69 protein-coding genes, 1 tRNA gene and 2 pseudogenes (2 of these 72 running past the window's edge) are annotated in these 52,647 nt (G+C 71.0%); 29 read left to right on the top strand and 43 right to left on the bottom strand.

The window, feature by feature from the left end; genetic code table 11:
* From FHU40_RS18700 to FHU40_RS28445, 6 genes are all read right to left on the bottom strand, one after another.
* Positions 1 to 2,996 carry the 5' portion of a LysM peptidoglycan-binding domain-containing protein gene (locus tag FHU40_RS18700; RefSeq protein WP_183593713.1) on the bottom strand. The gene continues 256 nt to the left of window position 1, outside the view, so 2,996 of the gene's 3,252 nt are visible here — the first part of the coding sequence; its start codon is at positions 2,994 to 2,996; its stop codon lies beyond the left edge, outside the window.
* Positions 2,993 to 3,445: a TadE/TadG family type IV pilus assembly protein gene (locus FHU40_RS18695; protein WP_183593712.1), complete on the bottom strand. Its 453-nt coding sequence runs from the start codon at positions 3,443 to 3,445 to the stop codon at positions 2,993 to 2,995. The genes FHU40_RS18700 and FHU40_RS18695 overlap by 4 nt, the downstream gene beginning before the upstream one ends.
* Positions 3,442 to 3,840, bottom strand: coding sequence for a TadE/TadG family type IV pilus assembly protein (locus FHU40_RS18690; protein WP_343057929.1), 399 nt, complete (start codon positions 3,838 to 3,840; stop codon positions 3,442 to 3,444). The genes FHU40_RS18695 and FHU40_RS18690 overlap by 4 nt, the downstream gene beginning before the upstream one ends.
* Positions 3,841 to 3,887: 47 nt before the next feature.
* Entirely contained in the window at positions 3,888 to 4,238 is a 351-nt protein-coding gene (locus tag FHU40_RS18685) for a TadE family protein (protein WP_296211322.1), read from the bottom strand.
* 62 nt (positions 4,239 to 4,300) lie between these two features.
* Complete coding sequence (locus FHU40_RS18680; RefSeq protein ID WP_057322463.1) at positions 4,301 to 4,504, bottom strand: hypothetical protein; 204 nt, start codon at positions 4,502 to 4,504, stop codon at positions 4,301 to 4,303.
* A 78-nt stretch (positions 4,505 to 4,582) separates the two neighbouring features.
* A complete protein-coding gene (locus FHU40_RS28445) occupies positions 4,583 to 4,984 on the bottom strand; it encodes a type II secretion system F family protein (protein ID WP_246390655.1) in 402 nt (133 codons plus the stop codon).
* Between the two features lie 77 nt (positions 4,985 to 5,061).
* Between FHU40_RS28445 and FHU40_RS28440 the strand changes: the two genes are divergently transcribed.
* Both FHU40_RS28440 and FHU40_RS18670 read left to right on the top strand, forming a co-directional pair.
* Positions 5,062 to 5,205: a hypothetical protein gene (locus tag FHU40_RS28440; RefSeq protein WP_246390653.1), complete on the top strand. Its 144-nt coding sequence runs from the start codon at positions 5,062 to 5,064 to the stop codon at positions 5,203 to 5,205.
* 876 nt (positions 5,206 to 6,081) lie between these two features.
* Positions 6,082 to 6,363 (top strand): hypothetical protein, encoded by a 282-nt coding sequence (locus FHU40_RS18670; protein WP_183593911.1) that lies wholly within the window; start codon positions 6,082 to 6,084, stop codon positions 6,361 to 6,363.
* 70 nt (positions 6,364 to 6,433) lie between these two features.
* On the opposite strand, the gene FHU40_RS18665 is transcribed toward FHU40_RS18670, so the two are convergent.
* The 4 genes from FHU40_RS18665 to FHU40_RS18650 all read right to left on the bottom strand — a co-directional run bounded on the left by FHU40_RS18665 (position 6,434) and on the right by FHU40_RS18650 (position 10,400).
* Positions 6,434 to 8,116, bottom strand: a complete 1,683-nt coding sequence (locus FHU40_RS18665; RefSeq protein ID WP_183593709.1) for a TadA family conjugal transfer-associated ATPase — start codon at positions 8,114 to 8,116, stop codon at positions 6,434 to 6,436.
* Positions 8,113 to 8,952: a CpaE/TadZ family protein gene (locus FHU40_RS18660; RefSeq protein ID WP_183593708.1), complete on the bottom strand. Its 840-nt coding sequence runs from the start codon at positions 8,950 to 8,952 to the stop codon at positions 8,113 to 8,115. Before FHU40_RS18660 ends, FHU40_RS18665 begins: the two co-directional genes overlap by 4 nt.
* A gap of 3 nt (positions 8,953 to 8,955) precedes the next feature.
* Positions 8,956 to 9,636, bottom strand: a complete 681-nt coding sequence (locus FHU40_RS18655; protein WP_183593908.1) for an SAF domain-containing protein — start codon at positions 9,634 to 9,636, stop codon at positions 8,956 to 8,958.
* 311 nt (positions 9,637 to 9,947) lie between these two features.
* On the bottom strand, positions 9,948 to 10,400 hold the full coding sequence (locus tag FHU40_RS18650; protein ID WP_183593707.1) for a helix-turn-helix domain-containing protein: 453 nt from the start codon (positions 10,398 to 10,400) through the stop codon (positions 9,948 to 9,950).
* Positions 10,401 to 10,958: 558 nt separating this feature from the next.
* On the opposite strand from FHU40_RS18650, the pseudogene FHU40_RS18645 reads away from it, so the two are divergent.
* The 12 genes and pseudogenes from FHU40_RS18645 (at position 10,959) to FHU40_RS18595 (ending at position 17,984) form a co-directional block, all read left to right on the top strand.
* Positions 10,959 to 11,874: pseudogene (locus FHU40_RS18645) on the top strand (IS5 family transposase).
* 255 nt (positions 11,875 to 12,129) lie between these two features.
* Complete coding sequence (locus tag FHU40_RS18640; protein WP_183593706.1) at positions 12,130 to 12,888, top strand: ATP-binding protein; 759 nt, start codon at positions 12,130 to 12,132, stop codon at positions 12,886 to 12,888.
* Positions 12,885 to 13,418 carry a hypothetical protein gene (locus tag FHU40_RS18635; RefSeq protein WP_183593705.1) on the top strand — a complete coding sequence of 178 codons (534 nt, stop codon included), beginning with the start codon at positions 12,885 to 12,887 and terminating at the stop codon, positions 13,416 to 13,418. The genes FHU40_RS18640 and FHU40_RS18635 overlap by 4 nt, the downstream gene beginning before the upstream one ends.
* A gap of 393 nt (positions 13,419 to 13,811) precedes the next feature.
* Positions 13,812 to 14,219, top strand: a complete 408-nt coding sequence (locus FHU40_RS18630) for a hypothetical protein (protein WP_183593704.1) — start codon at positions 13,812 to 13,814, stop codon at positions 14,217 to 14,219.
* Positions 14,220 to 14,330: 111 nt separating this feature from the next.
* Positions 14,331 to 14,498, top strand: a complete 168-nt coding sequence (locus tag FHU40_RS18625) for a hypothetical protein (protein ID WP_183593703.1) — start codon at positions 14,331 to 14,333, stop codon at positions 14,496 to 14,498.
* Positions 14,495 to 15,313: a hypothetical protein gene (locus FHU40_RS18620; protein WP_183593702.1), complete on the top strand. Its 819-nt coding sequence runs from the start codon at positions 14,495 to 14,497 to the stop codon at positions 15,311 to 15,313. Before FHU40_RS18625 ends, FHU40_RS18620 begins: the two co-directional genes overlap by 4 nt.
* 199 nt (positions 15,314 to 15,512) lie before the next feature.
* Positions 15,513 to 15,608, top strand: a pseudogene (locus FHU40_RS29060) (helix-turn-helix domain-containing protein); the annotation flags it as partial.
* Between the two features lie 141 nt (positions 15,609 to 15,749).
* The gene (locus tag FHU40_RS18615; protein ID WP_281374788.1) at positions 15,750 to 16,472 is read left to right on the top strand and encodes a helix-turn-helix domain-containing protein; all 723 of its coding nucleotides are present in this window, start codon (positions 15,750 to 15,752) and stop codon (positions 16,470 to 16,472) included.
* Complete coding sequence (locus FHU40_RS18610) at positions 16,469 to 16,993, top strand: thermonuclease family protein (RefSeq protein ID WP_183593700.1); 525 nt, start codon at positions 16,469 to 16,471, stop codon at positions 16,991 to 16,993. The genes FHU40_RS18615 and FHU40_RS18610 overlap by 4 nt, the downstream gene beginning before the upstream one ends.
* A 13-nt stretch (positions 16,994 to 17,006) precedes the next feature.
* On the top strand, positions 17,007 to 17,303 hold the full coding sequence (locus tag FHU40_RS18605) for a hypothetical protein (protein ID WP_183593699.1): 297 nt from the start codon (positions 17,007 to 17,009) through the stop codon (positions 17,301 to 17,303).
* Between the two features lie 279 nt (positions 17,304 to 17,582).
* Positions 17,583 to 17,813, top strand: a complete 231-nt coding sequence (locus FHU40_RS18600) for a hypothetical protein (protein WP_183593698.1) — start codon at positions 17,583 to 17,585, stop codon at positions 17,811 to 17,813.
* 9 nt (positions 17,814 to 17,822) lie between these two features.
* Positions 17,823 to 17,984 carry a hypothetical protein gene (locus FHU40_RS18595; RefSeq protein ID WP_164519692.1) on the top strand — a complete coding sequence of 54 codons (162 nt, stop codon included), beginning with the start codon at positions 17,823 to 17,825 and terminating at the stop codon, positions 17,982 to 17,984.
* A gap of 35 nt (positions 17,985 to 18,019) precedes the next feature.
* Here FHU40_RS18595 and FHU40_RS18590 read toward each other — a convergent pair whose 3' ends face one another.
* Positions 18,020 to 18,886 (bottom strand): hypothetical protein, encoded by an 867-nt coding sequence (locus tag FHU40_RS18590; RefSeq protein WP_183593697.1) that lies wholly within the window; start codon positions 18,884 to 18,886, stop codon positions 18,020 to 18,022.
* A 216-nt stretch (positions 18,887 to 19,102) separates the two neighbouring features.
* On the opposite strand from FHU40_RS18590, the gene FHU40_RS18585 reads away from it, so the two are divergent.
* From FHU40_RS18585 to FHU40_RS18555, 7 genes are all read left to right on the top strand, one after another.
* Positions 19,103 to 19,468, top strand: a complete 366-nt coding sequence (locus FHU40_RS18585) for a hypothetical protein (RefSeq protein ID WP_183593696.1) — start codon at positions 19,103 to 19,105, stop codon at positions 19,466 to 19,468.
* A gap of 58 nt (positions 19,469 to 19,526) precedes the next feature.
* Positions 19,527 to 21,008 carry a hypothetical protein gene (locus FHU40_RS18580; RefSeq protein WP_183593695.1) on the top strand — a complete coding sequence of 494 codons (1,482 nt, stop codon included), beginning with the start codon at positions 19,527 to 19,529 and terminating at the stop codon, positions 21,006 to 21,008.
* Between the two features lie 93 nt (positions 21,009 to 21,101).
* On the top strand, positions 21,102 to 21,512 hold the full coding sequence (locus FHU40_RS29625) for a helix-turn-helix transcriptional regulator (RefSeq protein WP_343057927.1): 411 nt from the start codon (positions 21,102 to 21,104) through the stop codon (positions 21,510 to 21,512).
* Between the two features lie 108 nt (positions 21,513 to 21,620).
* On the top strand, positions 21,621 to 22,784 hold the full coding sequence (locus FHU40_RS18570; RefSeq protein ID WP_183593694.1) for a site-specific integrase: 1,164 nt from the start codon (positions 21,621 to 21,623) through the stop codon (positions 22,782 to 22,784).
* Positions 22,785 to 23,084: 300 nt separating this feature from the next.
* Entirely contained in the window at positions 23,085 to 23,366 is a 282-nt protein-coding gene (locus FHU40_RS18565) for a hypothetical protein (RefSeq protein WP_183593693.1), read from the top strand.
* Positions 23,363 to 23,575: a hypothetical protein gene (locus FHU40_RS18560; protein WP_183593692.1), complete on the top strand. Its 213-nt coding sequence runs from the start codon at positions 23,363 to 23,365 to the stop codon at positions 23,573 to 23,575. Before FHU40_RS18565 ends, FHU40_RS18560 begins: the two co-directional genes overlap by 4 nt.
* A gap of 257 nt (positions 23,576 to 23,832) precedes the next feature.
* Complete coding sequence (locus tag FHU40_RS18555) at positions 23,833 to 24,591, top strand: tyrosine-type recombinase/integrase (protein WP_183593691.1); 759 nt, start codon at positions 23,833 to 23,835, stop codon at positions 24,589 to 24,591.
* Here the strand turns inward: FHU40_RS18555 and FHU40_RS18550 are convergent.
* Positions 24,588 to 24,812: a sigma factor-like helix-turn-helix DNA-binding protein gene (locus FHU40_RS18550; protein WP_183593690.1), complete on the bottom strand. Its 225-nt coding sequence runs from the start codon at positions 24,810 to 24,812 to the stop codon at positions 24,588 to 24,590. The two genes, FHU40_RS18555 and FHU40_RS18550, sit on opposite strands and share 4 nt — an antisense overlap.
* A gap of 331 nt (positions 24,813 to 25,143) precedes the next feature.
* Between FHU40_RS18550 and FHU40_RS18545 the strand changes: the two genes are divergently transcribed.
* Together FHU40_RS18545 and FHU40_RS18540 are read left to right on the top strand one after the other, a co-directional pair.
* The gene (locus FHU40_RS18545) at positions 25,144 to 25,776 is read left to right on the top strand and encodes a hypothetical protein (RefSeq protein WP_183593689.1); all 633 of its coding nucleotides are present in this window, start codon (positions 25,144 to 25,146) and stop codon (positions 25,774 to 25,776) included.
* Positions 25,773 to 26,501 carry a hypothetical protein gene (locus tag FHU40_RS18540; protein ID WP_183593688.1) on the top strand — a complete coding sequence of 243 codons (729 nt, stop codon included), beginning with the start codon at positions 25,773 to 25,775 and terminating at the stop codon, positions 26,499 to 26,501. Before FHU40_RS18545 ends, FHU40_RS18540 begins: the two co-directional genes overlap by 4 nt.
* Before the next feature lie 66 nt (positions 26,502 to 26,567).
* Here the strand turns inward: FHU40_RS18540 and FHU40_RS18535 are convergent, their stop codons facing one another.
* The 21 genes from FHU40_RS18535 to FHU40_RS18435 form a co-directional block, all read right to left on the bottom strand.
* Positions 26,568 to 26,963, bottom strand: a complete 396-nt coding sequence (locus FHU40_RS18535) for a hypothetical protein (protein ID WP_183593687.1) — start codon at positions 26,961 to 26,963, stop codon at positions 26,568 to 26,570.
* Entirely contained in the window at positions 26,960 to 27,112 is a 153-nt protein-coding gene (locus FHU40_RS18530) for a hypothetical protein (protein WP_183593686.1), read from the bottom strand. The genes FHU40_RS18535 and FHU40_RS18530 overlap by 4 nt, the downstream gene beginning before the upstream one ends.
* Entirely contained in the window at positions 27,109 to 27,468 is a 360-nt protein-coding gene (locus tag FHU40_RS18525; protein ID WP_183593685.1) for a hypothetical protein, read from the bottom strand. The genes FHU40_RS18530 and FHU40_RS18525 overlap by 4 nt, the downstream gene beginning before the upstream one ends.
* Before the next feature lie 22 nt (positions 27,469 to 27,490).
* Positions 27,491 to 29,065 (bottom strand): SGNH/GDSL hydrolase family protein, encoded by a 1,575-nt coding sequence (locus FHU40_RS18520; protein ID WP_183593684.1) that lies wholly within the window; start codon positions 29,063 to 29,065, stop codon positions 27,491 to 27,493.
* Positions 29,065 to 29,505, bottom strand: coding sequence for a hypothetical protein (locus FHU40_RS18515; protein ID WP_183593683.1), 441 nt, complete (start codon positions 29,503 to 29,505; stop codon positions 29,065 to 29,067). The genes FHU40_RS18520 and FHU40_RS18515 overlap by 1 nt, the downstream gene beginning before the upstream one ends.
* A complete protein-coding gene (locus FHU40_RS18510) occupies positions 29,505 to 30,158 on the bottom strand; it encodes a M23 family metallopeptidase (protein WP_183593682.1) in 654 nt (217 codons plus the stop codon). The genes FHU40_RS18515 and FHU40_RS18510 overlap by 1 nt, the downstream gene beginning before the upstream one ends.
* Positions 30,155 to 30,844, bottom strand: a complete 690-nt coding sequence (locus FHU40_RS18505; RefSeq protein WP_183593681.1) for a transglycosylase SLT domain-containing protein — start codon at positions 30,842 to 30,844, stop codon at positions 30,155 to 30,157. Before FHU40_RS18505 ends, FHU40_RS18510 begins: the two co-directional genes overlap by 4 nt.
* A 7-nt stretch (positions 30,845 to 30,851) precedes the next feature.
* Positions 30,852 to 31,631: a hypothetical protein gene (locus tag FHU40_RS18500; RefSeq protein WP_183593680.1), complete on the bottom strand. Its 780-nt coding sequence runs from the start codon at positions 31,629 to 31,631 to the stop codon at positions 30,852 to 30,854.
* Positions 31,631 to 31,969 (bottom strand): hypothetical protein, encoded by a 339-nt coding sequence (locus tag FHU40_RS18495; RefSeq protein ID WP_183593679.1) that lies wholly within the window; start codon positions 31,967 to 31,969, stop codon positions 31,631 to 31,633. Before FHU40_RS18495 ends, FHU40_RS18500 begins: the two co-directional genes overlap by 1 nt.
* A gap of 1 nt (position 31,970) precedes the next feature.
* Positions 31,971 to 32,111, bottom strand: a complete 141-nt coding sequence (locus tag FHU40_RS18490; protein WP_183593678.1) for a hypothetical protein — start codon at positions 32,109 to 32,111, stop codon at positions 31,971 to 31,973.
* Between the two features lie 43 nt (positions 32,112 to 32,154).
* Positions 32,155 to 32,397 carry a hypothetical protein gene (locus FHU40_RS18485; RefSeq protein ID WP_183593677.1) on the bottom strand — a complete coding sequence of 81 codons (243 nt, stop codon included), beginning with the start codon at positions 32,395 to 32,397 and terminating at the stop codon, positions 32,155 to 32,157.
* A 91-nt stretch (positions 32,398 to 32,488) separates the two neighbouring features.
* Positions 32,489 to 33,055, bottom strand: coding sequence for a hypothetical protein (locus FHU40_RS18480; protein WP_183593676.1), 567 nt, complete (start codon positions 33,053 to 33,055; stop codon positions 32,489 to 32,491).
* A 9-nt stretch (positions 33,056 to 33,064) separates the two neighbouring features.
* A complete protein-coding gene (locus tag FHU40_RS18475; protein ID WP_183593675.1) occupies positions 33,065 to 33,313 on the bottom strand; it encodes a hypothetical protein in 249 nt (82 codons plus the stop codon).
* A 6-nt stretch (positions 33,314 to 33,319) separates the two neighbouring features.
* On the bottom strand, positions 33,320 to 34,474 hold the full coding sequence (locus FHU40_RS18470) for a hypothetical protein (RefSeq protein WP_183593674.1): 1,155 nt from the start codon (positions 34,472 to 34,474) through the stop codon (positions 33,320 to 33,322).
* 69 nt (positions 34,475 to 34,543) lie between these two features.
* A complete protein-coding gene (locus FHU40_RS18465; RefSeq protein ID WP_183593673.1) occupies positions 34,544 to 34,693 on the bottom strand; it encodes a hypothetical protein in 150 nt (49 codons plus the stop codon).
* 176 nt (positions 34,694 to 34,869) lie between these two features.
* Positions 34,870 to 35,283 carry a hypothetical protein gene (locus FHU40_RS18460; RefSeq protein WP_183593672.1) on the bottom strand — a complete coding sequence of 138 codons (414 nt, stop codon included), beginning with the start codon at positions 35,281 to 35,283 and terminating at the stop codon, positions 34,870 to 34,872.
* Positions 35,284 to 35,403: 120 nt separating this feature from the next.
* Positions 35,404 to 35,781 (bottom strand): MazG-like family protein, encoded by a 378-nt coding sequence (locus tag FHU40_RS18455; RefSeq protein WP_183593671.1) that lies wholly within the window; start codon positions 35,779 to 35,781, stop codon positions 35,404 to 35,406.
* 194 nt (positions 35,782 to 35,975) lie between these two features.
* A complete protein-coding gene (locus FHU40_RS18450) occupies positions 35,976 to 36,974 on the bottom strand; it encodes a peptidoglycan recognition protein family protein (RefSeq protein ID WP_183593670.1) in 999 nt (332 codons plus the stop codon).
* A gap of 43 nt (positions 36,975 to 37,017) precedes the next feature.
* Positions 37,018 to 37,488, bottom strand: a complete 471-nt coding sequence (locus FHU40_RS18445) for a hypothetical protein (RefSeq protein ID WP_183593669.1) — start codon at positions 37,486 to 37,488, stop codon at positions 37,018 to 37,020.
* Positions 37,485 to 38,075, bottom strand: coding sequence for a helix-turn-helix domain-containing protein (locus tag FHU40_RS18440; RefSeq protein ID WP_183593668.1), 591 nt, complete (start codon positions 38,073 to 38,075; stop codon positions 37,485 to 37,487). Before FHU40_RS18440 ends, FHU40_RS18445 begins: the two co-directional genes overlap by 4 nt.
* A gap of 279 nt (positions 38,076 to 38,354) precedes the next feature.
* On the bottom strand, positions 38,355 to 38,522 hold the full coding sequence (locus FHU40_RS18435) for a helix-turn-helix domain-containing protein (RefSeq protein ID WP_183593667.1): 168 nt from the start codon (positions 38,520 to 38,522) through the stop codon (positions 38,355 to 38,357).
* 36 nt (positions 38,523 to 38,558) lie between these two features.
* Here FHU40_RS18435 and FHU40_RS29860 point away from each other — a divergent pair, with 36 nt between their 5' ends.
* Positions 38,559 to 38,927, top strand: coding sequence for a helix-turn-helix domain-containing protein (locus FHU40_RS29860; protein WP_183593904.1), 369 nt, complete (start codon positions 38,559 to 38,561; stop codon positions 38,925 to 38,927).
* On the opposite strand, the gene FHU40_RS18425 is transcribed toward FHU40_RS29860, so the two are convergent.
* The 5 genes from FHU40_RS18425 to FHU40_RS18405 all read right to left on the bottom strand — a co-directional run bounded on the left by FHU40_RS18425 (position 38,889) and on the right by FHU40_RS18405 (position 44,587).
* Positions 38,889 to 38,961 (bottom strand) — tRNA-Asn (locus tag FHU40_RS18425). The two genes, FHU40_RS29860 and FHU40_RS18425, sit on opposite strands and share 39 nt — an antisense overlap.
* Positions 38,962 to 39,013: 52 nt before the next feature.
* Positions 39,014 to 39,538, bottom strand: coding sequence for a hypothetical protein (locus FHU40_RS18420; RefSeq protein WP_221199894.1), 525 nt, complete (start codon positions 39,536 to 39,538; stop codon positions 39,014 to 39,016).
* Entirely contained in the window at positions 39,535 to 42,351 is a 2,817-nt protein-coding gene (dnaG, locus tag FHU40_RS18415; protein ID WP_183593666.1) for a DNA primase, read from the bottom strand. Before dnaG ends, FHU40_RS18420 begins: the two co-directional genes overlap by 4 nt.
* 27 nt (positions 42,352 to 42,378) lie before the next feature.
* Positions 42,379 to 43,293 (bottom strand): NAD(P)-dependent oxidoreductase, encoded by a 915-nt coding sequence (locus FHU40_RS18410; protein WP_183593665.1) that lies wholly within the window; start codon positions 43,291 to 43,293, stop codon positions 42,379 to 42,381.
* A gap of 10 nt (positions 43,294 to 43,303) precedes the next feature.
* The gene (locus FHU40_RS18405; RefSeq protein WP_183593664.1) at positions 43,304 to 44,587 is read right to left on the bottom strand and encodes a deoxyguanosinetriphosphate triphosphohydrolase; all 1,284 of its coding nucleotides are present in this window, start codon (positions 44,585 to 44,587) and stop codon (positions 43,304 to 43,306) included.
* 159 nt (positions 44,588 to 44,746) lie between these two features.
* Here FHU40_RS18405 and FHU40_RS18400 point away from each other — a divergent pair, with 159 nt between their 5' ends.
* Together FHU40_RS18400 and FHU40_RS28430 are read left to right on the top strand one after the other, a co-directional pair.
* Positions 44,747 to 44,974: a FitA-like ribbon-helix-helix domain-containing protein gene (locus FHU40_RS18400; RefSeq protein ID WP_183593663.1), complete on the top strand. Its 228-nt coding sequence runs from the start codon at positions 44,747 to 44,749 to the stop codon at positions 44,972 to 44,974.
* Positions 44,971 to 45,372, top strand: a complete 402-nt coding sequence (locus FHU40_RS28430) for a PIN domain-containing protein (protein ID WP_183593662.1) — start codon at positions 44,971 to 44,973, stop codon at positions 45,370 to 45,372. The genes FHU40_RS18400 and FHU40_RS28430 overlap by 4 nt, the downstream gene beginning before the upstream one ends.
* A 9-nt stretch (positions 45,373 to 45,381) precedes the next feature.
* Here FHU40_RS28430 and FHU40_RS18390 read toward each other — a convergent pair whose 3' ends face one another.
* From FHU40_RS18390 to FHU40_RS18370, 5 genes are all read right to left on the bottom strand, one after another.
* Positions 45,382 to 46,248 carry a VldE C-terminal domain-containing protein gene (locus tag FHU40_RS18390; RefSeq protein WP_183593661.1) on the bottom strand — a complete coding sequence of 289 codons (867 nt, stop codon included), beginning with the start codon at positions 46,246 to 46,248 and terminating at the stop codon, positions 45,382 to 45,384.
* Between the two features lie 144 nt (positions 46,249 to 46,392).
* Positions 46,393 to 47,550, bottom strand: a complete 1,158-nt coding sequence (gene dusB / locus FHU40_RS18385) for a tRNA dihydrouridine synthase DusB (protein WP_183593660.1) — start codon at positions 47,548 to 47,550, stop codon at positions 46,393 to 46,395.
* A 109-nt stretch (positions 47,551 to 47,659) separates the two neighbouring features.
* On the bottom strand, positions 47,660 to 48,358 hold the full coding sequence (locus FHU40_RS18380) for a hypothetical protein (RefSeq protein WP_183593659.1): 699 nt from the start codon (positions 48,356 to 48,358) through the stop codon (positions 47,660 to 47,662).
* A 26-nt stretch (positions 48,359 to 48,384) separates the two neighbouring features.
* On the bottom strand, positions 48,385 to 49,785 hold the full coding sequence (locus FHU40_RS18375) for a glycine--tRNA ligase (RefSeq protein WP_183593658.1): 1,401 nt from the start codon (positions 49,783 to 49,785) through the stop codon (positions 48,385 to 48,387).
* A gap of 52 nt (positions 49,786 to 49,837) precedes the next feature.
* Positions 49,838 to 50,158: an antibiotic biosynthesis monooxygenase family protein gene (locus FHU40_RS18370; protein ID WP_183593657.1), complete on the bottom strand. Its 321-nt coding sequence runs from the start codon at positions 50,156 to 50,158 to the stop codon at positions 49,838 to 49,840.
* 64 nt (positions 50,159 to 50,222) lie between these two features.
* On the opposite strand from FHU40_RS18370, the gene FHU40_RS18365 reads away from it, so the two are divergent.
* The 3 genes in view from FHU40_RS18365 to FHU40_RS18355 are tightly spaced (each overlapping or abutting the next) and all read left to right on the top strand, a layout consistent with a single transcriptional unit that may run on beyond the window.
* Positions 50,223 to 51,161, top strand: coding sequence for a metal ABC transporter substrate-binding protein (locus FHU40_RS18365; RefSeq protein ID WP_183593656.1), 939 nt, complete (start codon positions 50,223 to 50,225; stop codon positions 51,159 to 51,161).
* On the top strand, positions 51,158 to 51,970 hold the full coding sequence (locus FHU40_RS18360; RefSeq protein ID WP_221199893.1) for a metal ABC transporter ATP-binding protein: 813 nt from the start codon (positions 51,158 to 51,160) through the stop codon (positions 51,968 to 51,970). Before FHU40_RS18365 ends, FHU40_RS18360 begins: the two co-directional genes overlap by 4 nt.
* Positions 51,967 to 52,647, top strand: partial view of a metal ABC transporter permease gene (locus tag FHU40_RS18355; protein WP_252274596.1) — the 5' portion only. The gene runs 327 nt beyond the window's last position; the window shows 681 of its 1,008 coding nt (coding positions 1-681); its start codon is at positions 51,967 to 51,969; its stop codon lies beyond the right edge, outside the window. The genes FHU40_RS18360 and FHU40_RS18355 overlap by 4 nt, the downstream gene beginning before the upstream one ends.

Genomic DNA, 52,647 nt, shown 5'->3' with positions numbered 1-52,647 from the left:
ACGATGAGGGCGACGTCGGCGATCCAGCCGGCCGCCATGAGGTCGACGCGGTCAGGCTCGTTGGCCAGCCAGGACCATCCCTGCGCGCGGAGCTGGCTGAACGGCTGGGCCTCCCCGACCAGCTCGAGCGCGGTGCACAGGTCCGCGACGCCTTCTGCGCCCCCTCGGGCCTGGCCGCGCTTGCGGAGCCGGAGGAACAGGTCCAGGTCGACGAGCAGGCCGTCGTCGACCTGGTAGACGTTGACGCCGGTGACCTTCGCGGCCGGTGCCTTGTCGGCGTAGGGAAGGTGGTCCTCGCCGGTGCGGGGGTTGGTGCCGAGCCAATCGCGGACGATGTTGGTGTAGTCGCGCACCTTGCCGTCAGAGATCGAGAACGCCTCGCGGATCTGCTCGCGGGTGGCGCCGTGCTTGCGGTGCAGGGCGAGGAACGCCAGCAGCTCGGTGAAGTACGGCTTGCGCTTGGCCAGCGCCTTGCCGTGGGCGCGGGCTGAGACCGGACCGAGCAGGGTGAGCCGGGGCCGGTCACAGGTGGGTGAGAACCAGTCGGCGATGTCCTGGTCCAGGTCGGGGTCCTTCTCCTCGACCTCGGCGCGGACGTGACCCGGCACCTTGGGCGCGAGCGCCTCGAGGTCCTCCTGCACGATCGCGCTCTCGCGGATGTACTTCTCGTCCTGGCCCTCGAGGAGGGAGGACATCGGCTCGTCAACGGCGTCCTCGGGGGTGTTGCGGGGCAGGGTGAACTCGCGACGCAGAGCCCCGGAGGAGTCGGTGTAGGCCTCCCAGCCGTCGGTGGCGGTCTCGTCCACGGGCGTGTCGACGTACTTCGGGGTCTCGCTCTGGGCGTAGACCAGGGCGCAGCCGCGGGCCTCGTCGCTGGTGAGGCCGACGGCGATGAGGTTGAGGCCGGCGTGCTCGAGGACGACGCGACCGGTGTTGGTCATGTGCAGCACCGCGCCCGGGGTGTTGGGGCGTTCGCCTGCGACGACGATGGAGGTTGCCGACTGTCCGACGTGGTCGGTGACCAGCTGCAGCAGCTGCTCGAGGTCCTCGGGATCTCCGGCGGCGGCGTCGACCAGGAGCATCCGGGCGGGCCAGGTGTCGTCGTCGACGCTGCCGGTGCGGGCCGTGGACACGTCGGTGTCGTGGCGCTTGGCCCGGTCGACGGTGGTGACCGCGGCCGCGAGGATCTCCGCGGTTGCCGGCGACCCGGCTGCTCCGGTCGGGTAGAAGCTGATCCGCTCGTCCATGGCGACGGTCTCCTCGGCTACGCCGATGCAGTCCACCTGCACCCGCCGCGACCAGGGGTTCACGGCCAGCTGGGCGGCGAGGTGGCGGGCGAAGTCGCGGCCGTAGGTGGGGTCTCCGCTGATGGTGAGGGTGGACAACTCCTCGCAGTTCAGCAGCCACGTCTCGCCGGTGTCGCTCATCCCGATGGTGGCCAGCAGCGGGTAGGGCGGCTCGACGGTCTCGGTGTCGGGACCGAGCTGGTCGACGTCGGTATCCGTGGTGACGTGCCAGTGGGTCTGGTCGGGGCTGCCTACCCAGGGCGCGGGGACGGTGGCCGGCGCGCTGAGGTGCAGGGTCAGCTTGCCGTGCCCGAGCTCCACGGCCGCGAGCGGCGGCATCGTGGTGCCCTGGGCGCCGACGGCGGCCGCGAGGCGACGCAGCGCCTCGTCGGCGAACTCCACGGTGGCGGCCGCGGCGGCGCCGGTGGCGTTCAGGGTCATCTCCACCGGCGCGAGCTCCGGCGACGCGGCGGCGATCGCGCGGCCGGGCGGCCGGTTGCGAAACGCGGTGCGACGGCGTGAGCGCAGGGCCATCAACAGGGCCCCGGACAGCAGCACGCCCCCGCCGGTGAGACCGGCGAGGACCCAGGGTGCCTCGAGGATCGAGTCGTCGCTGTCGTCGACCTGGTCGACCTCGGCGGCTGCCGGCTGCTCGGCCTGGGGCGGCGCGACCTCGGGTGCCTCAGTCTCAGGTGCCGCAGTCTCGGGAACCTCCGGCACGTCGGGCTCCTGGACGACCGGCGGCTTCTCCTTGGCCGGCGGGTCGACGGGCTGCTGGTCCTCAGGACTGGCGGGGTTCTCGGGCTCGACCTCACGCGGCTGCTGCTGGTTGTCGGCACCGGGGATGTTGAGGGTCCAGCCGACGTCGATGACGTTGGGGTCGGTCAGCTGGGCTCCGCCGGGCTGGGTGACGCCGGTGGAGGCCTGGTAGATCTCGGGCCACCGGTCGGCGTCGCCGAGTTGCTCCTGTGCGATCTCGCTGAGGGTGTCGCCGGCCTGGACGCCGTACTGGTGTGCGGGGGCGTCCTTGACCTGAGGCGCGGGCAGCTTGAGCACCCAGCCGGGCTCGAGGAAGCTCGGCTGCGTGCCGAGCAGGTCGCGGTTGAGCTCGGCGATCTCCTTGTACCTGGCTCCGTCGCCGAAGTGGTCCTCGGCGATCGACCAGAGGCTCTCCCCCGGCTTCACCGCGTGGTCGACGGTCTTGGGCGCTTGGCGCTCCTGCTTCACCTCGGCCTTGACGTCCTGCTGCACGGGGGCCTGGTCGACGGCGGCGGCGTGGACGTGGCTCACGGCAGCCGGGGCCGCGGCCGCCGAGCTGATCGTGGTTGCCTGCGCGGCGATGGGGGCGGCGATGAACAGCAGGGCGGCCAGGCCGATGAGGCCGCGCGCTGCGGCCTGGGGCCGACCAAGGCCGGGCAGCTGGGGTGCCTGGACCTTGCGGAGCGCCGCGATGGCCTCCACGACGAGGCTCAGCGCCATGAAGGCCCACGCGACCCAGCCGATCACCTTGAACAGGCCGAGAACGAGTGTGCCGTCGTCGGGCGCCAGGAGCGCGTTCTTGACGCTGTCCAGGGTGGGCATCTGGTCGGGGATCGGGCTGGCGCCGATCGCGAGGAAGAGAGCGGGCAGGCCGAGGACGATGCCCAGCACGGCGAGCGAGGCGGCGAGGCCGGTGAGTCGCTGGCCGATGGTGGGGTGGGGCGTGGTCATCGTTCGATGCCTCCTTCGGCGCGGATGAGCCGCGCGGACGCCTCCCCGGTGACCTGCATGGAGTCCAGGCCGATGATCCCGAGGAACTTGCTGGTGTAGGTGTCGGTGGTGGTGACGATCAGGGTGTCGCCGTCGACGACGCGCGCGTTCCCTTCCACGCCGGCGGCGTGGAGGTAGTCCATCGCGGCCGCCTTGGCGGCGTTGATGTCGACGCGGAGATCCTCGCCACGCACCGCGGTCGAGCCCTGGACCTCCTGGGCGCCGGTGCGCGCTGCCTGAGCAGCGGCGCTGCGGGCCTGCTGCTGGGTGTGGACCTTGCCGCCGAGGTCGACGGCCATCCCGACAAGAATGATCATCGCGAACGAGGCGGTGGCGAACCACACGCTGATGGAGCCCCGCTCGTCCCGGGTGCGACCCGAAGGGAGGCGGCGCAGCTGCTGCCTCATCATCGGCGCTCCCGATATGCGTCGACGGGACTGCTGGCGGTCGCGGTGATCGTCCTGGTCCCCGGCACCCCGGGGATGGCAAGGTCGGCGACGTCAACCTTGCAGGTCACCGTTGCGGTCACTTGCGCGGTGGTGCCCAGTGGTGCGTTGAACGCCGCGGCGTTGACCGTGACGTTGGTGGTCGCGCACTGCAGGCCCTGGTCGTTCAGGCTCCTGCTGGCCGCGGACTTGCCGGAGCTGATCGCCTCGCTCTGGGTCCGCTCGATGGACGCTGCTCGAGCTGCCTCGTAGGCGGCGGCCTCCACCGACTGCTTGGCGATCTCGACGCGTCCGCCGAGGATGATCATCGCGATGAACAGGCCGAAGGCCGGGACGCCGATCGCGGCCTCGATGGCCACGGATCCGCGCTCGTCCCGGCGGGGGCGGGAATCATGAACTCGCCAGGTCATTCCGTGAGCCTTTCGACCGGGACGCTGGCGCTCTGCCTGACGGTCACCTGCCAGCCGGGGATCACGCTCAGCGACTTGCCGGTGACGATGATCGTTGCCGTTGTCGTGGTCCGTGATCCGGAGACGCTGGTGGAGGTCATCACGTCGGATCCGCCGGCGTCGTGGAGGAAGGTGTTCGCCGTGGCGACGCCGGACTGGCGGGTTCCGGTCTCGCTGCCTGCCTCGCGGGCGCCCTCTTGCGCGGCCGCGAGCGCTACCTGCTTCGCGTGGTAGTACAGGGCTCCCTGGAGGCCGAGGAACATCAGCAGGAACAGCGCGGGCATCAAGAAGACCATCTGGATGGTCACTGACCCGCGCTCGTCCCGGCTGCGGCGCTGAGAGCTGGCGAACATGACGGAGCTGGTCCTGCCTACTTGATCTTGCCGGACTCGCTGGTCACGAAGGCCTTGATGGCTGCGACGACGATGGCCACGATCGCGATGGCTGCCACCGCCCAGAGCACTTCCTGAATGGTGACCGAGCCGCGCTCGTCGCGCTGCCTGGTCGCGCGGTCCTCGAGGGATGCGAGCGCGGTCATGGCCGCCATCTGGAGGGCGATGAAGAGCTTCAACATCGGGGTTCTTCCTTCCTGGTTCCTGTTTCGGTTGCGGTCTGGGGTGACCCGGGACGCGAGGGGTCGGTGTTAGGTCGGTCAGGTGGCGAATCGGAGCATCGAGGGGGTGACGAGGATCGCCATGAAGACGATGCCGAGCAGGCTGGCCGGGATGTACATGCGCTCGGAGGCGGCGTTGGCCTTGCCGAGCTCGGCGCTGAGCATCGCCGAGCGGAGCGCCGCGGCGCGGGCCCGGAGGTTGTTGTAGATCTGGGCTCCGTCCTGGCCGGACTGCTGCATGATGTCGGCGAGGTCGTCGAGCTCGGGGACGCCGAGCTCGTCGGCCAGGCTGTGCAGGGAGTCCCACGGTGCGCGGGTCATGTAGCGGGCGCGGCGCAGCTCGCTCTCGATGCGCTTGAACACCCACTTGTCGCCGACCTCGGCGGCCGAGCGCAGCGCCTGCTGGCCGCTGGATCCGTCGCGGACACCGGTGGCGACCATGTCGATGTAGGCGCCGAGGGCCCGGTTGAACTCGATGCGGGCCTTCTTGGCCGTCGTCGGTGGCGTTGTAGTTGGGCATGAACCAGAACAGGGCAGCCAGGGCCAGCGATCCGAGCGTGGGGATGGCGAACGGCAGCGGCAGCCCGATCAGCGAGAAGAAGGTCGCCAGCAGCGGCGGCATGACGAGGCCGAGCAGGGCCCAGACGACCTTCTCGCCGTAGAACCGGGTCTCACTGATCTGCAGGATGGCCAGGTCCTTGCGGGGCGTGTGTGCCCAGGCGCCGCCGGGCAGGTTCTTCATCGCCCACAGGCCGATCCGGTCGACGGCCGAGCCGGGGTCGGTGCCGGCGTCGTCGAGGCCGGGGGTGCCGCGGCGGGGCACGACGCGGTCGGGCGAGAGCCGGTCCAGCGCGTCGACCAGGTCGGGGTCAGAGGGCGCGAGGCGCCACACGAGCAGGGCGAGGGCCAGACCGAGGAGGGTGCCGCTGGCGAGCGCGAGCTGCAGGCCGGTCATGCCAGTGCTCCTTCCTTCTCGCTGTGCGCTGTGCGCTGGGCAGCGCGGTGGGCGTTGCGGGCCTGGAGGTCGAGGAATCGCGGGAGCGGCTTGGCGACCGGCCATGCCGGCGCATCCACAGCAGCGTCGCCACGTATGCGGCCAGCAGGACCGGCGAGGACGACCTGACCCAGTGGGGTGCCTGTAGGGCTCGATGTAGTCGCCGGTCAAGGCGAGGATGCCGAGCACGCCGAGGGTGATCACGGTGACGGTGCGTGCGGTGGTGCGGGGCTTGGCCTGGTCGGCGGCGATCTGGCGGCGTGCGCGGACGTCGGCCGCGACGGTCTCGGCGAGGGCCTCGAGGGACTTCGACAGTACCGGCCTGTCCCGCGGCCGCTGGCGGCGAGGATCAGCTGGCTGGCCACGACGTCGCCGGTGGAGTCGCTTGAGGTCCTCGGCGAAGGCGCGCAGCACGTCCTCGGTGGAGGAGGTGTTGTTCCACAGCCGGGAGACCATCAGCCCGACCTCGCGCTCGATCGGCTGCCGGCGTCGACTGCAGCGACTTGATGAGCGCAGAGCGCAGCGGACTGTCCCGGCGGTCAGCTTGCCCGACAGGGACCGGGTCCACTCCTCGAGCGCCTCGAGCTTCTCGATGCTCGCGGCGGCCGGCGGCGGCGTGAGCAGCAGCGGGATGCCGACGATCGCGGACGGGACGAGCACGATCGCGATCACCCAGCCGGTCACCAGCGCGACCAGGAGGCCGGCCACGGCGCCGCCGATCATGAGCATCCGGGTACGACGGTCGAGCCGGACGAACCAGCTCCCGAGCCGTCCGAACGGGGTGGCGGTCCGGGCCGGCTTTGGCGGCGCCGGGATCATCGCGTAGACCATGCCGATCAGGCCGATGACGATGAGGGCGCCGAACACGGCGGGCAGGAACCCCGATGACATTGGGCTCATGAGGTGGCCACCCCCGGGTTGGCCTGGGACTCGGCCTTATACGCCTCGAGGTCGAACCCGTGGCGGGCGAGCTCCTGGGCGAGGAAGTTGTCGAGCTTGCCGGTCGCAACGGCCTGGCCGAGCTGGTTGGGCGCGAAGATCGGGGTGGTGGCGTACCCACGGGCCGCGTCGATGCTCGGCTGGACGACCAGGACCTCCTCGACCCACCGCTGCTTGCGGAAGGTCCCGTCGCCGTTGGGGACGACCTCGGAGCGCAGGTACATCACGATGTCGATCGCCGCGGCCAGCTTGCTGATCGCCAGCTCGCGGGTGACCTGCGGGCCCTTCTCCATGGCGCAGGAAACGAGCTTCTCGATGGTGTGCTCGGCGCTGCGGGCGTGGGTGGTGCTGATCGAGCCCGGGCCGGACTCCATGGCCTTGAGCATGTTCCAGACCTCCGGGCCGCGGACCTCACCGACGATCTGGCGGGCGAGGTTGAACCGGAAGGAGTGATGGATGGCCTCCTCGAGGCTGAACTCACCGGCCTGGCGACCGTCGATGCCGACCTCGCCGGATCCGGGGCGGTGCTCCCACGCGTGGACGATCTTGTGCCGGTCGACCAGCTCGTGCAGGTGCAGCTCGAACTCGGTCTCGAAGGTGCCGATCATCTCCCACGGCGGGATGCACGAGCACAGGGCGCGGACCCAGGTGGTCTTGCCCGAGCCCTGGACGCCGGAGACGACGATGCTCTTGCCGGCCCGCACGCAGGCGGCGAGGAAGTCGGCCAGGACCGCGGTGCAGGCCTTGCGGTCGTAGACCATCTCGTCCATCGACACCTCGCGCATGCCGTGGCGGCGGATCACGACAGAGGTGTAAGCCATCACCCAGGAGCCGGCAGCGAGCCGCGCTCCCCCGGGCAGCCGGAGATCCAGGTGCGGGCGGGCCTCGGTGAAGGGCCGGTTCTGCCGGGCGCCGAGGTCGGCGAGGAACTCGCGCAGCTCGTCCTCGGAGTCGGCGATCGGGTCGGCCTCGACGAGTGTGCCGTCGACCAGCTCCAGCCACACCGCGCAGACCGGGCCACGGGCGATGACAATGATGTTCTCGACGTCCTCGCGCTCGACCAGGGGCTGCAGGCGGCCCAGACCGAACAGGGCGGCGTGGAGGGCGGACTTGAGCGCCTTCTCCTGGTCCTTAGTCCACGGGGGCCGGCCGGTGGAGACCAGCGTCTCGGCCTCGGACTTGATGAGCTCCTCGATGACGTCGAGGCCCATCTGCTCGCGGTCCTCCTCGGTGACCCGGCCACCTTCCTTGTCCAGACGCGCGGTCAGTCGCGAGGAGATCTCCGCGCGGTACTGCGCGATCAGCTCCCAGTCCAGCTCGACCCGGCCGTCCGCGCCGGGGACGTTGTGGTGGTGCTCCTCCGGTGCGGGCGCAACGAGAGGGCGCAGGCTGAACTCGGAGCGGGCGCGCCCCGGCAGCTGCTCCTCGCTGGTCCAGGCGGAGGCGAAGATCGGCAGCGAGGTCGGGTCGTGGTCCTCCGTGGCCGGCGGGGGCGGGGGCGGCTGGGTGTTGCGACCGCGGGCGAAGGGCGAGGTGCGGTCGCTGGTCGCGGCGTGCCGTGCCTCGAGCCACTCGTCGGCGCGCAGCGGGTCGCGGCCGTTGGTCCCGGGCTGGTGTCCGTTGGTGCCGTTGGTGCTCATGCGCGACCTCCGTTCGTGGGAGCGAGGGCGGCCTGGTTGGCGCCGAGGATGGACTGGATGGCCGCGGCGCTGGCCCGGTAGCCGCGCAGCAGCCCGGAGGACTCGAACTTGCGGGGCTTGCGGGCGCCGTGGGAGTAGACCTCTGCCACCTCGGGCTCCCATTCCACGGAGGCGACGACGGGGATCTGCAGGGCCTTGGCGATGTGCCGGGCGCTGTACGGCCGGACTCGGGCGCCGGCGGGCATCGCGGGCCAGCGTCGCTCCTCGTCGACGAGGAGGACCCCGAGCCGAGACAGGCCACCGACCCCAGCGAACTGGGCGCGCAGGGTCTTGGCCCAGCTGGTCGCGCCGGCCAGTGCCGGCAGCGAGCTGCGGGTGACGAGCAGCGTCAGGTCGGAGGCGGCGATCAGCGGCTGGGGCCAGCCGGCGAGGCCGAGCCGTCCGGCGTCGACGATGACGTCCTGGCCATTGCGCTCCAGAGCGCGCAACTGCTCGGTGAGCGGGTCCCACAGCGGCAGCAGGCTCGGGGCCTGCTCGTGGGCGCGAATGCCAGGCAGGAACCAGGGCGCGCGCTCGGCCGGGGCCTCGGGGTCCAGCAACAGCGTCTCGCGAGGAAGGGCGGCAGCCAGTGTCCCCTCGCGCATCGCGAGGGCAAGGTTGATCAGCCCGCCGGTGGGTTCCTGGGTGCCGTGGAAGTAGCCGGCGAACACCGCGGAGGAACCGGTCGGGTCGGCGTCGACCAGGAGCACGGGACGGTGCCAGTTGAGGGTGAGCCCCAGCGCCGTGGTGGAGACGCCGGGCGAACCGCTCGCGGAGGCGAGGACGATCAGCGCCATCGGTCAGCGCTCCCGAGCGTCCAGGACCAGTGCGACCCGCCCGGTCGCGGCACGGGCGGCCAGGTCAGCGGCATCGCCCTCGGGGACAGAGACGTCAACAACGGTCTCGCCGGTCTCCTGCACGCGGCTAACACCAACGACGACTGCCTCGACCGTGACCGGGTCCTCGTTAGTGATCTCGCCCTGGTCGCCGGGCGTGGTGACGATCCGGACCGAGTCACCGGAGTAGAGCGGCTCCGAGGGCATCTGGGCGGGAGTGAGGCTGATGCCCACCAGGGACTCCCCATCCCCCGGCACCAGGCTGTCGGTGACGGCCTGCTCGGTGAGCAGGGTGCCGGCCCACAGGTCGACGGCGGCGCGGCTGCCCTCGAGTTCGCCCTTCTGACTCCCGGCGACCGGGGTCAGCGCTGGGTCGATGCTCACCCGCACCACCGAGAGGTCCCCGGCCTCGATGGTCGCGCCGCGCTTGATGTCACGGCTGACGATCAGGACCTCTTGGGTGTCGTTGACCGAGGTGAACGCGAACGCGGTTCCCAGGGCGCCGGCGGCGACAAGGGCAGCACAAAGTGCGAAGACCCACGGCCTGCGGCGCCGCTTGAGCCGTGGACTGTTGTTGAGATTGGGCGCAGGTCGACTGGCGGAGGGCGCCTCGCCCGACGCACTTTGAGCGGTGTTAAGCGACATGGATCCCGAGTCCTCTCGTGTCTCGATCACCTACGTGTCAAGACGGGCCCTCGGCGATCACCACAAGCCCAACTCGATACTTGCGCACTAGTGCATTTCTATCGAACGGCTCGGTTTCCACAGGTGACCGATTCCGAGATGACATCGCCCAGTCCTGACCGGAAGGGTTGCGCAGCTCATTCCCCCGATGGAATTAGCGTCAACGCCTCCGAATGATCCGGAGTCCATGGGACCACAGATCGTCCGCTTCTTCCGGAATCAGTTTCTCGCCTGTGGATAGCGTCCAAAACCCGGCTGCAGTTGCGCACTCGTCAGGCCGAAGTGTCTCCGCGCCGCTGGCGCTGTCGCTGGGACTCACGGAGAGCCGCGACCACCGCATCGACGGCCACCCCGCAAGCGCGGGCGAGCGCTTCAAGCGACTCACGTGCAGGGAGTCTGGCCCAGCGCCCTTGCTCCCAGGCGTAGTAGGTCGGCACAGCTACCTTCACGGCCATCGCGAGCTTCGGCGCGGTGAGCCCTGCCTGCAGGCGCAGCGCCCTGAGATCGGGGACCTCACCGTCGATCTGGATCAGCCGAAGCGTCGGGATGTCGAGGGCGTTGGCGAGTCTCACCAGGAAGTCGGGGCGCGGAGATGACGTGCCCAACTCCCAGCGAGAGATGCGCTCACCCCCAGCCGCTCCCACCAAGCGCGCCAACTCATGCTGAGTCAACCCCGCTTCCTCGCGAGCAGCCCTCAACGCGTTGGGGTCGATTCCGGAGGCCATCGCCGACGAACACTAGCGGTACCGATCGCCTGCGGGATCGGTCAGGCTGGGCTGCCCCGGACCGACGACCTGGGACCGCGGAGCCCGACCGTCTCTCAGTGAGTGCGCCGCTGGCGACGCGGACACTCCTCGCCGCACGGCGAATGACCTTGGGCGCGAGATCGCGCCCAGCCTCGGTGTCACCCTCGGTGGCCTTGCCCCCGCTGGCCACCCGGTGCAAGCCCCACACAGGGCCGTGAGTTCTCCCGCGCGATAGCCGCCGGATTTCCTTCGTGTCGCAGATCGGGCTGATCGCCTACCGACCTCGTTCGCACCTAGTGACCAGAAAGCGAGGTGGACCATGAGCACTCCCCCAGCCGAGAACCCGGTCCCCGGTGTCGTCACCTTCACCGCCCGCGGAGACGCCGCCCTCGATCGTCTGGCCGAGGCCCTGGTGGCCGAGTGTGACGGCTCGCCAGGGGGCATCGCCGACATCCTCGAGCGGGTCCTGGAGGCCGACGTCGAGGACCTAGGGCGTGTCTCCCAAAGAACGCCGAGGTGGGTCGGGATTGTTGACTCATGTCGCGTTCGGCAGTGCTGACTGATGCTCAATGGGCCCGGATCGAGCCGCTGATGCCGTCCTCGGTCGGGCAGCGGGGGCGGCCCTTTCGTGAACACCGGCAGGTGGTGGAGGGCATCGTCTACCGGTTCCGGACCGGGGTCGCGTGGCGCGATCTGCCGGAGTCGTTCGGGCCGTGGCAGACGGTTTGGAAGCGGCACCGCCGGTTCTCCGCAGATGGGACGTGGGACCGCATCCATTCCCGGCTGGTCGCCGAAGCCGACGCGGCCGGCGAGGTGGACTGGAAGGTCTCGGTCGACTCCACGATCAACCGCGCGCACCAGCACGCCACGAACATGCACCGTGTCGAGCGAGCGCCCGGCCGACAGCGCAAGGGCCCCACAGGGGGCTGAGTCGAACTACACGGATCTGCGGGCCGAGCCGCCCGATCATGCGTTGGGGCGCTCACGCGGCGGGGTCTCGACCAAGATCCACCAGCTCGTCGACGGCCACGGTCGCCCGCTGGTCGTCGTCGTGTCACCGGGCCAGGCCGGTGACTCCCCAATGCTCGCGCCGCTGCTGTCGCACCTGAGCGTGGCCAGGCTCGGACCCGGGCGGCCACGGACCCGGCCGGAGGCGGTGATCGGCGACAAGGCGTACTCCTCACGCGCGATCCGCGCCCAGCTCCGAGCCCGCCGCGTCGCCGCGGTGATCCCGCAGCCGGCCGACCAGATCGCGCACCGCAAACGCCGCGGCTCCGCGGGCGGTCGACCGCCCGCCTTTGACGCGGACGCCTACAAGGGCCGCAACGTCGTCGAGCGCTCCTTCAACGACCACAAGCAGTGGCGTGGCCTGGCCACTCGCTACGACAAGCTCGCCGTCGTCTACCGAGGCGCCGTCGTCCTACGAGCGATCACCCTCTGGCTCCGCCAATAAGGAGACGTGCCCTAGCCGAATGCCTGAGCGAGACGACCCGGCCGCACGCCGATCGACCTGGCCGCGGCGTCGACGAGGTCGGTTCCGCGGGCGAGAGCCCCGACGATGCCGCCCGTCGTCGACTCGGAGCGCGCACGCCAGGCGCTGCCAGCACGCCTGGGACACGCAGCATCAACGTCGGGCGCTGATCCCGATCGACGGCATACACGTCGTTACACAAGCCCGCTGTGTAACAGAATGTATGGGAGACCTCTGATGCTGCCCAACCCCTACGCCCCGGGCGAACTGCCGCGGGTCCTGGCCGGGAGGGAACAACAGCAGGACAGGATCAGAGGCTACCTAAGCCGGATCGGCACCTACGGCGAGATGGGCGGCCCGCTCCTGGTGTTCCTAGGCCCGCGCGGGGTCGGCAAGACCTCCCTGCTGCGCGAGGCCCAGCGCCACGCCGAGGCCCACGGATTCATCACCGCATGGGTGGCCTGCCGCCGCAACGCGCCGTTCCTGCCCGACCTGGTGAGCCGTGTCGGCAAAGCGATCGAGACCGCGGACATCCTCCCTCGCTCCGAGAAGGGCAGCTGGCGTCTCCGCCTGGAGAGCATCGGCCTCGAGTTCGGCCTGCCCAGCGTGGTGAAGGTGAGCGCCGCGGCCGCCGCCGAGCGCTCCGGCACCGACGCGCCTTCACGCGGCGCCCAGATCTCAGCCCTCGAGGATCTCCTACACGAGACCAGCACCCGGGTCCGCGGCCCAGGCGGCGCGGGCCTGGTGGTCTTCATCGACGAGCTGCACGCGGGCACCCGTGATGACCTCGCAGTTCTGCTCAACGCCATGCAGAACCTGGCTGGACGGCGCGAGGACAACCCGTTCGCCGTCATCGGCGCCGGCCTACCCTCGACGCCGGGAGTCCTGGTCAACGCGGCCACATTCGGTGAGCGCAGCACTTCCTCACACTCCCCCGACTCGAGCCGGCCGCCGCGGCGGCCGCCGTCGCTGAGCCTGCAGCTGAGTTGGGCGTGACCTGGACACCCGCAGCGCTGCAGGCGGTCGCCGGCGAGGCCCAAGGGTTTCCCTACCTGCTACAAGTCCTCGCGCACGCGACCTGGGATGCGGCCCAACCCTCCGCGGCCGGCGACGTACTCGACCTCGACCAGATGCACGCAGGGCTGCCGCTCGCAGATGACCAGCTGACCGCGATGTACGCAGCCCGGTGGGCGGCCGCGACGGACCTGGAGAAGCAGATCATGTCCGTGATGGCGCAGGCCGGCACTCCCACGGTGACGCGGGCAGAGATCGCCACGGCGCTCGGCCGGCCCACGCAGGCCCTTGGTGTTCCGCGTGAGCGCCTGATCGACAAGGGCATCATCGAGCCCGCCAGTCGCGGCGAGGTCCGGTTCACGATGCCCGGCTTCGACCGCTACATCCGCGAGACCCTGGCCACAGAAGCACCCTCGGCCGCCGACCCGGCACCCGGCAGTCTCGATGCCGGCCGCCGCCGGCGTAAACTCCCGTCCGCCTCCGACCGCGGCAGCGACGCGCCGCGGCGTTAGGGCTCGCGGCGAGCCTGCCGACGTAGGTCCGCCTCGAGCTCGGCGACGCCCTCGCCCAGCGGCATCGGGGGGCGCGACGTCGGCGAGGCCGTCGAGCAGCTCGTCGACGTCGCCGTCCTCCAGTTGCGGTGCGCTATAGGCGTTCCACTCCCCCACCGCCGCGGCGAGCCGGCGGTAGGCCTCGACGTCGGCCGGAGCGTTGAACCAAGCCGCAGCGGCGAGCGCTACCCGCCGTGCAATCAAGGCCGCCTGGTCGTCCATGGCCGATCAGTCTCCTGCCCCCGGGCCCCGGAGGGAACCCTACGGCTTATCCACAGCCCGCCGCCGGCGGCGCGCGAGCGCCGGCGAGATCCGCGAGACTCAAGCCCTACCTCTCGGCAGGAAGGGCACCTGGTGGACGACGACGACCAGCTCGAATCGGGCGGGCATGCGACGGCGGCCCGCGAGCATGTCTACGGCTTCAACCGCGCCACGATGTGGGAGCGCGATCAGATCCCGGCCGAAACCTCCGACGAGCTCGCGGAGTTCGCAGACCTCGCGGCCGCGCTGCCCCAGGCGTTCTCGCAGTTGTCGAGCACGCTCGAGCGGGCTCTGGCCGACCAGGTGCTCAGCATGGACTCGATGACCGACGAGTCCGACCCGGCAATGGCGATCGGCGTCGCGCGTCTCCATCTGGAGGAGGCTCGCGGTCTCGCGGTCGACCTCCACAAGCACCTCAACGCCGCGCGGAACGCCACCGCGCACATCATCAGCCAAGGCGTCGACGACGGGCAGGAGTCGATGCCCTGGGACCAGCCCTGACCTCACGCGGCTGAACGGCCCGCGAGATTCCCTCGCGCTCGGTGATCGCTCGAGCGGGTCGACCTTCCTTTGGTGACTGAGAGATGACCCCGGTCCACCAAGGAGCTGCACGTGAGCACGCCCACCGATTCCCCGTCCGCCGCGGCCGACCGTGACCCGGTTCAGGAGGCCCGCGACTGCCTCGAGCAGGCCTTGGCCGCGCTCGATCGACTCCGCGAGGTGCTGCCCGCGTCGAGCAGTATGCCCCCGCCCGACGCAGAGGGCGGTGAGTCGTCATGACGACCGACACCGCTCTGCACGCCGCCGACGCCGTCTTCATGGCCGAGCAGTCCGTAGGACGTGCCCGCCGGGTCGTCGACGAGCTGCACACCACGATCAACTCGGCACTCCGGGTTCTCGATGACGCCGAACTCGACTCGGCCAAGGCCCGCCTCAGCGACCGTGGTGACTACTACCTCGAGGCGGCCGGCGAGCACTTGAGCCGCCTGCAGCGGCGCTGCAGCGACAACGCTGAGCTGGTTGATGAACTCACCGGACACCTGGAGCGGGCATCGCACGCGGTCGCCGACGCTCACGATCTCCTCCAGGAGGCCGACACCTCCGATCCGGAGATCGCCAGCGAGGTCGCGCAGTTGAAGCCGCGCCTCGCCGTCATGGGCGAGATGATCGACCTGGCCAAGCCGATGGCCCGGCTCACCGCGCAGCACGTCGACAGCGCGCAGATAGCGGCCCAGCGGGTGACGCCGCCGTCGCTGCTGGAGCCGGTCACCCTCGAGCGGAGCATCGCGACCGCCGGCAAGGAACTCGGCCGAGCCGACGAGGACATGCGCCTGCTCGAGAACGTCGTCGACCACGCCGCGGCCAACGCCCGACAGTCGGCCGGCATCGCCAGCGAGCATCACCGACAACGCCCGCCGGCGGATGGCCGAACAGAGACGCGGCCAGGTGCCCCGCCAGGCGGCCCCGGCCGTCGGGTCACCGGCGCGGTAGGCGGGAGGACGGTCATGGACCTCGATCAGGGCGGCCGCCAACTGGCAGGGCCTCAGTCCTCGATGCCGCCGGCCGCGGGCAGCACGACCAGGTCGCCGACCTGATCGCGCCGCTGGACGCCGACCAGCTCCGGTCAGCTGGTGGCCGGTCCTCGCCTGTCCAGGTCGACCAGACCCTGCCGTCGGCAGCCGGCAACCGGCCCGGCAGCGGTGTGCGAGCTGGCCATCAACGCCGCAGCCCCGATGTTCGGCACCACCCCGGAGGCGATCCTGAGCGCCGAGCGCAGCCGCCCGGTCAGCGACTGCCCGCGCCGTGGCAATGACCGCCGCCCGCGAGGTCGGCCTGTCCCTGCCAGCGATCGCCGAACACTTCAACAAGGACCACGGCTCGGTGGTCCACGCCGTACGCCGCACCGCCGAACGGCCCCGGCTGGCCGCCGCCGCGGCCCGGGTGAGCGAGCACGTCAACGTCCGCTACGCCGCCCGGATCCCACGGCCCGAAGCGACTGTGGTCCCCCTCCACCCGGATCCGCCGGCGTCGATGTTCGAGCCCGATGGCCCGGTCGAGCACGCCGTGGTCGCGGCCGCGGAGGCCTTCGGCACCACCCCCGAGGATCTCCTGGGCGCCGACCGCAGCAGGGCCGCGGCCGATGGCCGTGCGGTCGCGATGACCGCGGCCTGCATCCAGGGGCACAGCCTGCCGGCGATCGCGCGTCACTTCGACCGCGACCACACCACCGTGCTCCAGGCGACCCGGCGCATCGAGAAGTCCCCCGCGCTGAACGGCCTGGCCGCGAAGATCGCCGCCGGCCTCCCCGAGGAGATCCCTGACCCGGCGCCGGCGTCGACGTTCGAGCCTGACGGCCCGGTCGAGCACGCCGTGGTCGCGGCCGCGGAGGCCTTCGGCACCACCCCGGAGGTCCTCCTGGGCGCCGACCGGACCCGAACGGCCTCGGATGCCCGCGCCGTGGCCATGACCGCGGCCCGCATCCAGGGGCACAGCCTGCCGGCGATCGCGCGTCACTTCGACCGCGACCACACCACCGTGCTGCACGCGACCCGGCGCATCGAGAAGACCCCGCCGCTGCGGGACCTGGCCGCGACGATCGCCGCCGACCTACCCGAGCAGCCCTCCAGCAGCATCGGTGCCGGCGACGTCGTCGAGCACGTGCCCGAGCGCGGTCACCGCTCCCTCGGGGTGCGCGAGCAGGAGCGGGCGATCCCCGGTGCCGGCGAGCGGGATCAGCTGAGGGTGGCCCGGTGAAGGCCCTGATCGGCCTGGCGGCGGCCGCGGTCCTCGCGCTGACCGCCGGCGGGATCAAGGCTGCCATCCCCGGAGGTCCGACCGGCCCCGAACCAACTGAGGGCGCGGCCACCCGGGTGCGCGTGACCGCCGTCGTCGACGGCGACACGATCCGCGTCGAGACCCTCGGCGGCCGCCAGCTCGGCCGCGTCCGGCTCCTGGGGATCGACGCCCCCGAAGTCGCCCACCCGCCGACGCCGGCCGAGTGCTACGCCGACCAGGCAACAGACCTGCTCGAGGAACTCGCGCCGGTCGGCAGCACCGTCCAGCTCGTCACTGACAGCGGCCAGCCCGACCGCGACCGGTACGACCGGTTGCTGCGCTACGTCGACCACGACGACGTCGACGTAGCCCACGAGCTCCTGGCCCGCGGCGCCGCACGCCGCTACGAGGCAGCCCAGGACCTCGCCCGGGAAGACTCGTACGCCGCGGCCGCCGACGATGCCCAGGAGGCCCCCCGTGGCCTGTGGGGGACCTGCTAAGGGACGGCCGGAGATGGACGAGCAGCCGATGACGGCCGCCAAGACACTGGCCCGATGGTGCTACGGCCGCGGCGTCGACGAGCGCATCCTCGGCTGCGGTGAGCAGTTCCTCAAAGCGGCGGTCGACCAGGCGCTCGGACGTCCGGCGCCGGCGCACCTCGAGCATGCGCCGTGGCAACAGACCGCCACGGTGCTGCGCCAGCGTCGCGACCGGGACCGCGACCACCAGATCACTCCTCCGCCGCCCGCCCCGTGTCTGCCCTGCGCCGTGGCGGTCGACCAGTGCCCCACCCACGCCGGCCGGCCCTGACGTGCCTGCGGTGGCCAGCTGCACCGCATCTTCGTCGACGAGGGCTACGACACCCATCCGTGCTGCGACCGCCCGGACACGACCGGTTCCCAGGCCGTCCTCGAGCACACGGCACAGATGCTCGCCGCCACACTGCTGGCCCAGCCGGCCTGAGCACCGGCCAGGCCCCGCGTTCAACCCAGTTCGGCCGCGATGATCGCCCGGGCCCTCGGTCCGCACATAGGTGACCAGGAGGACCGGCGCAGCTGGTGCCGGTCCACGGGATCCATAGGAGTTCACATGAGTGACGCCCCTCGCGAGGAAGCCGCGCTCGATGAAGAGGCGCGACAGCGCGCCGAGGAGATCGGGGCCAGCGAGGAAGCATGCGCCCAGGCCGCGGCTGCCGACACCGGCCCCTCCCCCGACGCCGAGATCGCACAGGTCCACCGGTCCGACCGCCAGCACGACCACACCGACACCGCCGCCTACCAGCGGCCCCAGCTCAGCCGCCGCCGCGGCCCGCGCCGATAGGAGGCCGCGATGGCTACCGCACTCGCGCCGACAACCGGACCCTCGACCGTCCGCTGGGTCGACTGTTCACACAAACTGGGCTCGCTGCCCTGCATGAACCACAAGCCGCACGAGGGCGACGGCCGCGGCTGCGTGCACCACTCCACGTCCGGCTTCCAGGACGACGAGTAACCCGCCGCCGGCCGCCGCACCGCCAGAGAACAGCCTCAGCCATGCACCAGGTGAAGCCGCGGACGCTGAGGCTGCTCGACGGCCGTTTGCAGGCGCTGCATCCGCTCGAGGGTCATCGGGTGCCCGTAGCGCCGCAGCAGACCTGCCAGCACGGGACCGAGGCCGAGCGAGAGCACGAACCGGTCGGCCTCGGCCTCCGCGTGGAGCTCGATCCGCCGGCCGGCCGCCGGCACCAGGTAGGTCAGCGCGATGACCGCGCCCCCAAGCAGACCGGCCCAGGCCCGGTCCTCAACGACCGACTGCACCGCGCAGATAACCCCTACGACGCCGCGCAGCGTCCAGGCCAGCCGCATGAACGGAAGCCAGGCGAAGGCACGGCCGACGCCGCGGAACGTCGCCACCATCAACCGCCACGGCGTCGTCGCCGCCAGCACGGCCAGCTCCAGACGCGGCCGGATCGCCTGGCGCCGGCCGACCGCATGAGCCAGCGCGGCGGCCGCCTCCGCGCCGGTCACACCGCCGCGGTACGTCGCCTCGACCAGCCCAGGGCTGACCACCACACTGCGCCGGCCGATCGCCACCGCCACCGGGGTGCTCGGTCGCTGGATCCGGCGCACGAACAGCGCGCCGACGTCGACACCGCGGCCGCCCAGCTCGACCAGCACCAGCGCCATCACCCGGACCTCGGCCTCCGTCGCCGGCCGCGACCTGGTCAACGCCGCGACCGCAGGCTCCTGCAGCTGCCCCAGCGCCAGCGCGACCAGCAGTCCGCACGCAGCCATGAACGCCACCAGGCCCAGCGGCGGCGGGAGCAGAGCGCACACCACCGCGGTGAGGACGAAGCTCACCAGCAGTGCCGGCGCCAGCGTCACGGCTCTCAGCACGGTCATCGGGAACCTCATCTCGACCCTCCTCCATCTTGCAGCCCTAGTGCGGATCTCTTGACTTTGCTCGCGGTGATCGTCCGGCAACCACCGAACGACATAGGCGAACGAGACCAGTTTGTGCCCAGGTGCCGACCGCACCCCGAGTTATCCACAGCCCGCCGCTCGGCGCAGCGGGCCGCGGCCGGCCGTGGGTTCATGGGCCAGGCCGACCTCCGACTGAAAGGAACACGCGTGGACACCCTCAACGCTGACGCCACCTGGGGCCGCCTCGGCTCGATCGCCCAGCTGCTGCACCAGGCCGCTGCCCAGGTGTGGAGCGACGCCGAGGACGCCGCCCCCGACTCCCCGCTCCACGACCTCGGGCTGGGTGTCTACCTCGCGCACTCCCAGGTCAGCGCCCTGCTGCCCGACGACTACGAGCTACCCGACGTCGACCCGCTCCCCGACCTCGAGGAACGAACGCCCCTGCAGCTGCTCACCGAGGCCGAGGAGCTGACCCGCCCGCTACCGCTGCACCAGCCGGACATGGTCCACGGCTCGCAGCTGGTCGTCGACCTGTGCGACCTCATCCGGGAAGCCCGCGGCCTTGGCTACTGACCTGCGCCTGGCGTACGCCGACATCGACGAGGAGCTCTTCGACGTCGACCAGATCCCGATGACCTCGCGCGACGTACGCACCGTCGGCGAGATGCTCTTCGACGTCGACTACCTGGCTCGCCAGCTGCTCGTGGACGTCGACGGCGATGACGCCGGCACGCTCCTGCGGAGCTGGCCGACGATAGTCGCGGCCGCGGAGGACCTGTGGGCCTCGCTACCGGGTCGCCGACCTGGCGTCGACGAGCGCGATCGGCCCATCACCAGCCTGTCGGCGCAGGCCTCGACCATCGCGTCCAGCCTGTCCGGCCGGAAGGCCTGGCCAGGTCCGGGCCCGACCAACCCCCGCGTCGACCAGATGACCCAGACTCTCCTCAACGCCGCGGCTCTGGTGCGCCGCTACGGCGCCGAGGTCCCGCACGAGCAGACCGAGGCCCACCGCGACCTCGAGGCAGCCCGGACCAGAGTCATGCACGGTCTCTACCTGACCGCCCACGCCGTCATCGTCGCCCTGCACGAAAACGGCCGCGACCGCGTCAACGACGCCCGCGGCTCCGGCCGCCGGGTCCAGCTGGCCCAGCACCACTCCCCCTACGCGATCGCACCCACCGGGGTCTGGGTAGACCGGATGTCTGCGTGCGAGAACACCGCACGCAGCTACCTGACCGACCGGTTCGCCCAGACACTCGCGGGCGAGGCGATTCGGCCCGTCGACGACCCCGGCCGCCTGGCACAGGCCCTGGCCAACTGGGACATCCAGTCCCACCGCGCGCTGGCCCGCGACCTTGAGCCGTCCAACATCCTGCTCATCACCCGTACCCAGGGACTCGTCGCCGGCGCCAGCATGGTGCTCGTCGACGCGGCCGCCACCGCCGGCATCCTCGAGCCCTCGGACCGCCTGGTCCCCGCGATCGCCGAAGCAGGCCGCTCCTGGAGCAATCTAGCCCGCCGCTGGGGCGACCTCGCTCCCCCGGGCGCTCGCCTCGAGGAGCCGTTGGCGCGCGCGGCCGCGGAGGTCCGCGCCGCGTACCGCCAGATCACCCACAACACCACCACGCTCGCGGCGCCGGAAGTCATCGCCACCCGGCCAGGACTCCCCCAAGCCACCCTTGCGACCCTCCGTGCGATCAGGGCCGGCGCCGAGCTCGCGCACGTTGTCGCCGAGAAAGGCAACACGGCAGGTCTCACCGGGCCTGCACGGGCACTCTCGATCCGCGCCCACAACGACATCGAAGCCGGCTTGGTCGTTAATCCGCCGGAAGGCGACGTCGTCTGGGTCAGCCCGGCCGACATCCTTGCCCGCCGCAACGTACCGATACCGCGACCAGTGCGGGAGTCCCTGCGTACAGCGAGTGCAACGACGGTATCCGCCAGTGCAACGGCTGCAGCAACTGCTGACCTGACCATCGCCAACGGCGCCGACCGATCGCTCGATGTCGCGGCAACTTCCCCGGCCCTGAACCCGCTGCCCACGCGTCGACGGTCGCTGCTCGAGCCGGCCTTTACACCCCTACAACGGTTCGGCGGTGCCCAATCACGATGAGGAACCTATGTCCGAGACCACCCTTGCCACGGCTACCAACTCCACGCGGAGGCGCCGGGCGATCCGTCCAGCGGCATCGCACAACCGCTGCGCATGGGTCACTTCCGACCCGTTCCTCCTGCGTTGATCGCTGCGGGCGCCTTCCTTCCCCTAGGTGACCGTAAGCAGTCACCGGCGAGACAACGGAGTGGATGCACGATGGCACGACCGACAGCAGCACAGAAGCAAGCACGTGAAGCGGCAGAACGCGCTCGCAAAGCCCGCGATACAAGCGCCGACCGACAGGTAGAGACCCCGGCGTTGTCGATGGTGACGGCGGGCTACGACCCGCTCCTGACCATCGAAGAGGTCTCAGAGTGGCTCGGGATTCCCAGAGGCACGCTCTACCAGTGGCGCACCCGCAAGCAGGGCCCTCGGGCCATCAAAGTCGGCGGAGCTCTTCGCTACCGACGCACCGAGGTGGAGACCTACCTGGACCAACACACAGATCCCCGCACTGCCTAGCACGCATACCCTCTAGCGAACGACCGCACAACGCGCCATCCGGAAGGCCCGCATGATCGGCAAGTACCCGTTCGGGATCGACCAGCCCGCATCGAGTGAGGCCGGCTGATGCCGCGCCCGCCGATGCCGCCAGGCACCTGGGGCACGATCGGCGTCTCCAAGACCGCCGCCGGCACCCATGAGGCCTCCGCTAACTATGTGTACTTCAGTGGCCGAGTGGCACGCGTCCGCGCCCGCGCTGACAGCGCCCAGGCTGCTCGCACCGCTCTGATCCGGAAGCTCCAAGAGCTCAACGGCGCCGAGGCCAGCGAGAACGAACTCACACCGCTGACCACGGTGGCTGAACTCGCTGTCTTCTGGCTGCGAGAGAAAGAGGCGCAGCAGGTGGCTACGAACTCCCTCAAGGCATACCGCAGCACGGTGAACAACCAGATCGTGCCCGTGATCGGAGAGCGACGGCTGCGCGATTGCCGGACGAGCACCCTTGACCGCGTCGTCAAAGATCGAGCCGCCCTTGGCTTCAGCCCCACCATGCTCCGCAAGGTCCTCCACGGAATGTTCGCCGTGGCCGTCCGTCACGACGTCATGGCCTCGAACCCGGTGCGGGACGTCGCGCGTATATCGAAACCGCGACGCGAGATCGAGTACCTCGACATGGACCAGATCCAGGACGTCCGCAGCCTCGTCGCAGAGTCGACCAGCAGCAAGCGACCGGGCCCACGGCCGACCACCGATCTCATGGACGCTGTCGACCTCATCCTGGGTACCGGCTGTCGCATCGGCGAGATCGGCGCGCTTATCTACTCCGAGATCGATCTGGCAGCCACACATCCCACACTTACCGTGTCCGGAACCATCATCACCGAGACCGGTGTGGGCACCTTCCGGCAACCGTGGACCAAGTCCAGCGCCGGCTACCGCACCCTGTTCCTACCACCGTTCGCCGTCGGGATCCTGCTACGGCGCCAGGTCGAGAACCACGCCAACCCGCACGGCGCTGTGTTCCCGACCCGCCGCGGAACCTGGCGGCAGATCTCAAACTGGGAACGGATGTGGAACCAGGTGGTCGACGACACCGCCTACGACTGGGTCACCTTCCACACCTTCCGCAGGTCGGTGGCCACCCTCATCGACCGTGAAGTGGGAATCGACGCTGCCCAGGCCCAGCTCGGTCACGAAGACAGCGACATCACCCGCGACTTCTACGTTCACAAGGCCACGGTCGCGCCCGATCTGACCGTCCATCTCGAGAAGTTCCGGCCCTCTACCTGACGGTCGCCCCACGAAGTCCCCCGCACGGGAGCGCTCGATACCCGGCGTGCACTCTGCCCCGCGCAGAGCGCTCTCGAGGTCTTGGCCGCGAGCGTTACTGGCCTGTTTCTGGACAGTTTCGTCATCAGATTCAAATCTCAGAGGGCCCCTGCCTGGACGTTTGCCCAGGTCAGAGGCCCTCTTCTGGCTCCCCCGGTTGGACTCGAACCAACAACCCTCCGGTTACCCAATTGCCCAGGTCAGAGGCCCTGTCGCAGACGTAATCGACCTGATCGAGTGGCGTGAGCGGAGGGCATCCTGATGACCGAGAGTGATCGCACGCTGCGCGACGAGCTGTTCGCGCTCTACGACGCGATGGTCGAGACCGATGCCGCCCACACGCAGGCCACCTACGCCGCCGACCGTGGCACCGGAACGACTGCGGAGGAGGCGGCCGCCCATCGAGCGGCGCTGGATGCCCGAACTGCACTGCATGACCGGATCAACCGCATCGGGCGCACCACTCCGCCCGAAGCGGCGGACACAGACTCCCCGGTCCCGGCGGTTGGCGACGCCGGGGCCGGGGTCGGGGCAGCCCGATGAGGCCGTACATCGGGCTCTTCCGGCTGCCCGGATACCCGTATGTCGGCCAGGACGTCACGAGCCTGCTGGACACCGCCGCCCGGGTCCTCGACCAGGCAGACGACCCGATCGAGCTCGCCCTGGACCTGGCCGAGGCGATCGAGCTCGCGGCGCACGTCGTGCGAGACTTCGCGGCCGACCTGATCATCGAGCGAGCCAGGGCCTCATAGCGCCACTCCTGGTATCTGACCAGGGCCGTTCGGCCCGTCAAGTCACCACCTGTGATGCCGATCTCAGGGCTGTGATTGTTTCTCGGGAGCTCCTTCCTACCGCGGGAAGGGGTGCGGTTAACCGACCGCGCAGGTCACAGGCCTACCCGACGCGGGGCTTCTCTGGACTGACGTTGATGAATAACCTGCACGTAATGGGTGCGTCACAGCGGCGCCCGACCAGTTGGCCGAGCGCCATCTACGAGTACACGCTGGCAATGCGTGCTGCGAACCGGTCCCCGAGCACGGTCCGGTTGCACCGCCACTACCTCAACCAGCTGATGGTGCTGACCGCCACGCCCTGGACGGTGAACTCGCGGTTGCTGATCGAGGTGATGGCGCGTGAGGGCTGGGCGGCGGCCGAGACGAAGAAGAGCGCGAGGACGGTCTACCGCGGCTTCTTCCGGTGGGCGCACGGCAACGGCTGGATCGACGACGACCCGTCGCTGGTGCTCCAGCCGATCAAGGTCCCGCAGGGCGTGCCGCGGCCGGCGCCGGAGTTCGTGGTGAAGTACGCCGTGACCCGACTCGATGCGCGGCTGACGTTCATGGCCCAGCTGGCGGCGTTCGGTGGTCTCCGGGTCCGCGAGATCGCCGTTGTGCACTCCCGCGACGTCCTGGACGACGTGCTAGTCGTGCACGGCAAGGGCGGCAAGCAACGCCTGGTCCCGCTCGAGGAGCCGCAGCTGCACGGCCGTCTGCGACAGCTGCAGGGCTACGCCTTCCCCAACCGGTACTCCGGCAACCCGGTCTCAGCGGGCTGGGTCAGCAAGTTGCTCTCCGACGCCCTCCCCGAAGGCTGGACGGCCCACACGCTCCGGCACCGACTCGCGACCCGCTCGTACGACGGCACCGGCGACCTGTTCGCCGTGATGAGGCTGCTTGGCCACTCCCGGCCGGAGACCACGATGCGCTACGTCGGGCTGACCGACGACCGACTGCGAGCAGCTGCACGCGCCGGCCGGCTCGCGAGCTAGTCGCTCGAGGCCTTCGCCAGGATCCGGATGATGTGTGGCTGGGAGACGCCGGCGGCGCGGGCGACGTCGGCCTGGGGGATGTTGGCCTCGTCAACGGCCTGGACGATCAGCCGTTCCCTGGTCTCGAGCTCGGCGGCGAGCTGCTCGCGGAGCTCGGTGATCCGGCCGCTGCTGACCTTGATCCGCTCGGGTAGGGAGTCGAGCTCTGCGACGACGGTCATGGTGACCACCTCTCCGGCGCGACGCGCCTAGTAATACGTGTAGGTAAGCGGGGGTTCCTCCCGAGTATCGAGCGCGTGAGTACGTCGAAGAGCGCTGCTGGTGGGCGTGGCCCGCTGGTTCGGGGAACCTGCGACGCCGGCCACGTCACCGAGACGCACGCCGCCAAGAACCGGGTCACCTGGACGGGCACCTGCTCGGCCGAGGGCTGTGACCTGACGGTCCGCGCTCGTCGGGTGGCGACCCAGCGCGGCGGCGACTCACCGCCCCCGAGCCCGAGCCCGGAGAGCGCGGGCTCGGGGGCGCCCGCACCCATCGTCAAGGAGGTCGACTATGCCGCCCCGCAGCCGAAGCACCGAGGACCCCGAGCAGACGACGGAGGCCGACGCGACGACGCCGAGCCCGGGCCTGCCGCCGGACCCGATCCCGACCAGCCCGCTGTTCAGCGCGAGCCGCAACCAGGAGCCACCGACCCCGGGGACGGACCCGGAGTGGTCGCCGAGTCCCGGCGGGTACGACCCGACCGCCGCCGCCGCCTCCCCCGATACGGCTTCCGCAGCCCCCTCGACCCGCAGTAGCGCACGCGAGCGCCTGCGCGCGCTGAAGAAGACCGCCGAGGCCGCCGTGGCGACCGCCGGCGGCTTCGCGCACCGGTTCCTCACCCGCCCGGCCACGCTGCCCCGTGAGAGCGGCCTGTGGCTGCCCGACGAGGACGACGTCGAGGCGATCAGCGACCCGCTGGCCAGCCTGGCATCGCGCCGTACGCCGAAGGGCGCCGAGAACCCCGACGTCACCGACCTGATCCGCCTCGCGCTCGGCCTGGTCGGCTACGTCGCCAAGCAGCTCGACCAGCTCGAGCAGCTCCGCGCCTACCAGCACGAGGACCCGCAGCCGACCCCGCCGCCGGACGCCGGCGCGCAGAGCATGGCCGAGTGGGTGCAGGTCGACGAGCCCGCCTACCCGTGACGCAGGCGCAGGAGTACGCCCGGCAGGTCCACCCGTTCCCGCCGATCGACCCGGACAAGAACCAGCTCATCCTGGTCGTGGGGCGCAAGGGCTCGGGCAAGTCGGCGTGGGCGTACGAGGTGTTCCGCAACTGGCCGGCGATCGACAAGCTGGTGATCGATCCGCACGGCGACGCCGACCCGGGCTCGGACATCGGCACGGTGACGGTTCCGAAGCTGCCGGACCAGCTGCCTATCCCTCGACGTAAGGGCGAGCACACCGTGACTCGCTGGGTGGCCAACCCGGCGTCGAAGACCTACCGCGAGGACCTGGACCGCGCGGTCGCGCTCGCGCTGTACCCGAAGGACCGCCGCGTCCTCGTGTGGATCGACGAGGCCGGCGAGGTGTTCCCCAGCAACCGGACCGGCCCGCACGCCCGGGTGCTGCTCCAGCAGTCGCGGCACTACAACACCTCCGCGATCATGTGCTGCCCGCGGCCGGTGACGATCGACCCGCTCTGTCTGGCCCAGGCCGACCGGGTGGTGATGTACGACGTGCCGAACCCGACCGACGTCGACCGGATGGCCGCCTCGATCGGCCTTGAGCCGCGCTACCTGCGCGAGCAGCTGAACGAGACCCGGCTGCGCGGGCCCTACTGGTACACGATGTTCGACGCCAACACCCACGAGCTCTACCGGTGCCCACCGATCCCGCTCTCCAGCGGCTACAAGCACGCGCAGCAGTGACGGACCGGACCTGTGCCTTCGGGTCGTTCGGGTCGTACCTCGCTCAGAATCGCTCTGGGAGAACGATCAACGCAGCTCTTCGAGCTGGACCCGCACCTGGACGGTCGCCTGGGTGATGTTGCCCTCGGGCAGGTTCTCAAAGGTCAGCTTCACAACGAGCTCGTCGTACGGCTCGATCAACACAGGCCGGTTCGGGTCGGTGGTGAGGGTGGCGAACCCGGGCGCGTTGATGGTCGCGAGCAGGTCGGTCGGTCGGTCATCACCGGCGAAGAGCTGGTACGTCGTCGTGATCTGGCTGGCGTCGGCGAAGGACGTCAGCGACTGCACGATGAGGCTCAGGACGTTCCACCGGTAGCCGCGCGCCGGGATGCGCACGATGCCCCCGGTCGTCAGGGGCACCTCGGCCTTGACCGAGACGCTGAAGCGCGGTCTCCGGACGTCGGGCGCGGGGTACATGGTCACGCCCCCGGGAGGAACTTCACCAGGAACGGCTTCATCCGCCCGCGGCCCTCGTACGCGTCGTACAGCGCGGCCGCGCCGACGAGGATGCCGAGGTAGCCGACCAGGAGCGCGTTGCGCCGGCTACGGAAGTGGAGCGGGGAACTGGTCACTCCGCCGACGCCTCGAGCTCGGCGCGCCGGTCGAGCTCGTCGCGGATCGCCTTGCGCGCCCCGGCCTCGATCCGCTGCGTAAGGACCCCGTTGGTCTGCTCGCTGATGGTAGCCAGCGCCCGAGACTGCTTGACCTGATGGCCACCGAGCCCAGCCAGACCGGCGACCGTGACGACGAACGCCACGAAGCCATCCGCGTCGTGGTCGGTGAGGACCAGGGACAGGTAGCCGATGAAAATCATCGCCAGGACAACCAGACCGGCGACCAGCTCGCGGGGGGAGAGTGTCGGAAACGTCATGGCGGTATCTGACGCCTTACCCGTAGGTGTCATTGGGGATCTGGTGGGCGTGTTCACCGGGCCATTCCCGGTCGATAGATCAGAACGTCGCGAGCGTGTCGGCCAGGGCGTTCGCCTGGAGGCCGGAGCCAGCGGGCTCGGCGAGACTCCCGTAGGGGTGGACGCCGTCCGACGCCTGGATCGCGCTGGCGCCGCCGTCGAGGCGGATGGAGTAGGACTCGTATCCGGGCACGTAGGTGTAACCGTTGCGGCGCGCATAGGCGGGCAGGGCGGCGTTGCGTGCTCGGTGGTCCGCGACGTTCGCCGAGGGCAGCAGCTCGGGGTTCTGGGAGGCCACGATGAGGCCCACCGAGGGCTGCTGTGCGCGCAGGTCGGCGACGAACGAGTCGATGGCCTCGAGGAACGCCGTGGGGCTGGTGCTGCCGTGGTTGTGCCCGTGGTTGATGGCGAACCCGTGCAGGGGGGTCGAGCTGGGGTAGAGCTCGGCGATGTGGCCCTGCTGCTCGGAGAGCTGGCTGCCGGATAGTCCGCCGTTGTAGATGGACACGGTGGGAGGCGCGGTGGCCGCGGTCAGCTGCTCAACGCGGACGTAGTCGAGTTCCACGGCGAAGTTCGTCGTCACCCAGATTCCGATCAGGGTCGAGGTCGCGACGAGGTCGGTCGCGTCGGCGTCGAGGACACATCCCAGGGGGGCCCCGTTGACCTGCGCGGTGCAGCGGCTGCCCACAACCTGGATGCCGAAGTCGAACGCGTCGCCAGCCGGGAAGTTGGTGAGCTGGTCCATCGTCGCGATGGTCGCCTGGGCCCCGGCGATCCGCTGGACGATCTGCCCGCGCCAGTTGCCCGCAGCGCGGTCGATGAACAGCGCCAGCCAGTTGTTGTCGTCTTTGCGGGCGATGCCGAGACGCAGCACTCCGACCCCGGTCTGGTAGGTGCGGCCGGACATGGCCCGGTCGCCGACCGGGACGGTGTTCACGATGGTGGCGCGCAGGGTCTCCGACGACGTGGCGCGCATCCGGCCGTTGGCAACGTCGAAGTCGTTTGCCGCGTTCGCGTGGCTACCCGCCCACGGCGTCCCGACAGTCGGGGTGGTGCCGATGACGTCGGAGGCCGGGGTCGCGAAGTCGTCGTAGATCACAGTTGCGCGTGCGCTAACGCCCGTCTGCACCGGCACCGGGCTCTTGTAGCTCGCGGCGCTCCCGTTGCGCTCGTAGACGTCGACGTTGGCGCGTGGGGCGTAGCGGCCCGTCCACAGCAGGAGGCCCATAACGAGCCACTCGTACATCTTGTCGGCGGTGGAGTCCGAGGCGATGCCGAACGCGGCCGACAGCCCCATCCGCACTCGTGAGACGAACGCTCGGGCGCCAGGGGCCAGAGACAGGTCCAGAGCGGTGGCCGTGCGCGCGTCGACGGCCGCCTGGGGATCGGTCTCGCCGGGCTGGATGCTCTGCGCTGTCGAGGCCGTCAGACTGCCTGCGGAGAGCCGCTCTGGGAGCCGGTCTTCGGGGACGTTGCCGGAGCCGTCGCCGACCACGACCTGGCCGTCCGCGAGCCGGTCGGGGATGTAGGCCTCGGGGACCTTCCCGCCCTCGGCCACGACCAGGTCGAGGCCCTCGACGGCCTCGACCGCGAGGCGGGTGCCGCTGGTGCCCATCAGTCGCTCCCGCGCATGAACACGCTGCCGGAGATCGGGCCGTCGTAGTCGACGAAGAGGCCGTGCTGGAGGTTGATCCCGGGGAAGAACCAGTCACGGGCGCTCTCGCCGGGTGCGAGGGCGACCTTCATGATGACGTCGGCGTCGTCGTTGCCGCCGTCGTAGAAGAGCACGCGGACGGTCACGTCGCCCTCGTCGGACTCGTTGGTCAGGGCGAACCCGACCATCGCGGACGGCGAGGTCGCGACCCGCTTGGTGGCGCCCTCGGTGATGCCGACCGCGACCGGGCGGGCGCCGCGGAGCAGGACGCCGCCGACCGATTCGCCCAGGGCGCGCTCGAGCTCGACGCCCCACTTGATCAGCTGGGTGTCGCGGTCGTCGGGCTGGGCCGGCTCGGCGTTGGGGGCCGGCTGTGCTCGGCCTACGTCTCGGAAACCCATCAGCTGCTCCTTCTCGGTGACTGCCGTGGCTTGCTGCCCTGGGCGATGCCCACGGCGATGAGTGCGACGCCGCCGATGACGACGGTGGCGACGATGGTCAGGCGGCGTATCTCGGTGGTGAGGGCGCCGGCGATGTTGGAGTTGGCCGCGTTCACGAGCGCGGGGTTGGTCGGGGTGTCGGCGGGCTGGGCGCCGGTGTTGTAGGTCGGGGTCGACGGCGCGTCGACGGCGCCGGAGAGGTACGGCGCTGGGTCGCGGTGCTGGCCGTTGACGCGGACCTCGAGGTGGAGGTGTGGGCCGGTGGTGTTCCCGGTCTCGCCGGCCGCTCCGACGACGGTGCCGGCGACGATCTGCTCGCCGCGGCTGGCGCCGATGTGGGAGAGGTGGCAGTACCAGGTCTCCAGGCCGGGCTTGTGCACCACGACGACGCGGTTGCCGTAGGCGCCGGCCCAGCCGGTCGAGCTGACGCGGCCGGCCGCGACGGCTCGCACGGGTGTGCCGGTGGGGCACGCGAAGTCGGCACCGGTGTGGGCACCCGAGGACCACAGCGAGCCCGCCTTGCCGTACGGGGTGGTGATCGCGTAGCCCTGGACCGGCTGGACCCACTTGCCGTCCTCGAGCGCGCGGCGGCGGCCGGTGCTGGTGAGGCTCATCGTGTCTCCTCGGTGCCGCGCCACAGGCCGATCGCGATGATCGCGAATCCGCCGAGCACGCCGGCGCCGATCAGGACCGCGGGGGCGAGCTCCTTGACCAGGAGCCCGACGACGCCCTGGGCGACGTCCAGCGCGCCGCCTCCGATGCCGGAGAGCAGGTCCCCGGCGCCGCCGAGCACGTCGCCGGGGTCGGGCACCCCCGGGATGCCGGGGATGCCGGGGACCTTGATGCCGGCCACCGATACGCCTCCGCCGGCGGGTGAGCCGGCTGGCGGCGCGGTCGAGCTTCCCGGGGTGGCGGGTGTGCTCGACAGCGGGCCGCCGCGTGCGGCCGCCTCGGCTTCGTCCAGGTACTGCCGGTAGGCGCCGGACTTGTACACCGACCACGGCGAGAAATCAGCGCCGTGGTTGGAGATCACGTCCATCGCGACGGCGTTGAACGCGGGGTCGCGCAGGTGCTGGGCGTCTCGGGCCCGACCGGTGCCGGTCTGGGCGCGCACCGACCGGATCTGCCACAGGCCGAGCGAGGGGCCCCAGGTGGCGTCCGCGAGCGCGACGTCGCCCTCGGCGCCCGGGTCCAGCCCGGACTCGGCCATCGCGATCGCGGTGGCGATGACGGCGCGCGGGCGACTCAGGCCGGCGCCGCGCGCCAGCCTGAAGACGTACGCCGGCGTCAGCGTGCCCACAGCGTGCTCACTTCTTCTTGGCTACCTTCTTCGCCGGGGTCGCGGCCTTCTTCACCGCGGCGCGGGTGGTGGCCGCACCGCGCGACGCCGCGGGCCGAGCGGCCGGGACACGGCCGGCCGGCGAGGTGCGGCCCAGTTGGGCCGGCCGGGCCGCGGCGGTCGCCCTCGGCTTCGGCTTCTTCGGCTTGGTCACCGCCGGCCGACCGGGCAACCGGGGCCCCTTCTTCTGGCCGTCAGCCTTGGCCGCCTTGCCCTTGCCGGGCTTCTTGCCGGGTCGTGCGCCGGGCTTCTTGGTGGTCTTCTTCTCCGGCTTCTTCGCCGTCGCCTTCGGGGCGCTCTTGCCGGGCCGGCCGCGGGGGCCGCGTGGTCCGGGCGGGCCGGGTACGACCTCGAGCGGCTCGTCGGGCTCGGCGGGCACGATCGGCTTGATCGTCTCGCCGAGCTGCTCGAGCTGGCCGCCGATCTGGCCGCCGAGGCCCTCGACCTGGTCGCCGAGGTTGCTCAACGCGGGGCTGAGCTCGCTGATCAGGTCCTCGGTGCTGGTGTCGACGGTGCCGTAGTCGATCCCGCCCCCGTTACGTCGGGCCATGAACGCCGCGAGCAGCACGACCACGCCGCCGGCCGCGGCCAGCTGCATCTTCGGTGAGAGCCCGCCGAGCCCGCCGAGACCCTTGCCCTTGCGGGTGCTGCCGGCCGACGCTGGTGCCGGGCCAGGGGCCGGCGCGCCGGGGGCCGGGTTCAGCGGTCCCTCGAACCCTGGCGTGGATGGCGTGGATGGGGTGGCCATCAGGTCATCACCCGGCCGCGGCGCAGACGCTCGGCGAAGGTGGCCGCCGCGGCGCTGCTGGTCGAGGTGACGCCGGTGGCGATGTCCGCTCCGCCCATGTCGCGGGTGACCGAGGGCGAGGCGATCCGGCCCGCGGCGCCGGTGATCTCGGGCTGGACCTGCGGTCCGTAGGAGCCGCCGTAGGAGATCTCCGGGTCGCCGTCGGCGCCCAGCACCGCCCGCAGTCCCACGCCCTGGGCGCGACGCAGGATCACCCGCGCGAGACTGAGGCCCTGGCGTGCGTGCGGGTCGACGCCGAACGCGAGGTCCTGACGGGCCCGGACGTTGCTCCAGCCCATCTCAGCGGCCCTGGAGGGTCCGGACGAAGCTGCTCGCGCCGGCCGCGCCCTTGGTGACCACGGAGCCGGCCTTCGAGCCGTTGTAGACGATGATGTAGAGGCCGGTCAGGATCCCGATGTACTTCAGTGCGGTCTTGCCCATCGTGCTCTCGCTTTCGTTGTGTCGTACGTCGACGCGCGACGGGTCACCAGGACCCGCCGCCTCCCCCGCCACCGCCGGAGTCGCCGCCGGAGTCGCCGTCATTGAGGGCCGGGCCGACGCCGGCCAGGTCGGGGATGGCCGGCTTCGACGGGTCGAGCGCCGCGCTGGCCAGGGTGGAGAGCCACTCGAAGCCCTCCCCGACCCGCTCGGCGCTGTCGCGTCGGCCGACGAGCGCCTGGAGCGCGACCAGGGCGAGGATGCCGGTGAACACGCCGCGCCAGGTCACTCGATCACCCCGAGGCGCTGCAGGCCGTCACCGGCGGTGACCTGGACGATGATCCAGACGCCGAACGCGACGATGACCAGGCCGCTGAGCCTCATGTGGTCTCCACCTCGTCCTCATCGTCGTCCTCGTCCCAGTCGCCCCGGCCGTAGTTGCTCGCGTCGGCACCGCTGTCGTCGAGCGGGTACCACGGCCGGTTGAGGAACTTCGCGCCCAGCCAGCCCGTCACGCCGTCCTTGCCGTAGCGCAGGTAGTTCAGGAACAGCACGTAGAGCAGCAGGCCGCCGAGGAACCCGGCGCCGTCGTTGACGGTGAGCCGGCGCGGTGGCGTGAGCCGGAGCCCGCGGGCCTCCTTGATCCCCGAGTCGATGGCCTGCTCGGCGCCCTGGCCGACGTCGCCGGCCTTCTGGAACCAGCTGCGGCCCGTGCTCGAGGAGCCCGAGGATCCGCGTTGCCCGGCCGGTCCCGGGGCGCCGCGCGCCCCTCGCCGGCCCCGAGCACCGGCGGCGGGCCGCCGTGCGGCTCCCGGGACCAGCCCGGTCGCCGGCCCGCCGCCGGCGGTCTGCGCTCCCGCACCACCGGCGGCGGCCCGGCCCGCCGCAGCACCACCGGCCGCGGCGCCACCTGCGCCCGCGGCTTCAGCTGCTACTGCGGCAGTCACCGATGCCCCCTACTTGCCGAGGCTGACCGACGCGGACGCCGGGCCGACCCGGACGCTGGTCGAGTAGGCCATCAGACCGACCGACGCCGCGGCGACCACGCCGAACCAGAACAGCGGGTGCGAGGGCGAGAACGGCGACTGCTTCCCCGCCGGCCCGGCCGCGGGCGCGAGCTCGCGCGCGTCGTCGCTCTGCTGGGGCTTGTTCGAGATGAACGAGCCGCCGTACTTCTCGGCCGGGCCCTGGATCCAGCTACCCATCGCCGATCACGACCCCGCGACGAAGATGGACTCGGCGACGTACTCGACCCGCGGGTTCGACAGCGCGACGCCGGCCGCGATCTCGATGATCTGCCGGAACTCGGCCGTGGTACCCAGGTCGACGGTGTCGCGGAACGCGTTCTCCTGGGCGTACTCGTGCGAAAAGAACCCCCACACCTTGCCGATGTCGGTGTTGTAGTACTTCTCGTTGAGCTGCCGCATCAGCGCGCCCGACTCGATCTCGTCGGGGGTCTCGTTGCCCGAGTAGCGCCAGGCGAGGCGACCGAAGTTGGCGTCGGTCACCGGCAGCGGCACGTTGTTGTTCCAGACCTGGCTGAAGAGCCTGATCAACGTCTTGCCGGCGCCCTGGCCCGTCAGGTAGATCTCGTTCGCACCCAAGCCCAACCCGTCGCCCTTGCTGATCTCGATCAGGGAGTGGAACTGCGACAGATCCGGCACGATGATCGTGCCGTCCGCCATCGGGATGCTGAACCGCTTCGCGAGCACCTGGACCTTCCCGGCCAGCGCCGCGGCGCCGTTGCCCGTCAGCGCGAACAGCTCGGCCGGCGTGGCCCAGTCGAGCATCAGCGACAGGTCGGTGCTCGAGGTCGCGCAGAAGATCGCGCCCATCAGGTCCACCTGGTCCTCGGAGACCGGGATCACCCACTCGAGGTCCACGTCGTAGGTACCGGCCGCGATCGCCGTCGCGCCCGACCCCACACCCCACGACTCGCTGCTCTTCGCGAGCGTGCCCTGGGTGACCGTGGATCCGGCGATGCTCTGGGACACGCCGCGGTCGGTCAGGTCACCGTGGCGCATGAACTGGTGCACCTTCAGCTTCAGCCCCGAGACGTTGATCAGGTTCGACTGCCCGTTGGCCGTGAACCGGATCTTCTTCAGCAGGTCGTAGGGCCACCGGCGGGTCGTGGCGACCGCCCCGGTGCCCGGGGTGACCGTCAGCGTGCCGACGAACCGGACCGTCAGCTCGGACAGGATGTCGGTCTTCTTGATCTCGACGACGTCCTGGGCACCCAGCCCGGCATACGTCTTGTTGTACTCCAGGCCCAGCTTGCGCCGGGTGCGGGCGAAGAACTCGCCGGGCCGGACGGCGGACTCGGGCACCGCGATGCCCTGCATGTAACGCTCGGCTGCCTGCGCCATCTGCGTTGTTCCTTTCGTGGGGTGTGCTCGGAGGGTGCGCCGGGCACGGCCCCGGCAGGGGGTGGGCGGTCAGCCGTTGCGGCGTACGGCGTAGTCCCGGAACTCGGCGAGCCCCGGGATCGGGAGGCGGTCGGCCGCGATGTTCAGCAGCGTCAGCGAGACCACGCTGACGCCACCCACGGCAGCCCAGAACGCCAGGCCGCGAGCGGGGCGAGCCATCAGCCGCGCTTGCCGTACTTGTCGTACGCCACGGTCACGGCGAGCGCGATCACCGCGGTGTACAGGAGGCCCTTGGTGGACATCGTCATCCTCTCGGTCGGGAGTGGTTCACACAGCGCGAATCCGACGCCTTACGTGCATGCATGACGTCGGATTCGCTGGGCGTGTCGCCAGGTTCAGGACTCAGCGACCACCGCCTGACCGGGCGGAGTGACGGGACACTCGTCGGACTCAACGGCGCACTCCGAGCACAGGAGCCGCCCATGGACGGTGGTCCATCCCGAGTCGTCGGCGGCAGCCCGGGCCTCGGCCAGGTTGAGGAAGTGGCAGCACCACTCGTCTTCGTCGTAGCGGTAGCCGCACTCGTCGCAGGCGACGTGCCAGCACGGCTCCGTCTCGCGCCGCAGGCGGAGATCCAAGCCGCGGTCGTCGCGCCGGATGACGCGCAGCATCCGCCACGCCTCGGATGCCGTCGTCCAGTGCGGCGTGCCGTCGCCCCACTCGAAGGCCTGGCCATTCTCGTCCTCGGGATAGAAGCACGGCGCGGACGCCTGCTCGATCCCGGCAACCTGCGCAGTCTCGGCCTTCATGCTCGGTTCCCTTCGGGCGGTGTGACGTACTCGCAGCCGGGCACCGGGCACGGGTCGTCGTGCACGCTGCGCGCCGTGTCGGCGCAGTCGCAGCACACGCAGCAGGGGTACGAGACCGGCTCAGCCATCCGACTCACCACCGGGCGGAGTGGCTACGCCAGCGCGCTCGGCGACGGCGTTGATCTTGTCCTCCAGTGCGAGCAGCGCAAGGCCCTGGTGATCGCCCAGGTGCTCGACCGCACCCAGCGCCGCTACGGCGACGTCGAGCAGCTCGGCCACGACGTCACTGCGCTTGTGGGTCGTGCCCTTGCGCGGGTTCTGGCCGGTGTACCCGATGTAGGCGGAGATGACCTCGCCTGCCTCCTCGGTGATCTTGGCGAGCCGACCCCAGGTGATCGCCTCGGGATCGCGGCCCGCGTTCCCGGCGTCGATCCACCGGGACAGGGCGACGAGGTTGTCGGCGGTGGTGTCGCCACTCTCGGCCGTCTGGTCAGGCATCGCCACCACCGAGGAGACGCGCGGCCAGGAGGGCGATGACGACCGTCTGGAAGATCAGGGCCGCGACGAGGATCGGGACGGTCATCGCTCAGCCCTCGCGATCTTGAGGTGCGCCGCGATGGTCTCCAGCCGGCCGCGGCGCCGGCCGCGGTCGTAGGCCGCCATCGCGACCGCCAGGGCGACGAACGCGGTCCTCATCGTGCGCTCCGGGCGGCGACCTGGATCAGGCGCCAGGTCTCGGCGGTGACCTGGCCGTCGCCGGCGAGGTCGTGGGCGTTCTGGAACGCCTTCACGCGGTCGATGGTCCACTTGGTGGCGGTGGCCCCGGCCTCGTGTCTGGACTTGGCGTTGGCGGGCAGCTCGAGGAGCCAGTTCTCGAGCTGCTTGACCGAGCGGCTCTTCGAGCACTGGTGGCCGACCTTGAAGTGCTCGGGTCCCGGGTAGGCCTTCAGCGGTCGGCGCAGCTGCGCGGCGACGTCGGCGCGGGCCTGGTGCATGTCGATGTCGTCGGGGTCGGGCTTCCGGCCGGCGGCGTACTCCTTGTGGCCGCACAGCGAGTCCTTGGCGTCGGCCTGGAGGCGGCGCAGGATCGCGGCGGTCCCGGTCACCAGCGACGCGTACATCGGCCAGGGCGTGGGCTCGCCGGTGGTGTTGTCGGTCTCGACACCGAGCGACTGGGTGTTGCCACGGTCGCGGCCGATCACGCCGAACCCGGCGCCCTCGCCGGCGTGGTTCGCGCGGCCGGCGGCGAGGACGTGCCAGGTGCCGACCGGGTGCCGGCCGTTGCAGCCCATGCAGACCCACAGCTGCGAGAGCGGGGCGGGGATGCCCGGGGGGCGGCCCTCCTCGGCGATGAACCTCGCGAACGCCGGCGAAGGACCCGGGGCGGAGGCGTCGTGGTGCCACATCACGGCCTCGGGCATGAACGGGCCCGCGGTGCGCGGACGGCCGCGGTGCCTCCAGCCCGGGTACGTCACCACCGGCACGTCAGCGCCGCGCAGCACCGCCGCGAGCCAGGTGGCCATCACGTAGTCGGGCGCGAAACCGGTCAACCGCGCCAGGTCGGGCGTGACCACGGTCGGCTCGACGTCGAGCCACGAGCTGGCCTCGTCGTCGGTCATGTGCAGCTCGGCGGCGAGGTCGACGACCTCCGGGCCGGCGGCGGGCAGAGGGTTGGACAGCGGGTTGGACATGGTGAATCTCCTTCTGTGGTTGGGAATCCGTGTCACTCGTGCGTCAGTCGGGCATCGCCAGGGCGGCGTCCATGAGCTCTCGTAGCTGGGCGCGGTGGGCCGAGTGGTCGACCGGCGCCGCGAGCTCGCCGGTGGACGCGTCGACCGGCGCGCCGTCGCCGGGCAGCTCCCGGCGGTGGCCGTCGCTGGGCCGCTCGCGCAGCTCCCGGCAGCGCGGCTCCGGGTGTCCGCAGACCCGGCACAGCTCGGCCGGGTCGACGGCCCGGGGCCTCGAGGTCCCGGCCGGGGTGCGCCAGTGCTCGCCGTCCATGCCGATCACGGCCGGCGTGCGGTTGTGCGCGCTCATCGCGGCCCTGATCGCGGCGATCGCCAACTCCGGGCCCGGCGCGCGATCGCGGGCCCGGCCGAGCTGTGAGAACACCCCCGGCACATCCCAGTCACGCCGAAGCGAGTTGATGAACCGGGCGAGCTCCTTCGCCTGGTCTGGTGTGAGGGCTGGCCAGCTGCTTCTCATTCATTCATCCCGTCGTCGAACAGGGGGGGGGTGAATCCGGGCGGGTCATAGCCATCGGTCGGGCTCGCGCGCGGACCAGTTACGGAGGCAGATGAATGACCCGTTGGAGTGGAGTGGAGTGGAGTGGTCCGTGGGGCCGGACCACTACGCGGACCACTACGCGGACCACTACGCGGACCACTACGCGGGCTGTTGCGGTCCGGCAGAGCGGACCACAACTCCGTTGAGTTGTGGTCCGCTCTGCCGGACCGCGAATCTTCGTAGTGGTCCGCGTAATAGAGCTCGGGCTCGACCAGGAGCCGGTACTTCGAACGGCGCCGGCCGGTGCCCGCGATCTTCTCGACGAGGGCCGGCCTGATCTCAGTCGGCTTCACGAGCTCGTCGATCGCTTCGACGATCCGCCCCTTGTGCTCGCCGGCAGAGCGAGCCAAGTCCTCGAGCTTCGGGCTGCACCAGAAGGGCGGTCGCTGATCGTAGGTATCGAATGCGAGCAGCAAGAGCACCAGGCGCTCACGCGTCGTTGTCCACTCGCGCGGCAAGCTTGTAGCCCAGGAGACGGCCGGCCGCGGCCCGTTGACGTCGATCACCGGCACTCCTTGCAGAGGCCGGAGCGGTGGTACGTCCGCCGACCGCACCCGGTGCACCGCGGTTTCACCGGGGCAGGTGCCGTGCTGGCGACGTACGCCGCCCGCGTGCGCTCCTGGTTTGCGGTCCAGGCCTCGATCTCGGCCACGCGACGCTCGGCTGGGGACTGCCGGGTGGCCACGGCTACCACTCGCGAGCTCGGAGCGCGATGACCGCGCCCCAGCCCAGGCCACAGACGCCCACAGCCTGGAGGACGTAGGTCAGCGCGACCACCAGGCCGGTCACGAGGCCCCGCCCGTCACCAGCGCTTCGACAACCGCGGCCTGGATCCGGTAGTCCCGGCCCACCTTCACCGCCGGAAGTGACCCATCCTTGATCCAACGCCGCACCGTGACCGGGTGAACGCGCAGCTGATCCGCAACCTCCGGCACCGTCATGAGTCCGCTCATGGATAGGAACTATGAGCGATTATTTGACTAATAACGATGAGACACGCCGAGACTTCTGGGCATTTATCAACCATTCGGGCGCCACAGATGTACTCTGCGAACATGGCGAACATCGTGGAGATTGAAGAGGCCCTGCTCGTCGACGAGCAGGAGGTCGCGGACGAGGTCGGCGCTCGGATTCACCAGCTGATGTGGCGCAAGCGGATCACTCAGGTCCAGCTCGGCCGGGCGCTTGGCATTGGTCAGTCGACGGCCGGGAAGAAGGTGCGCGGCGAGACGTCGATCACGATCCCTGAGCTAATGAAGATCGCCCGGCTCCTGGACGTGGAGCCGGGCGATCTCTTGCCTCCGTTGGAGGAGGTAACGCTCCCCCGGTTGGACTCGAACCAACAACCCTCCGGTTAACAGCCGAATGCTCTGCCAGTTGAGCTACAGGGGATCGTGCGCCCGCACAGGTTAGCAATCGGCCGGCAGCAGCGGAAATCGAGGTGTCAGTCGGCGCCGACGGCGGCGCGGGCCTCGGCGAACGCCTCCGCGGCGGCGCGGCGGACGGCGGGATCGTCGGGGTCGACGCCCTCGTCGTACTCGTAGAACCAGGCGATCGGCTGGTCTCCCCGGGGCGCACGGCGGGCGATCACGCGCACCCCGCGCCGGCCGTCGACCGGGACGTGCCGCTGGAGCACGACGCTGGCGGTGACGCGCTCGCGCACCAGCTCGAGCAGCCGCCCGGGCTCGGTGAGGTTGAAGGTGTGCTCGGGGCGCCGCTCCCCCCAGGCGCCGACCTCGCTGACCCGGAGCGTCGAGGTGTCCTGGTCCCAGTCGGCGGCCTGGACCTGCTCCCACGGGATCCGCACGGTCTCCTCGAGGCCGAGGCGGTCGTGGCCGAGGGTGCGGACGACGTACAGCGCGTCGCGGGTGCCGCCGAGGCGCGCGTCCGCCGCGACGGCGTCGGCGAGCAGCCGCTCACCGCGCTCGACGCGCACCGGGGTCCGCTCGCGGCGGAAGAGCGGGCTCACTCGGCCGGCCCCGTCAGGCGGTCGCGCAGCGCGCGGCGGTGCGCCTCCAGGGCGGCCAGCTCTCCGAACATCCGGTTGAACACCTCGGGGTTCTCGACGGGGTTGGTGCGCTGCAGCTTGGACTTGATGTCGCCGATCCGCCGGGCCACGGTGAGCTCCTGGAGCCGCAGCAGGTACTGGGCGACGTACGCCGCGTCGGGCTCCTTCATCAGCGGCTCGACGCCGAGCGCGCTGATCGCCGACGAGACCGCCGGGTCGGCCGCGGCGTCGCGCAGCCGGGTCGCCCAGCCCGCGTCGCCGGCGCCCGCGGTGGGCCCGCCGGCTGCGGCGACGATCTCCCAGACGGCGCGGTACGTCGGGTGCGTGAAGTCGTCGGGGCCGACGTCGGAGGTGAGCCGGCCGATCGTCATCGGGTGCTGGATGACCAGCTTGAGCGTCTCGCGCTCGATCGAGAAGCGCGGGTCGCGGAGGTCCGGGACGTTGGAGCGCGGCGGAGCGGCCGCGGGCTGCCCGGCACCGGGGCCGCCGGCGTCGCGGGCCTGTCGGGAGGCGGACCTGCGCACCTCGGCCCGGGCCTCGTCGGGGTCGACGCCGACCATCCCGGCGAGCTCGCGGGCGAAGGCGTCGACCTTCGACCGGTCGCGGATGCTCGAGACCAGGCGGGCGCCCTCACGCAGCGCGTCGATGCGGCCGTCGGCGCGGTCGAGGTCGTACTTGGCGACGATGTTGGAGAGCACGAACCGGTAGAGCGGCACCCGACGGGCGACCAGCTCGCGCACCGCGGCGTCGCCCTTCTTGATGCGCAGGTCGCACGGGTCGAGGCCGTCGGGCTCGACGGAGACGTAGGTCTGGGAGACGAAGTTCTGGTCGCCGCCGAAGGCGCGGACCGCCGCCTTCTGCCCGGCCGCGTCGCCGTCGAAGGTGAAGATCACCTCGCCGCGAAACTCCTCGTGGTCGTTGAGGAAGCGCCGCAGCACCCGCGCGTGGTCGTCGCCGAACGCCGTGCCGCAGGTCGCGACCGCCGTGCCGACGCCCGCGAGATGGCAGGCCATCACATCGGTGTAGCCCTCGACGATCACCGCCTGCGACGACCGGCCGATCTCGCGCCGCGCCAGGTCGAGGCCGTAGAGCACCTGGGACTTCTTGTAGATCTTGGTCTCGGGGGTGTTGAGGTACTTCGCCTCGATGCGGTCGTCGTCGAAGATCCGCCGCGCGCCGAAGCCGATCGTGTCTCCGCTAGCGTCGCGGATCGGCCAGAGCAGCCGCCCCCGGAACCGGTCGTACGCCGAGCGGCCGACCGCCACCAGGCCGGCCTCGACCGTCTCCTCCTGGGTGAACCCGCGGCCGCGCAGGTGCTTGAAGAGCGCCTCGCCCTCGCGCGGGGCGAAACCGATGCCGAAGGTCTCGGCCGCGGCCTGGTCGAAGCCCCGCTCGGCGAGGAACTGCCGGGCGGCCAGCGCGTCGGGAGTGCCGAGCTGCTCGGCGTAGTAGAGCTGCGCCACCTTGTGCGCCTCGATCAGCCGGCCGCGCTGGGGGCCCTTGGGGCGGTCGTCCCGGCCGCCGAACCCGTCGTCCTCCCGGCGCACCACCACGCCGACCTTCTCGGCGAGCCGCTCGACCGCCTCGCCGAAGCTGAGGCCGTCGATCTTCATCAGGAAGGTGATGACGTCGCCACCTTCTCCGCAGCCGAAGCAGTTGCCGGTGAGGATGTTGTCCTCGAGGACGAAGGCGTGGCCGTCCTCGACCTCGGCACAGAAGACTTCCTCCACCCGGTCGGTGGGCTCGACGGACTGCACCACCCAGCCCAGGCGGGCGAACTTCCTCTCTGCATCGACGAACCTCTGTCGATGGCTGTCCAGCAGGAAGAAGTCCTCGGTGAGGTCGTCGTTCACGAAGTGGACGCGGAACAGATCGGTCGCCTCCGTGCCCAGCCCCACGCGTGACTGCGACGTGATCCCGTACGTCGCGATGCCCAGCCGGGTGCACACGGTGCGGACGAACTCGAGGTCCTCGCGACGGGCCGAGTTGAGGATGACGGTGCCGTCCTCTGCCACGCATCCGTCGGCCGCGAAGTAGCCGGCCAGCCATCCGTAGAGGTAGGACACCGACTCGTCCAGAGGGGGCAGGTCCTTGAAGAAGCGCGGCAGGTGGTGGACGAGCAGGTTGTCGCCGGACGCCGACGTGTGGCTGTTCGGGAACCACTTCAGCATCGCCAGGTCCTTCGGCGGGCACAGCAGGGCCATGCTCCCGGTACCGGATCGCGTGCCGTCGCCGTACGTGAACCCGTGGGCGATGCCGAACGGCGACGGGGTGGTTCGCTGGATCCGCGAGCGCGGAAATGTCGAAGCCAGGCGGTCACCGGACTTCAGATCCGCGGTGAGGACTTCGCGGCGCTTCTTCCGGTCCCTCCCGGATCGCACGAACCAGCGGTGGCCGTCGGTGGCGAAGAGCTCCTTCCGCTGCCGGTTGCGCGTGACCACGATGCGGTGCAGTTGCTGAACGCCGTACGACTTGAACGGCGCCTCGAGCCAGTCGCCCCGCGCCCCGAGGACCCGGTGCGTCCCACCCGCGAGCTCACGGATCTCGCGGGGCCCGTCCCAGGTCAGGACCCGGGTCTCCCCTGCCAGGCAGTGGAAGAAGCCCCGGCCCGGGTTGACGTTGAACGACGGCGACTTCTCATCGTGGAAGGGGCAGAGCCCCTTCTGGGACCCTCCGCCGGCGTTGCGGAGCGTGACGTACTGCGAGACCACGTCGTCGATGCGCGCCTTCTCGCGCACCTCGGCGATGTCCTCCTCGCGGATCCGTCCTGCCACGCCGTGATCCTACGGGCGGGGTGCGTGCTAGTACTCGCCGGACATCACGTTGAGGAGCTCCTCGCCGGCGGCGTAGCGGCGGAGCTGCTCGAGCACGAGGCGCTGCGCGCGCGGCCACATCGCGCTGCTCGCGCCGCCGACGTGCGGGGAGATCAGCAGGTTGGGCGCGTCCCAGAGCGCGTGGTCCTCGGGCAGCGGCTCGATCTCGGCGACGTCGATGGCCGCGAGGAGGCGGCCGGTGTCGAGCGCCTCGATCAGCGCGGGCGTGTCGACGACCGCGCCCCGGGCGACGTTGACCAGCAGCGCGCCGTCCTTCATCGCGGCCAGGAACCCGGCGTCGACCAGGCCCCGGGTCGCGTCGGTGAGGGGTACGACGAGCACCACGACGTCCACCTCGGGCAGCAGCCCGGGCAGGTCGTCGATGGCGTGCACGCCGTCGCGAGCACGGCGGGCGACCCGCACCACCTCGACCTCGAAGGGCAGCAGCCGGCGCTCGATCGCCTCGCCGACGGCGCCGTACCCGACGATCAGCACCCGCTTGTCGGCCAGAGCGGGGTGCCATCCGGAGTGCCAGCGGTGCCGGTCCTGGTCGCGCACGAAGCCCGGGACGCCGCGCAGGCTGGCCAGGATCAGGGTGAGCGCCAGCTCGGCCGTCGAGGCGTCGTGGATGCCGCGACCGTTGCACAGCGTGACGCCCTCGGGCAGGTGCGGGCGGATGTTGTCGACGCCGGCGGTCATCGTCTGGACGACCTCCAGGCTGGTCATCCGCGACAGCACCTCGGCGACCCGCGGTCCGACCTGGTACGGCGGCACGTAGAAGCGCACGTCGGCGACGCCGTCGGGCACGTGCTCGGTCGGGTCAACCCGCTCGTAGCGCAGCCCGGACGGCGGGTCGCCCAGGTCGGCGGGGTCGAACGGCAGCCAGACGAGTCGGTCGGTCACGCTGCCGAGACTAGGACTCCCACGAGGAGGAGCAGAGGGCGGCGTGCCGGGCGACCGCGCTGGCGTCGGTGAGCGAGGCGACCTGGTCGACCACGACGCGCAGCCGGTCGAGGTCGTCGGCGGCGGCGAGCCAGTCGTCGGCGAACGGCCGCTCCAGGGCGTCGGGCCCGCGCTCGACCAGCGCCTCGACGAGCTCGCCGAGCAGGGTGCGCTGCCGCTCCATCAGCGCGACCCGGTCGTCGGCGCGCATGACGTAGTGGGCGGCGATGCCCTTGAGCACCGCGATCTCCAGCCGGGTCGCCTCCGGCACCACGAGGTCGGCGCGGTAGCGCACGAACGGCCCGTCGCTGGCCGCGAACGTGGCGTGCTGCACGGCGCCGCAGAACCGGCCGATCACGTCGCTGGTGAGGTTCTTCAGGGCCGCGAGCGAGCGCCGGCTCCCGTCGTACGACGTGCTCGGCCAGCCACCCACGGCGCGCAGCTCGGCCAGCGTGGCGTCGAGGACGTCGTCGGTGGCGTCGGGCAGGTACCAGTCGCGCACCGTCTCCCACACCGCCGCCGGGTCGATCGCGGCCAGGTCGATGCGGCCGGCGACGATGCCGTCCTCGACGTCGTGCACGGAGTAGGCGACGTCGTCGGCGAGGTCCATGACCTGCGCCTCCAGGCACTGGCGGGTGCCGTCGGCGCCGCGGCGCATCCAGTCGAAGACCGGACGGTCGTCCTCGTAGACGCCGAACTTGCGCACCGTGCGCGGCGACCCGTCGGCGTGCACGCCGCGCGGCTCCTCGGCGGCGGACCGCGGCCAGGGGTACTTGGTGCAGGCGTCGAGCGTCGCGCGGGTCAGGTTCAGCCCCACCGACGCCCCGGCGGCGTCGACGGTCTTGGCCTCGAGCCGGGTGAGCAGCCGCAGGGTCTGCGCGTTGCCCTCGAAGCCGCCGCACGGCTCCCCCATCTCGGCCAGCACGCGCTCGCCGTTGTGGCCGAACGGCGGGTGGCCGAGGTCGTGGGCCAGCGCCGCGGTCTCGGCGATGTCCGGCTGGCTGCCCAGTGCCCGGGAGAGGTCGCGGGCGACCTGGGCCACCTCGAGGCTGTGCGTCAGCCGGTTGCGCACGAAGTCGTCGCTCTGCGGGCCGACCACCTGGGTCTTCGCGGCCAGCCGCCGGGACGCGGCCGCGTGCACCAGGCGGGCCCGGTCGCGCTCGAACGGCGTGCGAATCGGCGCGTCGACGCGCTTGCGGGGCTCCTCGACGATCCGCTCGCGGGCGGCGTCGTCGTACAGGTCGGGGTTCTCCATGGCAGCGCGAGCCTAGTGCCGCGGCGAGCGCGCCCGACACATGGTGATCCTCGTCGACACGTCCGTGTGGTTCGAGGACCCGCGGCCCCACCCGAGCCGCGCGAATCCCATGCGCGGCACATGGTTGCCGCTCTCTCACATGCAATCTAGCCTCGGTGCATGACGATGATCCAGATCCGCAACGTGCCCGACGACGTCCACCGACGCCTCAAGGCACGTGCGGCCCTCGAGGGCGTCTCGCTGTCCGACCTGGCACTTGCCGAGTTGCGGCGGTCCTTGGACCGGCCGACTCGTCGTGAGCTTCTCGAGCTGGTGGCCTCCCGTGAGCCTGTCCGCTCCGGCCCTTCCTCGCCGGAGTTGATCGACTCGGGACGCAACGCCCCGTGATCGTCCTCGACGCGTCTGCTGCGATCGAGTGGCTCCTCGTGCGTGACCTCGGAGCGGCTGTCGCTGCTCGGTTCAGCGACCCCGATGTCACCGTGCACGCGCCGTCACTGATCGGCGTCGAGGTCGCGGCAGCCCTGCGGGGCCTCGTGCTCGGTGGGCACGCGCAGCCTGAGCGGGCATCGCTCGCACTCGCGGACCTGACCGCGGCGGACATCACCCTTCATGATCCGACCCCGCTTCTGCCCCGAGCTTGGGAGTTGCGGGACAACCTCACCCCGTACGACGCGGTGTACCTCGCGCTTGCCGAGGTCCTCGACGCAAGGCTGGTCACCACCGACGCGCGCATTGCCACGGCGCCGGGGCTGCGGGCCGAGATCGACGTGGTCACGAGCCCCTGACGACGGTTGTCAGTACGTCGTGACGTGCACGTGGTCGTAGTGGTTGGCAGTGGCCGAGCCGCGGTTCGACATGGCCCGCCAGCCCTCGCCGGACCGCTCCACCGACCAGATCCGCTGGGAGTAGATGACGTAGTTGACGCCGAGCGCGCCGAAGTTCTCGCGCACGAAGTTCGCGACCTGCCAGCCGCGGTCACCGCTCACCATGATGTCGACGGCGAGGCCCTGGGAGTGCTCACCGTCGCCCCGGAACGTGCCGTAGGTGCTGATCTCCGGGAAGTTCGCGCACACCGCCTCGTGCACGGCCACGATGTTCGGGCTCACCCCGGGCGAGACGGAGGTGCCGTTGGTGCAGTTCCCCTCGACCGACAGGGCCGCCGTCGGCTTCTCCTGCGAGAGGTAGCCCTGGGTGACCCACCGGGACTCCCCCTCGACGACGATCTCCACGCGGCCGGAGGCGCGGCGGCCGGTGACCAGCACCCGCTTGCCGGCCTTCGTCTCGCCGTCCTTGGCGGCGAAGTCACCCGATCCGGTCCAGAGGTTGAGGTCGGTGGTCGTCCACAGCCGGGTGTCGGCCTTCCGGACCGCCGAGCGGGTGGCGACCACCCGGGCGCTGCGATCGACGGCCTTCTGGAACGCCTTGCGCTCCCGAGGCGTGTCGAGGCGCGACTCGTCGCGGGACGCACCCGGCTCACGGGTGGCGGCGCCGGAGATGCTGGCGGCGTCCTGCGCGACCGGGATGTCGCGGACCGGCTCACTGGACAACACGCCCAGCGTCACCGCTGATCCGGTCGCCAGGAGGGCGATCGGTGCGGCCACGAGGGCGGCTCTGGGCTTACGGCGGGCGCTGGTCTCCCGCTTGTGGCGGTGGTCTGCCACAGCGCTGATCCTTTGCGGGTTGCTGTCAGGTCGGTGTCACCGGACCGCTCTCGGGGGAAGGTCACGAAACGGCAACGACGGTTGAGTCAACCACACCGATTCCACGGTCGTGCAATTTTCAAACGACACAGATCGGGTATTCGGTCACCCGCCGGTGGCCTCGTCGGCGTCCTCCTGCACGTGGCAGCCCGCGCCGTCGGCGTCGTCGAGCCAGCCCTCGGGCAGCACGACGCGCTCCCGCGGCGAGCCCTGGCGACCCCGCGGGGCGCCCAGCGCGCTGGCCGGGAAGGGCTCGTCGGGGTCGAGGTCGGCGAGCAGCCGGTCGAGGTCCGCGAGCGTGCACACCAGGCCCAGCGAACGCCGCATCTGGCCGCCCGCGGCGAAGCCCTTGAGGTACCAGCTGACGTGCTTGCGGAACTCCTTGCAGCCCCGCTCCTCCCCCAGGTGGCGGCACAGCAGCTCGGCGTGCCGGCGCATCATCGAGGTGACCTCGCCGAGCGTCGGGAGGGTCGCCACCTCCTCTCCGGAGAACGCCGCGGCCAGGTCGCGGAAGAGCCACGGCCGGCCCAGGCAGCCTCGGCCCACGACGACACCCGCGGCGCCGGTCTGCTCGACCATGCGCAGCGCGTCGGCGGCCTCCCAGATGTCGCCGTTGCCGAGCACGGGGATGTCGACGTGGTCGACCAGCGCCGCGATGGCCTCCCAGTCGGCCTCGCCGGAGTAGGCCTGCGCCACGGTCCGGCCGTGCAGCGCGATCGCGGCGACGCCGCTCTCCTGCGCGATCCGGCCGGCGTCGAGGTAGGTCAGGTGCGCGTCGTCGATGCCCTTGCGGGTCTTCATCGTGACCGGCACGTCGTACGGCGCGGCCGCGGAGACGGCTCGCTCGAGGATCTCACCGAGCAGCCCGCGCTTCCACGGCAGCGCACCGCCGCCGCCCTTGCGCGTCACCTTCGGGACCGGGCAGCCGAAGTTGAGGTCGATGTGCGCGACGCCGTACTCGGCGCACAGGATCTCGGCCGCCTTGCCGACGTAGAGGGGGTCGGTGCCGTAGAGCTGGACCGACCGGGTGGTCTCGAGCTCGTCGAAGACCAGCATGTCCTTGGTGTGCTGGTCGCCCTCGACCAGGCCGCGGCTGGTGATCATCTCGCAGACGTAGAGCCCGGCGCCCTGCTCGGCGCAGAGCCGTCGGTACGCCGCGTTGGTGATGCCCGCCATCGGCGCCAGCACCACGGGGACGTCGACCGTCAGCGACCCCAGAGTCAGACTCCGGGTCGGCGCGGTCGGCGGCGTGGCGGTGGACATGTGTTCATTGTCCGGCCGCGACACGGACGGTCCAAAATCGGCTTCCGTCCGGCACCACGAGTGCCGGGAGCAGCTACCGCCTGCTGTTGGCCGACCGGTCCCGGCGCCCTCAGCCGTTCGGGCCCTTGCCGTCCTTCTTGCCCTTCGGCTGGTCCGGCTTCCGCTGCGGCTTGGGCGGCACGTACTTCTCCACCTCGCCGGTCCAGATGATCGGGTCGAAGGACTCCTCGGGCCGGAAGCTCACGGCCTCGAGCTCGCCGTGGTGGGGCGCCAGGTAGACGAGGCAGACGTCCTCGCGGGCGCCGGGGCCGAACTTCTTCGGCAGCGGCGTGCTCGGGCACGGGTCGAACGAGCTCGCGAACGGCGTCGACTCGAGCAGCAGGTTCTCCTCGTTGACGACGTAGAGCGGCACCCGGCGCCCCCCGAGGTCGGTGTCGCCGACGTTCTCGACCGTGACGTGCACGAAGTACGGCGTCGACTGCCGCTGCGCCTTGGTCAGCTGCCAGGCGGAGAGGGTCTTGCGGGTCGTCGTGCGCTCCAGCCTGGTGACCGTGAGGTCCAGCACGCCGACCTCGTCCTGGCGCGGCTCCCAGGCGACCACGCCCTCGTCGCCGACCTTGAGGTGGGTGCCCGGTGGCGTGAGCGTGACGCCGTTGGGCACCGGGAGGTACGGCGACGCGCTCGGGGAGGTCGTCGGCGACTCGGACCCGCCCGCCCCGCTGCCGCCGTCGTCGCCGGAGCAGCCCGCCAGCGCGCTCGCCGCGACCACGACGGCCAGCGCCGTGGAGCCGAGCAGACGGGTGCTCATGCCGCCATTGTGCATTCGCCGGGGCGCTAGCAGCCGACGAAACGCTCGGCGAAGTACGACAGGACGCCGTCGAGCCCGATCCGCTCCTGCTGCATGGAGTCGCGCTCGCGGATCGTCACGGCGTGGTCGTCGAGGGTCTCGAAGTCGACCGTGACGCAGTACGGCGTACCGATCTCGTCCTGGCGGCGGTAGCGACGGCCGATCGCACCAGAGTCGTCGAAGTCGACGTTCCAGCCGGCGCTGCGCAGCTGCATCGCGAGGTCCTTCGCCTTCGGCGACAGGTCGGCGTTGCGGCTCAGCGGCAGCACGGCGACCTTGACCGGCGCCAGGCGCGGGTCGAGCCGGAGCACGGTGCGCTTGTCGACGCCGCCCTTGGTGTTCGGGGCCTCGTCCTCGGTGTAGGCGTCGACGAGGAAGGTCATCAGGCTGCGCGAGAGGCCCGCGGCCGGCTCGATGACGTACGGCGTGTAGCGCTCGTTGTTGGCCTGGTCGAAGTAGGTCAGGTCCTGGCCGGAGTGCTTCGCGTGCGTCGAGAGGTCGAAGTCGGTGCGGTTGGCGATGCCCTCGAGCTCGCCCCACTCCGAGCCGGTGAACCGGAAGCGGTACTCGATGTCGACCGTGCGCTTGCTGTAGTGGCTGAGCTTCTCCTGCGGGTGCTCGAAGTGGCGCAGGTTGTCGCGGTCGATGCCCAGGTCGACGTACCACTTGGTGCGCTCGTCGATCCAGTACTGGTGCCAGGCCTCGTCCTCGCCCGGCTTGACGAAGTACTCCATCTCCATCTGCTCGAACTCGCGGGTGCGGAAGATGAAGTTGCCCGGCGTGATCTCGTTGCGGAAGCTCTTGCCGATCTGGGCGATGCCGAAGGGCGGCTTCTGCCGGCTCGAGGTCACGACGTTGGCGAAGTTGATGAAGATGCCCTGCGCGGTCTCGGGGCGCAGGTAGTGGAGGCCCTCCTCGTTCTCGATGACGCCGAGGTAGGTCTTGAGCAGGCCCGAGAACTGGCGCGGCTCGGTCCAGGCGCCGCGGGTGCCGCAGTTGGGGCAGGCGATGGTGGCGAAGTCGACGTCGTCGGGGTTGTCGATCCCCTTCTTCTCCGCGACCTCCTCCTGGAGGTGGTCGGCCCGGAAGCGCTTGTGACACGACTGGCACTCGGTCAGCGGGTCGGTGAAGGTGTCGACGTGGCCGCTGGCCTCCCAGACCTGCCGCGGCAGGATGATGCTCGAGTCGAGGCCCACCATGTCGTCGCGCATGGTGACCATCGACTTCCACCACTGGCGCTTGATGTTCTCCTTGAGCTCCACGCCGAGCGGACCGTAGTCCCAGGCCGAGCGGGTGCCGCCGTAGATCTCGCCGCACGGGTAGACGAAGCCCCGACGCTTGGCGAGGGAGACGACATGGTCGACGGTGGACGGCGGCGGCTTGGCCACGAGGTGCTCCTGCTGGTCGGCCGGCTGGCTGCCGGTCTGGGTGTGGGAACGGTCAGCCTATCGACCGGGGCGCGTCGATGTTGAGGGCGGCTCCCGGCTCGACCAGCTCGTAGGCCGACGGCTCGTCGAGCGCCCGGCTCAGCACGACGACGGCGCGCAGCTTCACGTCGTACGACGAGAGCGCGCGGCGGTAGCTGCCGACGTCGGCCCAGCGGGTGCTGAGCACCCACAGCTCGGCGTCGTCGACGTTGCGGCCGACCTCGCCGCCGACGTACCCCCGGCAGGCCGCCAGCGCCTCCCGCGCGGTCTCGATCTCGACGCGGAACGCCTCCGCCTGCTCCGTCGGCACCCGGAATCGACTCACCACCAGCATGAGGCGAAGCCTAGAACGCCGTCCGAGTTGACAACCATTCTCATTTGATCTGAGAATGGTTCTCATGAACAGACTCGCCGCCGCGGCCACCGGTGTCGCCCTCCTGCTCCCGGTCGTCAGCGGGTGTGCCGCGTTCACCGACGACTCCGCCTCCTCCGCCGACGGGGTCCAGGTCGCGGCGGCGTTCTACCCCCTCGCGTACGTCGCGGAGCGGATCGCGGGCGACCACGCCTCGGTCGAGAACCTCACCGCACCCGGCGGCGAGCCGCACGACCTCGAGCTCAACCCCAAGGAGACCGCCGACGTCGCCCGGGCTGACCTCGTGGTCTTCGAGAGCGGCATGCAGCCCGCGGTCGACGACGCGATCAGGACCAACGCCTCGGGGACGACGCTCGACGTGGCGGACGTCGTGGAGCTGCACCCCGCCGGCGAGCACGCCGACGAGCACGAGGGCGAGGACCACGAGGGCCACGACCACGACCACGGCGACGTCGACCCGCACTTCTGGCACGACCCGCTGCTGATGGCCGACCTGGGCGACGCGGTCGCCGAGCAGCTCGCCGAGGTCGACCCCGACCACGCCGACGCCTACCGGGCGAACGCCGGCGACCTGCGCCACGACCTGGAGTCGCTCGACCAGGAGTACGCAGACGGCCTCGCCCGGTGCGAGCGCGACACCGTCGTGGTCTCGCACGACGCGTTCGGCTACCTGGGCAGGTACGGCCTCGAGTTCGAGCCGATCGCGGGACTCTCCCCCGACGCCGAGCCGACCCCCGCGGATCTCGCCCACCTCGAGGAGCTGATCCGCGACGACGGCATCACCACCGTCTTCTACGAGTCGCTGGTCGGTCCCGACATCGCCGAGCAGCTGGCGAAGGACACCGGCGTGCGGACCGCGGTGCTGGACCCGCTTGAGGGCCTGACCGACGACACCGTCGACGAGGACTACCTTTCCCTCATGCGTGCCAACCTGGCGGCCCTGGAGGAGGCGAACGGCTGTTGAGCGAGCCCGACACCGAACCTCCCGTCGTCGAGCTGGACGACGGCGCGGTCGCCATCGCCGGCCGACCGGTCCTCCGGCACATCGACCTCACCGTGCGGCAGGGCGAGTTCCTCGCCCTGATGGGCGCCAACGGCTCCGGCAAGTCGACGCTGGTGCGGGCCCTCACCGGGCTCTGGCCGCTGGCGACCGGGTCCCTCCGGCTGTTCGGCACCCCGTTCGACCGGTTCCACGACTGGCAGCGGATCGGCTTCGTGCCGCAACGTGGCGGCGCCACCTCCGGCGTACCCGCCTCGGTCTGGGAGGTCGTCGCCTCGGGCCGCCTGACCCGGCGGCGCCCGCTGCGCCCGCTGCGACGCGCCGACCGGGCCGCGATCGACGACGCGCTCGAGGTGGTCGGCCTGGCCCATCGGGCCCGCGACGGCGTCTCGTCGCTCTCCGGCGGCCAGCAGCAGCGGGTGCTGATCGCGCGTGCGCTCGCGGGTGAGCCCGAGCTGTTCTTCCTCGACGAGCCGACCGCCGGCGTCGACCTGCCCAACCAGCAGGTGCTGGCCGACACCCTCGAGACCCTGTCCGGCCGCGGCGCCACGATCGTGCTGGTGGCCCACGAGCTCGGTCCGATGGCCTCGCTCATCGACCGCGCGGTCGTGATGCGCGACGGGCTGATCGCCTACGACGGCCCGCCGCTGGCCAGCGAGCAGGTCGCCACGGCCCACCTGCACCTCCACGAGCACGGACACCACCACGCGGTGCCGGACTCCCACGACCATGCGCCGCACGTGTCCTCGCTGATCGAGGGAGGCACGCCGTGAGCGACTTCATCGACCTGCTCGGCCTCCCGTTCATGCAGCGGGCGATGCTGGCCGCGATCTTCACCGGCCTGGCCGCGCCCGCGATCGGCACCTACCTCGTGCAGCGGCGGCTCGCCCTGATGGGCGACGGCATCGGCCACGTCGCCGTCACCGGTGTCGCCATCGGGCTGCTGACCGGCACCTCCCCCACGTGGACGGCGGTGTTGGTCGCGATCGCCGGCGCGATCACCATCGAGGTGATCCGTGAGCGCGGCCATGCGAACGGCGACGTCGCGCTGGCGCTGCTGTTCTACGGCGGCCTCGCGGGCGGCGTGCTCATCACCGGGCTCGCCAACGAGAGCGGCGCGACCCTCCAGACGTACCTCTTCGGATCGATCACCACGATCTCGATCACCGACGTGATCGTCACGATGGTCCTGGCCGCCGTCGTGGTGCTGGTCGGGCTCGGGCTGGCGCCGCAGCTCTTCGCGGTGGCGCAGGACCAGGAGTTCGCCAAGGTCGCGGGCCTGAACATCCGCTTCTACAACCTGCTGGTCGCGGTGCTCGCGGCGGTCAGCGTCACGGTCGCGATGCGCACCGTCGGGCTGCTGCTGGTCTCCGCGCTGATGGTGGTGCCGGTCGCGACCGCCCAGCAGCTGAGCCGGTCCTTCCGCACCACGCTGGCCGCGGCGATGGTG

Source organism: Nocardioides soli, from assembly GCF_014191495.1.
Classification (GTDB): domain Bacteria; phylum Actinomycetota; class Actinomycetes; order Propionibacteriales; family Nocardioidaceae; genus Nocardioides; species Nocardioides soli.
This window is presented reverse-complemented; position numbering and strand designations above follow the sequence as displayed.

Bases quoted from the DNA above. Each gene is read 5' to 3' on its own strand.
- FHU40_RS18500 (WP_183593680.1), bottom strand. From the start codon at position 31,631: ATGGCCACCCCATCCACGCCATCCACGCCAGGGTTCGAGGGACCGCTG.
- FHU40_RS18595 (WP_164519692.1), top strand. From the start codon at position 17,823: ATGGCTACCGCACTCGCGCCGACAACCGGACCCTCGACCGTCCGCTGG.
- FHU40_RS18660 (WP_183593708.1), bottom strand. From the start codon at position 8,952: ATGGCGCTGATCGTCCTCGCCTCCGCGAGCGGTTCGCCCGGCGTCTCC.
- FHU40_RS18510 (WP_183593682.1), bottom strand. From the start codon at position 30,158: ATGAGCCTCACCAGCACCGGCCGCCGCCGCGCGCTCGAGGACGGCAAG.
- FHU40_RS29860 (WP_183593904.1), top strand. From the start codon at position 38,559: ATGAGACACGCCGAGACTTCTGGGCATTTATCAACCATTCGGGCGCCA.
- FHU40_RS18650 (WP_183593707.1), bottom strand. From the start codon at position 10,400: ATGGCCTCCGGAATCGACCCCAACGCGTTGAGGGCTGCTCGCGAGGAA.
- FHU40_RS18435 (WP_183593667.1), bottom strand. From the start codon at position 38,522: ATGAGCGGACTCATGACGGTGCCGGAGGTTGCGGATCAGCTGCGCGTT.
- FHU40_RS18640 (WP_183593706.1), top strand. From the start codon at position 12,130: ATGCTGCCCAACCCCTACGCCCCGGGCGAACTGCCGCGGGTCCTGGCC.
- FHU40_RS18615 (WP_281374788.1), top strand. From the start codon at position 15,750: ATGTTCGAGCCCGATGGCCCGGTCGAGCACGCCGTGGTCGCGGCCGCG.
- FHU40_RS18665 (WP_183593709.1), bottom strand. From the start codon at position 8,116: ATGAGCACCAACGGCACCAACGGACACCAGCCCGGGACCAACGGCCGC.
- FHU40_RS18600 (WP_183593698.1), top strand. From the start codon at position 17,583: ATGAGTGACGCCCCTCGCGAGGAAGCCGCGCTCGATGAAGAGGCGCGA.
- FHU40_RS18365 (WP_183593656.1), top strand. From the start codon at position 50,223: ATGAACAGACTCGCCGCCGCGGCCACCGGTGTCGCCCTCCTGCTCCCG.
- FHU40_RS18565 (WP_183593693.1), top strand. From the start codon at position 23,085: ATGACCGAGAGTGATCGCACGCTGCGCGACGAGCTGTTCGCGCTCTAC.
- FHU40_RS18655 (WP_183593908.1), bottom strand. From the start codon at position 9,636: ATGTCGCTTAACACCGCTCAAAGTGCGTCGGGCGAGGCGCCCTCCGCC.
- FHU40_RS18445 (WP_183593669.1), bottom strand. From the start codon at position 37,488: ATGAGAAGCAGCTGGCCAGCCCTCACACCAGACCAGGCGAAGGAGCTC.
- FHU40_RS18370 (WP_183593657.1), bottom strand. From the start codon at position 50,158: ATGCTGGTGGTGAGTCGATTCCGGGTGCCGACGGAGCAGGCGGAGGCG.
- FHU40_RS18400 (WP_183593663.1), top strand. From the start codon at position 44,747: ATGACGATGATCCAGATCCGCAACGTGCCCGACGACGTCCACCGACGC.
- FHU40_RS18465 (WP_183593673.1), bottom strand. From the start codon at position 34,693: ATGGCTCGCCCCGCTCGCGGCCTGGCGTTCTGGGCTGCCGTGGGTGGC.
- FHU40_RS18470 (WP_183593674.1), bottom strand. From the start codon at position 34,474: ATGGCGCAGGCAGCCGAGCGTTACATGCAGGGCATCGCGGTGCCCGAG.
- FHU40_RS18515 (WP_183593683.1), bottom strand. From the start codon at position 29,505: ATGGGTTTCCGAGACGTAGGCCGAGCACAGCCGGCCCCCAACGCCGAG.
- FHU40_RS18520 (WP_183593684.1), bottom strand. From the start codon at position 29,065: ATGGGCACCAGCGGCACCCGCCTCGCGGTCGAGGCCGTCGAGGGCCTC.
- FHU40_RS18380 (WP_183593659.1), bottom strand. From the start codon at position 48,358: ATGAGCACCCGTCTGCTCGGCTCCACGGCGCTGGCCGTCGTGGTCGCG.
- FHU40_RS18475 (WP_183593675.1), bottom strand. From the start codon at position 33,313: ATGGGTAGCTGGATCCAGGGCCCGGCCGAGAAGTACGGCGGCTCGTTC.
- FHU40_RS18455 (WP_183593671.1), bottom strand. From the start codon at position 35,781: ATGCCTGACCAGACGGCCGAGAGTGGCGACACCACCGCCGACAACCTC.
- FHU40_RS28440 (WP_246390653.1), top strand. From the start codon at position 5,062: ATGAACCAGAACAGGGCAGCCAGGGCCAGCGATCCGAGCGTGGGGATG.
- FHU40_RS18560 (WP_183593692.1), top strand. From the start codon at position 23,363: ATGAGGCCGTACATCGGGCTCTTCCGGCTGCCCGGATACCCGTATGTC.
- dusB (WP_183593660.1), bottom strand. From the start codon at position 47,550: ATGTCCACCGCCACGCCGCCGACCGCGCCGACCCGGAGTCTGACTCTG.
- FHU40_RS28445 (WP_246390655.1), bottom strand. From the start codon at position 4,984: ATGGTCGCCACCGGTGTCCGCGACGGATCCAGCGGCCAGCAGGCGCTG.
- FHU40_RS18555 (WP_183593691.1), top strand. From the start codon at position 23,833: ATGCGTGCTGCGAACCGGTCCCCGAGCACGGTCCGGTTGCACCGCCAC.
- FHU40_RS18460 (WP_183593672.1), bottom strand. From the start codon at position 35,283: ATGAAGGCCGAGACTGCGCAGGTTGCCGGGATCGAGCAGGCGTCCGCG.
- FHU40_RS29625 (WP_343057927.1), top strand. From the start codon at position 21,102: ATGGGTCACTTCCGACCCGTTCCTCCTGCGTTGATCGCTGCGGGCGCC.
- FHU40_RS18490 (WP_183593678.1), bottom strand. From the start codon at position 32,111: ATGGGCAAGACCGCACTGAAGTACATCGGGATCCTGACCGGCCTCTAC.
- FHU40_RS18620 (WP_183593702.1), top strand. From the start codon at position 14,495: ATGACGACCGACACCGCTCTGCACGCCGCCGACGCCGTCTTCATGGCC.
- FHU40_RS18405 (WP_183593664.1), bottom strand. From the start codon at position 44,587: ATGGAGAACCCCGACCTGTACGACGACGCCGCCCGCGAGCGGATCGTC.
- FHU40_RS18695 (WP_183593712.1), bottom strand. From the start codon at position 3,445: ATGATGAGGCAGCAGCTGCGCCGCCTCCCTTCGGGTCGCACCCGGGAC.
- FHU40_RS18605 (WP_183593699.1), top strand. From the start codon at position 17,007: ATGGACGAGCAGCCGATGACGGCCGCCAAGACACTGGCCCGATGGTGC.
- FHU40_RS18495 (WP_183593679.1), bottom strand. From the start codon at position 31,969: ATGGGCTGGAGCAACGTCCGGGCCCGTCAGGACCTCGCGTTCGGCGTC.
- FHU40_RS18450 (WP_183593670.1), bottom strand. From the start codon at position 36,974: ATGTCCAACCCGCTGTCCAACCCTCTGCCCGCCGCCGGCCCGGAGGTC.
- FHU40_RS18550 (WP_183593690.1), bottom strand. From the start codon at position 24,812: ATGACCGTCGTCGCAGAGCTCGACTCCCTACCCGAGCGGATCAAGGTC.
- FHU40_RS18545 (WP_183593689.1), top strand. From the start codon at position 25,144: ATGCCGCCCCGCAGCCGAAGCACCGAGGACCCCGAGCAGACGACGGAG.
- FHU40_RS18580 (WP_183593695.1), top strand. From the start codon at position 19,527: ATGACCTCGCGCGACGTACGCACCGTCGGCGAGATGCTCTTCGACGTC.
- FHU40_RS18590 (WP_183593697.1), bottom strand. From the start codon at position 18,886: ATGAGGTTCCCGATGACCGTGCTGAGAGCCGTGACGCTGGCGCCGGCA.
- FHU40_RS18570 (WP_183593694.1), top strand. From the start codon at position 21,621: ATGCCGCGCCCGCCGATGCCGCCAGGCACCTGGGGCACGATCGGCGTC.
- FHU40_RS18680 (WP_057322463.1), bottom strand. From the start codon at position 4,504: ATGTTGAAGCTCTTCATCGCCCTCCAGATGGCGGCCATGACCGCGCTC.